This is a genomic window from Streptomyces sp. NPDC048473 (genome assembly GCF_043200155.1).
Classification (GTDB): domain Bacteria; phylum Actinomycetota; class Actinomycetes; order Streptomycetales; family Streptomycetaceae; genus Streptomyces.
This window is the reverse complement of record NZ_JBICXE010000032.1, coordinates 1-55,888: the sequence shown is the minus strand read 5'-3', so window position 1 is coordinate 55,888 and position 55,888 is coordinate 1. Positions and strand designations below refer to the sequence as shown.

At 70.7% G+C, this 55,888-nt stretch carries 55 protein-coding genes (1 of these 55 cut by a window edge); 34 read left to right on the top strand and 21 right to left on the bottom strand.

Annotated elements, in window-relative coordinates:
- Window positions 1–722, bottom strand: the 5' portion of a protein-coding gene (locus tag ACGFU7_RS35445) for an ABC transporter ATP-binding protein (RefSeq protein ID WP_393701494.1). 466 nt of this gene lie to the left of the window's left edge; the window shows 722 of its 1,188 coding nt (coding positions 1–722); the start codon lies at window positions 720–722; its stop codon lies off the left edge, out of view.
- A gap of 129 nt (window positions 723–851) precedes the next feature.
- Between ACGFU7_RS35445 and ACGFU7_RS35440 the strand changes: the two genes are divergently transcribed.
- From ACGFU7_RS35440 to ACGFU7_RS35425, 4 genes are all read left to right on the top strand, one after another.
- Window positions 852–1,574 carry an ABC transporter permease gene (locus ACGFU7_RS35440; RefSeq protein ID WP_393701492.1) on the top strand — a complete coding sequence of 241 codons (723 nt, stop codon included), beginning with the start codon at window positions 852–854 and terminating at the stop codon, window positions 1,572–1,574.
- Between the two features lie 4 nt (window positions 1,575–1,578).
- Complete coding sequence (locus ACGFU7_RS35435) at window positions 1,579–2,253, top strand: ABC transporter permease (protein ID WP_393701490.1); 675 nt, start codon at window positions 1,579–1,581, stop codon at window positions 2,251–2,253.
- A gap of 106 nt (window positions 2,254–2,359) precedes the next feature.
- The gene (locus tag ACGFU7_RS35430) at window positions 2,360–3,337 is read left to right on the top strand and encodes an ABC transporter substrate-binding protein (RefSeq protein ID WP_393701488.1); all 978 of its coding nucleotides are present in this window, start codon (window positions 2,360–2,362) and stop codon (window positions 3,335–3,337) included.
- A gap of 106 nt (window positions 3,338–3,443) precedes the next feature.
- A complete protein-coding gene (locus ACGFU7_RS35425; protein ID WP_393701486.1) occupies window positions 3,444–4,454 on the top strand; it encodes a hypothetical protein in 1,011 nt (336 codons plus the stop codon).
- A gap of 24 nt (window positions 4,455–4,478) precedes the next feature.
- On the opposite strand, the gene ACGFU7_RS35420 is transcribed toward ACGFU7_RS35425, so the two are convergent.
- Together ACGFU7_RS35420 and ACGFU7_RS35415 are read right to left on the bottom strand one after the other, a co-directional pair.
- Window positions 4,479–5,621 carry an NADH-quinone oxidoreductase subunit D gene (locus ACGFU7_RS35420; RefSeq protein WP_393701485.1) on the bottom strand — a complete coding sequence of 381 codons (1,143 nt, stop codon included), beginning with the start codon at window positions 5,619–5,621 and terminating at the stop codon, window positions 4,479–4,481.
- Between the two features lie 73 nt (window positions 5,622–5,694).
- Window positions 5,695–6,678, bottom strand: a complete 984-nt coding sequence (locus tag ACGFU7_RS35415; protein ID WP_393701483.1) for an SAM-dependent methyltransferase — start codon at window positions 6,676–6,678, stop codon at window positions 5,695–5,697.
- A gap of 96 nt (window positions 6,679–6,774) precedes the next feature.
- Here ACGFU7_RS35415 and ACGFU7_RS35410 point away from each other — a divergent pair, with 96 nt between their 5' ends.
- The 3 genes from ACGFU7_RS35410 to ACGFU7_RS35400 all read left to right on the top strand — a co-directional run bounded on the left by ACGFU7_RS35410 (window position 6,775) and on the right by ACGFU7_RS35400 (window position 9,354).
- Window positions 6,775–7,983, top strand: coding sequence for a sensor histidine kinase (locus tag ACGFU7_RS35410; protein WP_393701481.1), 1,209 nt, complete (start codon window positions 6,775–6,777; stop codon window positions 7,981–7,983).
- 81 nt (window positions 7,984–8,064) lie between these two features.
- Window positions 8,065–8,742, top strand: a complete 678-nt coding sequence (locus ACGFU7_RS35405) for a response regulator (RefSeq protein ID WP_393701479.1) — start codon at window positions 8,065–8,067, stop codon at window positions 8,740–8,742.
- A gap of 3 nt (window positions 8,743–8,745) precedes the next feature.
- Complete coding sequence (locus ACGFU7_RS35400) at window positions 8,746–9,354, top strand: AAA family ATPase (protein WP_393701478.1); 609 nt, start codon at window positions 8,746–8,748, stop codon at window positions 9,352–9,354.
- 12 nt (window positions 9,355–9,366) lie between these two features.
- On the opposite strand, the gene ACGFU7_RS35395 is transcribed toward ACGFU7_RS35400, so the two are convergent.
- Entirely contained in the window at window positions 9,367–10,479 is a 1,113-nt protein-coding gene (locus tag ACGFU7_RS35395; RefSeq protein WP_393701546.1) for a DUF5937 family protein, read from the bottom strand.
- Between the two features lie 105 nt (window positions 10,480–10,584).
- On the opposite strand from ACGFU7_RS35395, the gene ACGFU7_RS35390 reads away from it, so the two are divergent.
- On the top strand, window positions 10,585–10,863 hold the full coding sequence (locus ACGFU7_RS35390) for a hypothetical protein (RefSeq protein WP_393701477.1): 279 nt from the start codon (window positions 10,585–10,587) through the stop codon (window positions 10,861–10,863).
- 69 nt (window positions 10,864–10,932) lie between these two features.
- On the opposite strand, the gene ACGFU7_RS35385 is transcribed toward ACGFU7_RS35390, so the two are convergent.
- Window positions 10,933–12,183 (bottom strand): threonine aldolase family protein, encoded by a 1,251-nt coding sequence (locus ACGFU7_RS35385; RefSeq protein WP_393701476.1) that lies wholly within the window; start codon window positions 12,181–12,183, stop codon window positions 10,933–10,935.
- Between the two features lie 188 nt (window positions 12,184–12,371).
- Here ACGFU7_RS35385 and ACGFU7_RS35380 point away from each other — a divergent pair, with 188 nt between their 5' ends.
- The 10 genes from ACGFU7_RS35380 (at window position 12,372) to ACGFU7_RS35335 (ending at window position 20,587) form a co-directional block, all read left to right on the top strand.
- Window positions 12,372–13,322, top strand: coding sequence for a Rossmann-like and DUF2520 domain-containing protein (locus ACGFU7_RS35380; protein ID WP_393701474.1), 951 nt, complete (start codon window positions 12,372–12,374; stop codon window positions 13,320–13,322).
- Window positions 13,319–14,407: a pantoate--beta-alanine ligase gene (panC, locus tag ACGFU7_RS35375; RefSeq protein WP_393701473.1), complete on the top strand. Its 1,089-nt coding sequence runs from the start codon at window positions 13,319–13,321 to the stop codon at window positions 14,405–14,407. Before ACGFU7_RS35380 ends, panC begins: the two co-directional genes overlap by 4 nt.
- Window positions 14,404–16,149 (top strand): L-aspartate oxidase, encoded by a 1,746-nt coding sequence (locus ACGFU7_RS35370; RefSeq protein ID WP_393701471.1) that lies wholly within the window; start codon window positions 14,404–14,406, stop codon window positions 16,147–16,149. Before panC ends, ACGFU7_RS35370 begins: the two co-directional genes overlap by 4 nt.
- A gap of 2 nt (window positions 16,150–16,151) precedes the next feature.
- Entirely contained in the window at window positions 16,152–17,195 is a 1,044-nt protein-coding gene (nadC, locus tag ACGFU7_RS35365; RefSeq protein ID WP_393701469.1) for a carboxylating nicotinate-nucleotide diphosphorylase, read from the top strand.
- Window positions 17,195–17,992, top strand: coding sequence for a type III pantothenate kinase (locus ACGFU7_RS35360; protein WP_393701468.1), 798 nt, complete (start codon window positions 17,195–17,197; stop codon window positions 17,990–17,992). Before nadC ends, ACGFU7_RS35360 begins: the two co-directional genes overlap by 1 nt.
- Before the next feature lie 138 nt (window positions 17,993–18,130).
- A complete protein-coding gene (locus ACGFU7_RS35355) occupies window positions 18,131–18,709 on the top strand; it encodes a hypothetical protein (protein ID WP_393701544.1) in 579 nt (192 codons plus the stop codon).
- A 61-nt stretch (window positions 18,710–18,770) separates the two neighbouring features.
- The gene (locus ACGFU7_RS35350) at window positions 18,771–18,950 is read left to right on the top strand and encodes a hypothetical protein (protein WP_327274509.1); all 180 of its coding nucleotides are present in this window, start codon (window positions 18,771–18,773) and stop codon (window positions 18,948–18,950) included.
- 110 nt (window positions 18,951–19,060) lie between these two features.
- Entirely contained in the window at window positions 19,061–19,540 is a 480-nt protein-coding gene (locus ACGFU7_RS35345) for a BlaI/MecI/CopY family transcriptional regulator (RefSeq protein WP_393701466.1), read from the top strand.
- A gap of 9 nt (window positions 19,541–19,549) precedes the next feature.
- On the top strand, window positions 19,550–20,107 hold the full coding sequence (locus ACGFU7_RS35340; RefSeq protein ID WP_393701465.1) for an amino-acid N-acetyltransferase: 558 nt from the start codon (window positions 19,550–19,552) through the stop codon (window positions 20,105–20,107).
- Between the two features lie 144 nt (window positions 20,108–20,251).
- Window positions 20,252–20,587, top strand: coding sequence for an Lsr2 family protein (locus ACGFU7_RS35335; protein WP_327368168.1), 336 nt, complete (start codon window positions 20,252–20,254; stop codon window positions 20,585–20,587).
- Here ACGFU7_RS35335 and ACGFU7_RS35330 read toward each other — a convergent pair.
- Window positions 20,566–21,177 (bottom strand): SCO3374 family protein, encoded by a 612-nt coding sequence (locus tag ACGFU7_RS35330; protein WP_393701463.1) that lies wholly within the window; start codon window positions 21,175–21,177, stop codon window positions 20,566–20,568. The two genes, ACGFU7_RS35335 and ACGFU7_RS35330, sit on opposite strands and share 22 nt — an antisense overlap.
- Window positions 21,178–21,605: 428 nt before the next feature.
- On the opposite strand from ACGFU7_RS35330, the gene ACGFU7_RS35325 reads away from it, so the two are divergent.
- Complete coding sequence (locus tag ACGFU7_RS35325) at window positions 21,606–24,134, top strand: ATP-dependent Clp protease ATP-binding subunit (protein ID WP_327368166.1); 2,529 nt, start codon at window positions 21,606–21,608, stop codon at window positions 24,132–24,134.
- Window positions 24,135–24,671: 537 nt separating this feature from the next.
- Here the strand turns inward: ACGFU7_RS35325 and ACGFU7_RS35320 are convergent.
- Both ACGFU7_RS35320 and ACGFU7_RS35315 read right to left on the bottom strand, forming a co-directional pair.
- Complete coding sequence (locus tag ACGFU7_RS35320; protein WP_393701462.1) at window positions 24,672–24,827, bottom strand: hypothetical protein; 156 nt, start codon at window positions 24,825–24,827, stop codon at window positions 24,672–24,674.
- On the bottom strand, window positions 24,828–25,028 hold the full coding sequence (locus ACGFU7_RS35315) for a trypco2 family protein (RefSeq protein WP_393701460.1): 201 nt from the start codon (window positions 25,026–25,028) through the stop codon (window positions 24,828–24,830).
- Between the two features lie 459 nt (window positions 25,029–25,487).
- Between ACGFU7_RS35315 and ACGFU7_RS35310 the strand changes: the two genes are divergently transcribed.
- Window positions 25,488–26,189 carry a M23 family metallopeptidase gene (locus ACGFU7_RS35310; RefSeq protein ID WP_393701459.1) on the top strand — a complete coding sequence of 234 codons (702 nt, stop codon included), beginning with the start codon at window positions 25,488–25,490 and terminating at the stop codon, window positions 26,187–26,189.
- A 20-nt stretch (window positions 26,190–26,209) separates the two neighbouring features.
- On the opposite strand, the gene ACGFU7_RS35305 is transcribed toward ACGFU7_RS35310, so the two are convergent.
- Entirely contained in the window at window positions 26,210–26,794 is a 585-nt protein-coding gene (locus tag ACGFU7_RS35305; RefSeq protein ID WP_393701457.1) for a TetR/AcrR family transcriptional regulator, read from the bottom strand.
- A gap of 122 nt (window positions 26,795–26,916) precedes the next feature.
- On the opposite strand from ACGFU7_RS35305, the gene ACGFU7_RS35300 reads away from it, so the two are divergent.
- Window positions 26,917–28,527 (top strand): MDR family MFS transporter, encoded by a 1,611-nt coding sequence (locus ACGFU7_RS35300; protein WP_393701455.1) that lies wholly within the window; start codon window positions 26,917–26,919, stop codon window positions 28,525–28,527.
- A gap of 76 nt (window positions 28,528–28,603) precedes the next feature.
- Here ACGFU7_RS35300 and cseC read toward each other — a convergent pair whose 3' ends face one another.
- The 6 genes from cseC to ACGFU7_RS35270 all read right to left on the bottom strand — a co-directional run bounded on the left by cseC (window position 28,604) and on the right by ACGFU7_RS35270 (window position 33,966).
- Window positions 28,604–29,986 carry a two-component system sensor histidine kinase CseC gene (gene cseC, locus ACGFU7_RS35295; protein WP_393701454.1) on the bottom strand — a complete coding sequence of 461 codons (1,383 nt, stop codon included), beginning with the start codon at window positions 29,984–29,986 and terminating at the stop codon, window positions 28,604–28,606.
- Entirely contained in the window at window positions 29,983–30,687 is a 705-nt protein-coding gene (cseB, locus tag ACGFU7_RS35290) for a two-component system response regulator CseB (protein ID WP_393701452.1), read from the bottom strand. Before cseB ends, cseC begins: the two co-directional genes overlap by 4 nt.
- 10 nt (window positions 30,688–30,697) lie before the next feature.
- Window positions 30,698–31,444 carry a hypothetical protein gene (locus ACGFU7_RS35285; protein ID WP_393701451.1) on the bottom strand — a complete coding sequence of 249 codons (747 nt, stop codon included), beginning with the start codon at window positions 31,442–31,444 and terminating at the stop codon, window positions 30,698–30,700.
- Window positions 31,432–32,082 (bottom strand): SigE family RNA polymerase sigma factor, encoded by a 651-nt coding sequence (locus tag ACGFU7_RS35280; protein WP_393701449.1) that lies wholly within the window; start codon window positions 32,080–32,082, stop codon window positions 31,432–31,434. Before ACGFU7_RS35280 ends, ACGFU7_RS35285 begins: the two co-directional genes overlap by 13 nt.
- Before the next feature lie 176 nt (window positions 32,083–32,258).
- A complete protein-coding gene (locus tag ACGFU7_RS35275; RefSeq protein ID WP_393701448.1) occupies window positions 32,259–33,161 on the bottom strand; it encodes an A/G-specific adenine glycosylase in 903 nt (300 codons plus the stop codon).
- A gap of 145 nt (window positions 33,162–33,306) precedes the next feature.
- A complete protein-coding gene (locus ACGFU7_RS35270; RefSeq protein WP_393701446.1) occupies window positions 33,307–33,966 on the bottom strand; it encodes a phosphatase PAP2 family protein in 660 nt (219 codons plus the stop codon).
- Between the two features lie 185 nt (window positions 33,967–34,151).
- Here ACGFU7_RS35270 and ACGFU7_RS35265 point away from each other — a divergent pair, with 185 nt between their 5' ends.
- A complete protein-coding gene (locus tag ACGFU7_RS35265; protein WP_393701445.1) occupies window positions 34,152–34,949 on the top strand; it encodes a hypothetical protein in 798 nt (265 codons plus the stop codon).
- A 110-nt stretch (window positions 34,950–35,059) separates the two neighbouring features.
- On the opposite strand, the gene disA is transcribed toward ACGFU7_RS35265, so the two are convergent.
- Together disA and radA are read right to left on the bottom strand one after the other, a co-directional pair.
- Complete coding sequence (gene disA / locus ACGFU7_RS35260) at window positions 35,060–36,184, bottom strand: DNA integrity scanning diadenylate cyclase DisA (protein WP_114245192.1); 1,125 nt, start codon at window positions 36,182–36,184, stop codon at window positions 35,060–35,062.
- Between the two features lie 80 nt (window positions 36,185–36,264).
- Window positions 36,265–37,677, bottom strand: coding sequence for a DNA repair protein RadA (radA, locus tag ACGFU7_RS35255; RefSeq protein WP_393701443.1), 1,413 nt, complete (start codon window positions 37,675–37,677; stop codon window positions 36,265–36,267).
- A gap of 210 nt (window positions 37,678–37,887) precedes the next feature.
- Here radA and ACGFU7_RS35250 point away from each other — a divergent pair, with 210 nt between their 5' ends.
- Window positions 37,888–39,843 (top strand): hypothetical protein, encoded by a 1,956-nt coding sequence (locus tag ACGFU7_RS35250; protein WP_393701441.1) that lies wholly within the window; start codon window positions 37,888–37,890, stop codon window positions 39,841–39,843.
- 84 nt (window positions 39,844–39,927) lie between these two features.
- On the opposite strand, the gene ACGFU7_RS35245 is transcribed toward ACGFU7_RS35250, so the two are convergent.
- Window positions 39,928–40,770 carry a hypothetical protein gene (locus tag ACGFU7_RS35245; RefSeq protein WP_393701439.1) on the bottom strand — a complete coding sequence of 281 codons (843 nt, stop codon included), beginning with the start codon at window positions 40,768–40,770 and terminating at the stop codon, window positions 39,928–39,930.
- A 40-nt stretch (window positions 40,771–40,810) separates the two neighbouring features.
- Here ACGFU7_RS35245 and ACGFU7_RS35240 point away from each other — a divergent pair, with 40 nt between their 5' ends.
- From ACGFU7_RS35240 to ilvD, 4 genes are all read left to right on the top strand, one after another.
- Window positions 40,811–41,767: a Ppx/GppA family phosphatase gene (locus ACGFU7_RS35240; RefSeq protein WP_393701437.1), complete on the top strand. Its 957-nt coding sequence runs from the start codon at window positions 40,811–40,813 to the stop codon at window positions 41,765–41,767.
- A gap of 92 nt (window positions 41,768–41,859) precedes the next feature.
- Window positions 41,860–42,687 carry a sugar phosphate isomerase/epimerase family protein gene (locus tag ACGFU7_RS35235; protein ID WP_393701435.1) on the top strand — a complete coding sequence of 276 codons (828 nt, stop codon included), beginning with the start codon at window positions 41,860–41,862 and terminating at the stop codon, window positions 42,685–42,687.
- The gene (locus tag ACGFU7_RS35230; protein WP_393701434.1) at window positions 42,684–43,337 is read left to right on the top strand and encodes a TetR family transcriptional regulator; all 654 of its coding nucleotides are present in this window, start codon (window positions 42,684–42,686) and stop codon (window positions 43,335–43,337) included. Before ACGFU7_RS35235 ends, ACGFU7_RS35230 begins: the two co-directional genes overlap by 4 nt.
- Before the next feature lie 267 nt (window positions 43,338–43,604).
- A complete protein-coding gene (gene ilvD / locus ACGFU7_RS35225) occupies window positions 43,605–45,455 on the top strand; it encodes a dihydroxy-acid dehydratase (protein WP_393701432.1) in 1,851 nt (616 codons plus the stop codon).
- Between the two features lie 39 nt (window positions 45,456–45,494).
- Here ilvD and ACGFU7_RS35220 read toward each other — a convergent pair whose 3' ends face one another.
- Window positions 45,495–47,732, bottom strand: a complete 2,238-nt coding sequence (locus tag ACGFU7_RS35220) for a serine/threonine-protein kinase (protein ID WP_393701430.1) — start codon at window positions 47,730–47,732, stop codon at window positions 45,495–45,497.
- A 129-nt stretch (window positions 47,733–47,861) separates the two neighbouring features.
- Between ACGFU7_RS35220 and ACGFU7_RS35215 the strand changes: the two genes are divergently transcribed.
- The 3 genes from ACGFU7_RS35215 (at window position 47,862) to ACGFU7_RS35205 (ending at window position 49,763) form a co-directional block, all read left to right on the top strand.
- Window positions 47,862–48,179, top strand: coding sequence for an SH3 domain-containing protein (locus tag ACGFU7_RS35215; protein ID WP_393701429.1), 318 nt, complete (start codon window positions 47,862–47,864; stop codon window positions 48,177–48,179).
- A gap of 46 nt (window positions 48,180–48,225) precedes the next feature.
- Window positions 48,226–48,750 carry a hypothetical protein gene (locus ACGFU7_RS35210; protein ID WP_393701427.1) on the top strand — a complete coding sequence of 175 codons (525 nt, stop codon included), beginning with the start codon at window positions 48,226–48,228 and terminating at the stop codon, window positions 48,748–48,750.
- Window positions 48,751–48,914: 164 nt separating this feature from the next.
- Window positions 48,915–49,763 carry a class I SAM-dependent methyltransferase gene (locus ACGFU7_RS35205; protein ID WP_393701425.1) on the top strand — a complete coding sequence of 283 codons (849 nt, stop codon included), beginning with the start codon at window positions 48,915–48,917 and terminating at the stop codon, window positions 49,761–49,763.
- On the opposite strand, the gene ACGFU7_RS35200 is transcribed toward ACGFU7_RS35205, so the two are convergent.
- Entirely contained in the window at window positions 49,688–51,241 is a 1,554-nt protein-coding gene (locus tag ACGFU7_RS35200; RefSeq protein ID WP_393701424.1) for a SulP family inorganic anion transporter, read from the bottom strand. The genes ACGFU7_RS35205 and ACGFU7_RS35200 overlap by 76 nt on opposite strands.
- A gap of 196 nt (window positions 51,242–51,437) precedes the next feature.
- Here ACGFU7_RS35200 and ACGFU7_RS35195 point away from each other — a divergent pair, with 196 nt between their 5' ends.
- From ACGFU7_RS35195 to proC, 3 genes are all read left to right on the top strand, one after another.
- Window positions 51,438–52,205: an ABC transporter ATP-binding protein gene (locus ACGFU7_RS35195; RefSeq protein ID WP_393701422.1), complete on the top strand. Its 768-nt coding sequence runs from the start codon at window positions 51,438–51,440 to the stop codon at window positions 52,203–52,205.
- Window positions 52,202–53,017: an ABC transporter permease gene (locus ACGFU7_RS35190; protein WP_393701421.1), complete on the top strand. Its 816-nt coding sequence runs from the start codon at window positions 52,202–52,204 to the stop codon at window positions 53,015–53,017. The genes ACGFU7_RS35195 and ACGFU7_RS35190 overlap by 4 nt, the downstream gene beginning before the upstream one ends.
- Before the next feature lie 92 nt (window positions 53,018–53,109).
- Entirely contained in the window at window positions 53,110–53,919 is an 810-nt protein-coding gene (gene proC / locus ACGFU7_RS35185; RefSeq protein ID WP_351206190.1) for a pyrroline-5-carboxylate reductase, read from the top strand.
- A gap of 3 nt (window positions 53,920–53,922) precedes the next feature.
- Here proC and ACGFU7_RS35180 read toward each other — a convergent pair whose 3' ends face one another.
- On the bottom strand, window positions 53,923–54,507 hold the full coding sequence (locus ACGFU7_RS35180) for a cysteine hydrolase family protein (RefSeq protein ID WP_393701419.1): 585 nt from the start codon (window positions 54,505–54,507) through the stop codon (window positions 53,923–53,925).
- Between the two features lie 74 nt (window positions 54,508–54,581).
- Here ACGFU7_RS35180 and ACGFU7_RS35175 point away from each other — a divergent pair, with 74 nt between their 5' ends.
- Window positions 54,582–55,604 (top strand): GlxA family transcriptional regulator, encoded by a 1,023-nt coding sequence (locus ACGFU7_RS35175; RefSeq protein ID WP_393701417.1) that lies wholly within the window; start codon window positions 54,582–54,584, stop codon window positions 55,602–55,604.
- Window positions 55,605–55,888: the final 284 nt, after the last annotated feature.

Sequence of the window (55,888 nt, the reverse complement as noted above, 5' to 3'; positions counted from 1 at the left end):
CGGTCGGCGCCGACGAAGTCCGCGACATAGGGGGTGGCGGGGGTGCCGAGCACGGTCGCCGGGGAGTCGAACTGCTCGATGGAGCCCTGTCCGTAGACGGCGATACGATCACCGAGCCGGACCGCTTCCTCGATGTCGTGCGTGACGAACAGTACGGTTTTGCGAACCTGTGCCTGGAGTTTCAGGAATTCGTTCTGCAGCCGTTCCCGTACGACCGGGTCGACCGCGCCGAAAGGCTCGTCCATCAGCAGCACCGGCGGATCCGCGGCCAGCGCCCTTGCCACGCCCACGCGTTGACGCTGACCGCCGGAGAGCTGTTCCGGATAGCGGTCGCCATAAACGGAAGGATCAAGTCCGACAAGGTCGAGGAGTTCCGCCGCGCGCGCACGGCCCTTTCCCCGTTTCCAGCCGAGGAGATGGGGAACGGTCGCGGTGTTCTCCAGGACCGTACGGTGCGGGAAGAGCCCCACCTGCTGGATCACATAGCCGATACGGCGGCGCAGCTGGACGGGGTCAATGGCGGATATGTCGTCCCCGTCGAGGAATATCCGGCCCTCGGTCGGTTCGATCAACCGGTTCACCATCTTCATGGTGGTCGTCTTGCCACAGCCCGACGGTCCGACGAGCGTGACCAGTTCACCCTCGGCGACCTCGAAGGAAAGGTCGTCGACGGCGGTGGTGCCGTCCGCGTACCGCTTGGTGACATGCTCGAAACGGATCATGGTTCCCCATTGTCGCGCGTGTTCTGTGAAGGACATGTTGCTGGAATACAACGGCCTCGGCGATTGTCAGTGGTCGAGGATAGGGTCACCAGAACATCGGTACGAGACGGTAATCGGAGGGGGGGACGGATGGCTGCCGCACAGAACTGCATGGTGACGAACGACTGGATCTGCGGGGAGTATCTCCGTTCCCGCAGCCAGGAGTTGACCGATGCGACGGTCCAGCACATCTGGATCACCGCGGTCTCGGTGGTGATCGGACTCCTGGTGGCCTTTCCGCTGGCGCTGTTCGCCCGCCGCAGCCGCCGCTTCGCCGGACCGGTGCTCGGGCTGACGACGGTGCTCTACACCGTGCCTTCGCTCGCCATGTTCTCGCTGCTGCTGCCGCTGTTCGGCCTTTCCGCGGCGCTGGTCGTCACCGGCCTGGTGCTGTATTCGCTGACCATTCTCGTACGGAACATCCTGGCGGGCCTCGAAGCGGTCCCGCAGGAGGCGAAGGAAGCCGCGAAGGGAATGGGGTACGGGCCCCTCCGGCTGCTGTGGGAGGTCGAACTCCCCCTTGCCATGCCCGCGTTGATGGCCGGGGTGCGGATCGCCACGGTCTCGACGATCGCGCTGACGACGGTCGGATCGATCATCGGCAGAGGCGGCCTCGGCAACCTCATAGGGGACGCTCTGCCCAGCTTCTTCAAGGCCCAGGTGCTCACCGCCTCGGTCCTGTGCGTACTGCTCGCGGTCATCGCGGATCTGCTGCTGCTGGGCCTCCAGCGGCTGCTGACCCCCTGGACCCGCATACGCACGACTCGCGCGGGCGTAGGCGCGGTCGCGGGCGTCACGGCAAAGGCGGTCTGAAACCATGGGAGTTCTCGGCGAGGCCTGGACCTGGCTCACCACCGGCGCCAACTGGTCGGGGGAGAGCGGGGCGGCCCACCGGCTCGGTGAGCATCTGTACGTCAGCGGCGTCGCGCTCGCCCTGGCCTGCGCCATAGCCCTGCCGATCGCGCTGTACCTCGGGCACATCGGGAAGGGGGGCGCGCTGGCCGTCAACATCTCGAATGTGGGGCGGGCGATCCCGGTCTTCGCGGTGCTGGCCCTCTTCATGGTCTCGCCGCTGCGCAACGCCGGATATGTGCCGACGATCATCGCGCTGGTGCTGTTCGCCGTGCCGCCGCTGCTCACCAACGCCTATGTCGGGATGACGGAGGTCGACCGGTCGGTGGCCGAAGCGGCGCGGGGCATGGGAATGTCCGGGGGCCAGCTCTTCGTACGGGTCGAGCTCCCGCTGGCCTACCCGATGATCATGACCGGGCTGCGCTCGGCCGCGGTCCAGGTGGTCGCCACGGCGACGATCGCCGCGATGGTCGGCCAGGGCGGTCTCGGCCGGATCATCACCGCCGGGTTCAACACGTACAACACGCCGCAGGTGGTCGCGGGGGCGCTGCTGGTCGCCGTGCTCGCCCTGCTGGTGGAGGCGGTGCTGGTGGGCCTGGACCGGATGCTGTCACCGCTGCGCCGCCGCCGGACGGCATGACCGCCCGGCATGACCGCCCGTCGGGCCACGTCATCGCACCCCCTCGATCCCCGATCCCCGGATCCCATCTCAAACAGACCCTGTTGCTGTGGACGGAGAACAACTCATGAGCAAGACCTCGCGAATAGCGGGCGCGGTCATCGGCATGGTCGCGCTGGCCGGCTCGCTCGCCGCCTGCGGTGGCGACAGCCTGGAGAAGGACAAGGGGGGCTCGGCATCCTCCGGCGACTCCGGCAAGAAGGGGTCGCTCGTCGTCGGCGCGGCCTCCTTCACCGAGTCCAAGGTGCTCGCGGAGCTGTACGCACAGATCCTGGGCGACGCCGGATACAGCACCTCGGTCACCACGGTGGCCAACCGGGAACTGTACGAACCGTCCCTGGAGAAGGGCGAGATCGATGTCGTCCCCGAATATGCCGCGACGATCGCCGAATTCCTCAATGCCAAGGTGAACGGGGCGAAGGAAGCCGAGAAGAAGCCGGTCGCCTCCGGTGACGCGGCCGCCACGGTCGCGGCGCTGGAGAAGCTCGCCACCCCGCGCGGGCTGAAGGTGCTCCCGGTCGGTGGGGCCGTCGACCAGAACGCCTTCGCGGTGACCAAGGAATTCGCCGACAAGAACAAGCTCAAGACCCTTTCCGATCTCGGCAGGTCGAAGGCCGAAGTGAAGATCGCGGCGGGCGACGAGTGCGAGGTGCGGCCGTTCTGCGCACCGGGCCTGAAGAAGACGTACGGCATCAATGTCACCGGTATCGACCCCAAGGGAGTCGGTACGCCGCAGTCCAAGCAGGCCGTCAAGGACGGCAAGGACCAGCTGGTCCTCACCACCACCACGGACGCGGTGCTGGACAGCTACGGCCTGGTGTTCCTGGAGGACGACAAGAAGCTCCAGAACGCGGACAACGTACTGCCGGTCGTCAATGCCAAGGACGCGGGTTCCCAGGACATTGCCGACGCACTCGGCAAGCTCACCAAGGCCCTCACGACCGAGGACCTTGCGGAGCTGAACCGCAAGGTCGACGCCGAGCGCGCAAAGCCCGCCGATGTGGCCAAGGACTATCTGCAGTCGAAGGGCCTCATCAAGAAGTAGGGATTGGGGGGATCGGGGGCCGTCGGGTAACCGGTCAGGTAACCGGCCGGGAACAGATTGGCGGGCGGCCCCCCAAGCGCCCCGTACACACGGTAAATTTCAGGCCATGCCACGTGGACGTCATCGCCATTCGCCACCTCTGCACAGAATCCTTCCGTCTTCGGCCGTCGTCGGAGCCTCGATCCTCTGTGCCGCGGGCGCCTGGCTGCTCGCCGAGCCCCTGGTCCTGCGCGGTCTGGTGGCCGCCGCGGCGGCCGCTGCCGTGACCGGTGCGTATCTGATGCGCAGCTGGGACCGGGAAGCGGGCCGTCGTGTCGCGGAGCTGACGCGTGCCCGCGCCGGCGACGAATGGCGGGCCGAAGAGCGCATGGCCGAGCTGGAGGCCGACCTGGAGGAGTCGCGGGAGCTGCGCGTACGGCTGGAGACGAAGCTGCGCCGCAAGCGCGTGGAGCTCGCCGGTCTGCGCGGGGAACACGCCGCGCTGCTGCGGCGGTACGCCAACGCCGAGACCGAGCGGGCCAGCGCGCTGGAGGGCCGCAGGCAGCTCGCGCTCGAAGCCGCCGCGCCCCGGGAACTGCCCGCCGCACGCAGCACACCGACACCGTCCGCCTATCTGCGTGCCGCCCAGGCGCTGGAGGACCTCTCGCGCAACGGGGCACTCCAGGAGGCGCGCCGCACCGCCGAGCAGGCCAGGAAGCGGGATCTCGCGGAGCGGGCCCGGGAGGCGGAGGAGCGGCAGGGGAAGCACGCGGCGGCAGCGGACACGTCCGGGGTGCAGCACCTGCGCCCGACGGCCGCCCTTCCCGCGACCCGGCCGTCCGCCGCGCTGCCCGCGGCGCGCACCGTGCCGGCCGCCAGTGCCGTCGCTCCGTACGCGGCGTCCCGCCGTCATCTGGTGCCGCAGGGCAGCTTCGACTTCTTCGGTACGCAGAAGGCGCGCGCCGCGATCGAGTCCGTGCAGAACGAGGACCTCGCGGACGTGGTGGGCGAGGAGGTGCTGGCCGCGCACCGCACGGGCACGGCCGAGAACCGGGCCGTCGGCAAGGTCATCGACCTGACCGCGCACGACGAGACCGAGCAACTGGACGTGGCGGAGCTGCGCAGCGCGATCTCGTAGGCACGCACCTGCTGCGCAGCGCGCCTACTTGTCGATGTCGCCGACGACGAAGAAGAGCGAGCCCAGGATCGCCACCATGTCGGCGACCAGCGTGCCCGGCAGCAGCTCGGTGAGCGCCTGGATGTTGTTGTACGAGGCGGAGCGGAGCTTCAGCCGGTACGGGGTCTTCTCGCCCTTGGACACCAGGTAGTAGCCGTTGATGCCGAGCGGGTTCTCGGTCCAGGCGTACGTGTGGCCCTCGGGGGCCTTCAGCACCTTGGGCAGCCGCTGGTTGATCGGACCGGGCGCCAGACCGGCCATCCGGTCCAGGCAGGCGTCCGCCAGATCCAGGGCGTTGTGCGTCTGCTCCAGCAGGCACTCGAAGCGGGCCAGGCAGTCGCCATCGGTCCGGGTGACGACCTTGAGGGTGTCCTGGAGCTCCCCGTACGCGAGATACGGCTCGTCGCGCCGCAGATCGAAGTCGACCCCCGAGGCGCGGGCGATCGGCCCGGACACCCCGTAGGCGTGCACGGTCTCGGCGGACAGCACGCCCACACCGCGGGTACGGCCCCGGAAGATCTCGTTGCCGAGCACCAGGTCGTCGTACACGTCCATCCGGGAGCGGACCGAGGCGATGGCGTCCCTGGCGCGGCCGAGCCAGCCCGCGGGGAGGTCCTCCTTGAGGCCTCCGACCCGGTTGAACATGTAGTGCATCCGGCCGCCGGATGCCTCCTCCATCACGGCCTGGAGCTCCTCGCGCTCGCGGAAGGCGTAGAACACCGGGGTGATCCCACCGAGTTCGAGCGGGTACGAACCGAGGAACATCAGATGGTTCAGGACCCGGTTCAGCTCGGCGAGCAGGGTGCGCGTCCAGACCGCGCGCTCCGGGACCTCCATGCCGAGCATGCGCTCGACGGCCATCACGACGCCCAGCTCGTTGGAGAACGCCGACAGCCAGTCGTGGCGGTTGGCGAGCATCACGATCTGCCGGTAGTCGCGGGCCTCGAACAGCTTCTCCGCGCCGCGGTGCATGTAGCCGATGACCGGTTCGGCGTGCTGGATGCGTTCGCCGTCGAGGACGATGCGCAGACGGAGCACGCCGTGGGTGGAGGGGTGCTGGGGGCCGATGTTGAGCACCATGTCGGTGCTCTCCGCTGCGCCGCCGATGCCGACTGTCGTCTCCGTCATACGGCCAGTATTCCCTGAACGTCCGGGGCACTGCCCCGGGCCCTGCGCCTCGATCGCCGGCGGGGCCGGTTCTTCAGCCCCGCCGTTGCATCAGCCAGCCGAAGTCGCCCAGGCCGCCCCGGGCCGTCAGTTCCGCTGCCTCGCCTGCCGAGGCGAGGGCCCGTACGTATCCGGCCGGGTCGGTCGACGCCAGGGCCAGCGGTGGGCGCTCGCCGTTGATGCCGAGGTGGCGCAGCGCCTCGCGCTGCGTCAGCACCTCGGGCGGTGCGCCGGCCCCGGCGTCCACCGCCGCCGCGCACGCGTCCAGCGCCACATGCGAGGTGAGGTCGCAGCTGCCGTCCGGCACCGGCCGCACCTCGCGGCCGGACCGGAAACCGGTCAGCGTGCCGAAGGGCGGCCGCGCCTCCCGTACGTGGGCGTAGTCCACCGCCACCGCGAGCCCCCCGGCCAGTGTGGACACCGCCCGTGCCCAGGCCTCGTCGCGCGGGCGGCCGATCTCCGCGCGGCTGCCCGGTCCGGCCGACGGCCACCAGCGGCGCAGCCACTCGGCGTCGGCCCCGGTCACCGGCTCGCCCAGCCGTTCCGTACCGTCCGCCGTCCGGACGAGGACATACCGGTCGACGCCGTCCGCGTCCGTCTCGGCGACGTCGGTCGGGACGTTGTCCAGCCACTCGTTGGCGAACAGCAGACCATGCGTCCCCGGCGGCGGTTCGGCGCACCATTCGATCCGGGGGTCCAGACCGGCCGGCCGGGCGGCGATCTCCACGGCGTACGCCCTTACGGCGAGACCGTCGGCGCCCACGGCCGGCAGCTCCGCCAGCACCCCCGTCAGCAGTTCTCCCCGCCCCGCCCCCAGGTCCACCAGGTCGACCGAGCCGGTGCCGAGCTCCCGTGCCGTCGTGACCAGCAGCCGGGCGACGGCGGAGGCGAACAGCGGGGATACGTGGACAGAGGTACGGAAGTGGCCCGCGGGTCCTTCGAGGCTCCGGTAGAACCCCCCGTCTCCGTACAAAGCGGTCTCTGCCGCCTCCTGCCACCCACGCCACTCATCCGTCACGTTTCCAAGTCTCCACCTTGGGGAGTACGGTCCCTGCAGCTGGATCGACCCTTCGGCTGACCCATGCACCTACCGCCTGTCCCTACGCTGGGTTACGTGCAGCGCCTCTACGACTTCATCCGCAGACACCCGACGGGCGTCGACAGCTTCTGGGCTGTCTTCCTCCTCGGGCTCTCCGGCGTGCAGATGGCGGCTGACCACGCCGGCCGGACCAGCATGGAGCGCATCGCGGCCGTGCCGATCGTCATCGGCCTCTGTCTTGTCGTCGCACTGCGCCGACGAGCGCCCGAGAAGATGCTGCTGCTCGCCGTGGCGCTGGGCGTCGCGCAACTCGTGTCCGGCGTCGGACCGAACATCGCGAACTTCGCCATGCTGGTGATCACCTTCACCGTGGCCACCGTCGGGGAGCGCTGGGCGTCCAGGCTCGCGCTGGTCTGCAGCCTGAGCGCGGCGGGTCTCTCCCAGCTGCGCTGGCAGCAGGACGCACCACGGAGCAGCTGGCCCGAACAGGTCTTCGTCGTCATCGTCATGACCGTGCCGTTCGTGCTCGCCTGGGTGCTCGGCGACTCGATGCGGACCCGGCGCGCCTACTTCAGCCAGCTGGAGGAGCGCGCGGCCCGGCTGGAGCGGGAGCGCGAGGCGCAGTCGAAGGTCGCGGTGGCCGCCGAGCGGGCCCGTATCGCCCGCGAACTCCACGATGTCGTCGCGCACAACGTCTCGGTGATGGTGGTGCAGGCCGACGGTGCGGCGTACGTCATGGACGCGGCCCCCGACCAGGCCCGGCAGGCCCTGGAGACCATCTCCAGCACCGGCAGGCAGGCCCTCGCCGAGATGCGGCGGCTGCTCGGGGTGCTGCGGACCGGTGACGTGAAGGAGAGCGGGGAGTACGTCCCGCAGCCCGACGTCGAGCAGATCGAGGACCTCATCGAGCAGGTCAGGCAGACCGGACTGGCCGTCGACTTCAAGATCGAGGGCACACCTCGCCCGCTGCCCAGCGGGGTCGAGCTGACCGCGTACCGCATCGTGCAGGAGGCCCTGACCAACACCCGTAAGCACGGCGGTCCGGACGCCGGGGCGAGTGTGCGGCTGGTCTACTTCGACGACGGGCTCGGGCTGCTGGTCGAGGACGACGGGCGGGGCGCGGCGCACGAGCTGTACGAGGACGGCGGCGCCGACGGCGCGGGCCACGGAATGATCGGTATGCGCGAGCGGGTCGGCATGGTCGGCGGCACGCTGGACGCCGGGCCGCGGCCCGGCGGCGGGTTCCGGATCAGCGCACTGCTGCCGCTCAAGCCGGCCCACTAGATCTTCGGACAGACTTCGGACTTTCTGCAGGACAGACAGACAGATAGAACAGAGCAGGACAGACAGGAGACAGGACCCCTCATGGCGATCCGCGTGATGCTCGTCGACGACCAGGTGCTGCTGCGCACCGGCTTCCGGATGGTGCTCGCCGCCCAGCCGGACATGGAGGTCGTGGCCGAGGCCGGTGACGGCGCGGAGGCGATCGAGAACCTGCGCTCCACCGCCGTCGATGTGGTGCTGATGGACGTGCGTATGCCGAGGCTGGACGGCGTCGAGGCCACCCATCGCATCTGCGCGCAGCCGGATGCGCCCAAGGTGCTCATCCTGACCACGTTCGACCTCGACGAGTACGCCTTCTCCGGGCTGAAGGCCGGGGCCAGCGGCTTCATGCTCAAGGACGTGCCGCCCGCCGAACTGCTCGCCGCCATCCGCTCCGTGCACAGCGGCGACGCCGTCGTCGCCCCGTCCACCACCCGCCGGCTGCTCGACCGTTTCTCACCGATGCTGCCGAGCGGCAACAGCGAACCGCAGCACAAGGGCATCGGCAAGCTCACCGAACGCGAACGCGAAGTGATGCTGCTGGTCGCGCAGGGCCTGTCGAACGGCGAGATCGCGGCCCGTCTGGTGCTCTCCGAGGCGACCGTGAAGACGCACGTGGGCCGCATCCTGACCAAGCTGAGCCTGCGGGACCGGGTGCAGGTCGTCGTCCTCGCATACGAGACGGGGCTGGTCAGGGCCGGCGGGGGCGGGGCGGGCTGACCCGTGGGAGCGCTGCTCTGGATCAACGGGCCGTTCGGCGGCGGCAAGACACACACGGCGTACGAGCTGAACCGGCGGCTGCCCGGCAGTGTGGTCTGCGACCCCGAGCACGTCGGGTTTGGGCTGCACCGGATGCTGCCGCCCGGACTGCGCGGTGACTTCCAGGATCTGACGGCCTGGCGCGACGGCGTACGCGAGGTGCTGGAACTGGCGTTGCGGGGTCATCCGGGGCCGGTGATCGTCCCGATGACGCTCGTCGACCCCGGCTACTTCGCCGAGATCATCGGGCGGCTGCGCGACGACGGGCACACGGTGCACCACTTCGCGCTGCTCGCCGAGCGGGCCACGGTGCTGCGCCGGCTGACCGAACGCGGGCTCGGGCGCGGGCTGAAGCGGGAGAGTTTCGCCGTGGCGAAGCTGGATCACTGCCTTGAGCGGCTCGCGGCGCCGGAGTTCGCCGAACACATCGCCACCGACCGGCTGACGATCCCGCAGGTCGCCGACCGGATCGCCGGATCGGCGGGGCTGACCGTGCTGCCGGACAGGGACAGCGCGCTGCGGCACCGGGTGCGGCGTATCTGGACGGGGATCAAGCACATCCGCTTCGACTGAACCGGCCGCGGCTCAGCGCAGGATGCCCTCCAGGAAGTCGCTGCCGAGCCGCGCCACCACGGTCAGGTCCAGCTGGTGCAGCACGTACCGGCCGCGCCGCCGGGTGGTGACCAGGCCCGCCTTCTTCAGCACCGTGAGATGTCGGGAGACCTCGGGCGGCGTGATGCTGTGCGAATCGGCGAGTTCACCGGTCGTGTACGGGGAACGGGCGAGGTTGCGGCACAGGCGCATCCGCATCGGGTGGGCCAGCGCCTCCATGCGTAGCTGGAGCAGCTCCACGGAGGCGGGGGAGGGGAGCTCGGGGCGGTGCACCGGGTAGTGGATCACCGGGCGCCAGCCCGGCGCGTGCAGCACCATCAGGTGCGGCCAGCCGAAGGTGGACGGGATGAGGGTGAGCCCGGGGCCGGCGGCGGGGTCGGCCGCGTTGGTCCGGCCCTCGGTCAGCTTGTCGGCGCTGATCCGGGTCCCGGCCTCGTCGAGCGACAGCGCCGGGGACACCGCGCCCATCGCCTCGTCGAGACCCTTGCGCCGCAGCAGATCCGTCTTGTGCCGGGCGTCGGCGACCAGCTGGACCTGCACCCGCCGCCAGGTGTCGGCGAAGAACGCCTGGTCGCAGTCCTCGAACAGGCGCCGGACCCAGCGGCGTACGGAGACGGGGTCGGCCAGCAGCTGCTTGGTGAACTCCAGCTGCTGCGGGCCGCGCGTCGCCGCCATGTCCAGGGCGCGGGCGCGCATCGTCGCGTCGCTGAGCGGGGAGGGCGCGCCGATCCCGTACAGGCTGTTGCAGGTGAACTCCAGGGCGGCGGAGACGAACCGGTCGTCGTCCAGCCGGTCGAGGATGTCCAGGTCCTCGGCGAGGTTCGCCCCCGTCCTGCCGTTGCCGCCACGGACACCGGCGAACGGCATGAAGATGTCCGAGAACGTGTTGCGCCAGAGGAACTCGGCTTCATGCAGCCGGTCGGCGAGATCGGGCTCCAGCGCGCTGGTGGTGGCCGTCGCCCAGCCGTGGAGGCCCGGGTGGTGCCCCGGCTCGGAGAGGGCGTGCAGGGCCAGCCCCAGCTCGGCGAGGGGAGAGGTCTCGAAAACGATGCGCTCGGGCGCCAGCCCTGCGATGTCGATGTGCACGCTCACCCCTCCATAGTGCGGGGTGCGCGCAGAAGGCCACGCGCCATTTGACGGTGGTCGTCAATCGACGGGCCGGACGAGCCGGGACCGGCCCACGCTGAGGTCATGGACGCCATTCAGCAGCACATGATCGACAGCTATCGCGCAGCTCAGCGGGGCGAATTGCCGCCGCCGCTGCCGGGCCGGCACGACTGGGGGGTGGTGCGCGAGGCACGCGACCGACGCCGCTTCGACGCGGTGATCGCGGGCCGCCCGGCGCGCCGCCGTTGGCGGACGGCGCTGCGGGCCCTGTTCACCCGACGCCACCGCACCAGCCGGTCCGGCACTCCCGATCGGTCCGGCATTCCTGGCCGGTGTGGCAACTCCAGCCCGTCCGGCGTTTGAGGACGGAACGGTCCGCGTGGGGGCCCGGGGCGAACGTGGCCGGCCCCGGGCCGGCCCGGCGAACCCCCGTCACGCCAACCGCTGCACGAACTCCCGCACAGCCCCGCGCACATCCCCCGCCGTCCACTCCAGCCCTTCCCGCCCCACCGTGACCTCGGTGAACGACACCCCGGGCGGCCCGGCAGCCGCCGGGTGCCATTTACGGAAGAGCACCACGCCCGTCTCCTCCGCCTGCCGCACCGACGCCTCCGTCAGGACGTCCGCCTCGTACGGCAGCCACACCTGGAACTGGTGCGTGTGCGGCGGTTCCGGATGCACCCGGAACCAACCGACGTCCGCCGCCGAGAAGCCCTCGGCCAGCGCCCCGGCCACCACCTTCGCCTGTGCCACGTACGAAGACAGCTGCGGCAGCTCCTGCTCCAGGCCGATCAGGGCGGCGAGCGCCGCAGGGAACTGCTGGAAGAGCTGCCCGCCGTACCGGTGGCGCCAGGTGCGGGCCTCCTCGATCAGCGACTCGGGACCGGCCAGCGCGGCCCCGGAGATTCCGCCGAGCGTCTTGTAGAACGACACGTACACACTGTCCGCGAGCGCCGTGATCTCCGGCAGCTTCCGCCCGAAGTGGGGGGCGCACTCCCACAGCCGCGCGCCGTCGACGTGCACCACTGCATCCCGTTCCCGCGCGGCCGCCACCACGGCCTCCAGCTCCTCCCACGTCGGCAGGACGAAACCGGCATCGCGCAACGGCAGCTCCAGCATCATCGTGCCGAACGGCTCGGCGAAGTCACGGATCTCCTGCGCCGTGGGCAGCCGGGGCTCGGACGTCGGATGGACGGTACGCAGCCCGCTCACCGCCTCGAGCGCGCCGCGCTCGTGCACCTCGGGGTGGGCCAGGGGATGCAGCGCCACCGTGGAATTGCCGGTCCGCCCGGCCCAGCACCGCAGCGCGACCTGCTGCGCCATCGTTCCCGTCGGGAAGAACGCGGCGGCCTCCATGCCCAGCAGGTCCGCGATCCGTTTCTCCAGCTCGGCGACGACGCCGTCGCCGTAGATGTCCGCGGGGCGGTCGAGATCGGTGACCGACCCGGCCCCGGCCGCCAGCGCGGCCAGCCGTTCGCCGAGCGGGAGGTTCATGGGCGGCCTGATCAGGGCCCGCTCAGCCGCGTGCCAGGCGTTCAGCCTGCGCAGACGCTGCGCATCCTCCTGCGACTGCTCCGACTGCTCCGACTGCTCCAACCGCTCCGGCCCCTTCGCGCCGCTCCGCGCCCCGTCCTGCCGCTGCCGCTGTCGTGCCTGCTCATCCGTGTCTGCCCTGTCTGCCATGGGACGATCATCACGCAGAGCGCAGCTCGGGCCCACACAATTCCCGGGCCCACCCGGGCCCGGGCCGAGCCCCCGCCGGACTTTTCCCACAGGCTGTGGACAGCCAGGAGTCTGGACGAAACGCTGGCGTAGCATGCAGAGAAATCGTCCGGTACCCCCCGCGGACTGGAACGGAAGGCCACCGCCGCGTGAATGCAACAGCCCCCAAAGAGCCCCTCGACGCGAGGGACCGCCCCGCCCGCCTCACGGTCGGCGTCGTGGGCGCGGGCCGCGTCGGCCCCGCTCTCGCCGCGTCCCTGCAGCTCGCCGGGCACCGACCGGTAGCCGTGTCGGGCGTCTCCGACGCGTCCGTGCGCAGGGCCGCCGCCCTGCTCCCCGACGTACCGCTGGTGCCGCCCGCCGAGGTCCTCGCACGCGCCGAGCTGGTGCTGCTGACCGTCCCCGACGACGCCCTGCCCGGCCTGGTCGAGGGCCTTGCCGAGACCGGCGCGGTGCGGCCGGGACAGCTGATCGTCCACACGTCGGGGCGGTACGGGACGAAGGTGCTGGACCCGGCTCGGCGGGCCGGCGCCCTGCCGCTCGCCCTGCACCCGGCGATGACGTTCACCGGCACCTCCGTCGACGTCCAGCGGCTGGCCGGCTGCTCCTTCGGCGTGACCGCCCCCGAGGAGCTGCGGCTCGCCGCCGAGGCGCTGGTCATCGAGATGGGCGGCGAGCCCGAATGGATCGCGGAGGAGTCCCGCCCGCTCTACCACGCGGCGCTCGCCCTCGGCGCGAACCACCTGGTCACCCTGGTCGCCCAGTCGATGGAGCTGCTGCGTACCGCCGGGGTCGCCGCCCCCGACCGGATGCTCGGCCCCCTCCTCGGTGCCGCGCTCGACAACGCCCTGCGCTCCGGCGACGCCGCCCTGACCGGCCCCGTGGCCCGCGGTGACGCCGGCACGGTTGCCGCGCACATCGGCGAGCTGCGCAGGCACGCTCCGCAGGCCGTGGCCGGCTATGTCGCGATGGCCCGCGCCACCGCCGACCGCGCACTCGCCCACGGCATGCTCAAGCCGGAGCTGGCCGAGGACCTGCTCGGAGTCCTGGCCGATGGTGCCGGCACCACGGGCGGCACCGGATCACAGGAGCCCCGATGACAAACAGGACCGGCAGGCCCGGCACGCCCGGCACCACCCGCACGCCCGGCACGCCCCACCCCGCCGCCCCGCCCGGCACCGCCCCTGCGGCCACCCTTCTCCGTACGGCCGCCGAACTCGCCGCGTTCGCCCCCCTCAAGGGGCAGCGGGCCGTCGTCATGACCATGGGTGCGCTGCACGAGGGCCACGCCACCCTGATCCGCACCGCACGCGCGGCCGCGGGCCCGGACGGCCAGGTCGTCGTCACCGTCTTCGTCAACCCGCTCCAGTTCGGCGAGGCAGCCGACCTGGAGCGCTACCCCCGTACCCTCGACGCCGATCTCGCCGTGGCCGGCGCCGCAGGGGCGGACGCGGTCTTCGCGCCGTCCGTCGACGAGGTCTACCCCGGTGGCGAACCGCAGGTCCGGATCTCGGCGGGCCCCATGGGCGAGCGGCTCGAAGGGGCCTCGCGTCCCGGGCACTTCGACGGGATGCTCACCGTCGTTGCCAAGCTCCTCCACCTCACCCGCCCCGACGTCGCGTTCTACGGGCAGAAGGACGCCCAGCAGCTGGCGCTGATCCGCCGCATGGTGCGCGATCTGAACTTCCCCGTGGAGATCGTCGGCGTGGAGACGGCCCGCGAACCGGACGGCCTCGCGCTCTCCAGCCGCAACCGCTTCCTGGACGCCGAGGAACGGCACACCGCCCTCGCCCTGTCCCGGGCCCTGTTCGCGGCGTGGGACAGGCTCGCCGCCCAGCAGGCGCTGCACGCCCGCGCGCAGACCACCGCGGCGACCACCGGCAGGGCAGCCGCGCTCACCGCGCTCGGCGAGACCCGCGCGGCCGCCGACACCCAGGCGGTGGCGCTGGCCCGCCCCGTGGACGGACCCGTGGCGGTACGCGCCGCGGCGCAGTTGATCCTCGACGACGCGGCCGCCGAACAGCCGCCGCTCGCCCTGGACTACCTCGCGCTCGTGGACCCGGCCGACTTCACCGAGATCCCCGACGACCGCACCACCGGTGACGCGATCCTCGCCATCGCCGCGAAGGTCGGCAAGACCCGCCTCATCGACAACATCCCGCTGACCTTCGGAGCCACCACGTGACCGGAATACGGCTGACCGCCCCCGCCCCCGGCTGGTCCATCGACGCCGACGTCGTGGTGGTCGGCTCCGGCGTGGCCGGTCTCACCACTGCGCTGCGCTGCGCGGCCGCGGGCCTTGCCACCGTCGTCGTCACCAAGGCCCGCCTCGACGACGGCTCCACCCGCTGGGCGCAGGGCGGCATCGCGGCAGCCCTCGGCGAGGGCGACACCCCCGAGCAGCATCTGGACGACACCCTGGTCGCGGGCGCGGGCCTGTGCGACGAGGCCGCGGTGCGGACCCTGGTCACCGAGGGCCCCGACGCCGTACGCCGGCTGATCGAGACCGGCGCCCACTTCGACACCACGGACAGCGGCGACATCGCGCTGACCCGCGAGGGCGGCCACCACCGCCGCCGTATCGCCCACGCGGGCGGCGACGCGACGGGTGCCGAGATCTCCCGCGCCCTGGTCGAAGCGGTCCGCGAAGCCGCCCTGCACACCGTCGAGAACGCCCTCGTCCTGGATCTCCTGACCGACGACGAAGGCCGTACCGCGGGCGTCACCCTGCACGTCATGGGCGAGGGCCAGCACGACGGCGTCGGCGCGGTCCGTGCTCCCGCGGTGGTCCTCGCCACCGGCGGCATGGGCCAGGTCTTCTCCGCCACCACCAACCCGCCGGTCTCCACCGGCGACGGCGTGGCCCTGGCACTGCGGGCCGGTGCGGAGGTCTCCGACCTCGAATTCGTCCAGTTCCACCCGACCGTCCTCTTCCTCGGCGCCGACTCCGAAGGCCAGCAGCCCCTCGTGTCGGAAGCGGTACGGGGCGAAGGTGCCCATCTCGTCGACGCGTCCGGTACGCGCTTCATGGCCGGGCAGCACGAACTGGCGGAACTGGCCCCGCGCGACATCGTCGCCAAGGCCATCACGCGCCAGATGAAGCTGCACGGCACCGAGCACATGTATCTCGACGCCCGCCACTTCGGTGCCGAGATGTGGGAACAGCGCTTCCCCACGATCCTGGCGGCCTGCCGCGCCCACGGCATCGACCCGATCACCGAACCCATACCGGTCGCCCCCGCCGCGCACTACGCCTCCGGCGGCATCCGCACCGACCTGCGGGGACGTACGACCGTGCCCGGCCTGTACGCCTGCGGCGAGGTCGCCTGCACCGGCGTGCACGGCGCGAACCGGCTGGCGTCCAACTCCCTCCTGGAGGGCCTCGTCTTCGCCGAGAGCATCGCGGCGGACATCGTCGAGGACCGGCCCAGCGCGGGCGCCGCGACAACCGGCACCCTTCCCGCCCCTTCGCCGCTGCTCGCCCCAGAGACACGCGGCACGATCCAGCGGATCATGACCCGGGGCGCCGGAGTCCTCCGCTCCGCCGAGAGTCTGGCCGTCGCCGCCGAGGAGCTGGAGGCCCTGCACAACAGTGCTGCCGAGGCCGCCGGGGCCGCCGAGCCCAAGGTCGCGGTGCCCGGCGTCGAGGCGTGGGAGGCCACCAACCTGCTCCTCGTCTCGCGCGTCCTGGTCGCCGCCGCCCGCCTGCGCGAGGAGACCCGCGGCTGCCACTGGCGCGAGGACCGGCCCGAGCGCGACGACGAGAACTGGCGCCGCCACCTCGTCGTCCGGCTCACCCCGGAGCGTCAACCGGTCCTCCGTCGGACGGAGACCGAGGCATTCGGGCCCGTACGCCCGGCGCAGGCACCAGACTGCGCAGCAGCAGCACCCCCGATTCAGCCCGCCGACGTCACCGAGGAGCCGTAACCGTGAGCACGCCCGAAGAGAATCCGCGCCCCACACCCGTGGACGTACCGCTGATCCAGATCGGCGCGCCCGCCCCGTCCGCGGGCGGCTGCGGTGACGGCTGCGGCTGCGGCGGGGACGAGTTCTACGAGCTCGACCCCCTGGAGTGCGGCCTCGACCCCGCCCTCGCCCAGCTCCTCGCCGACGCGGGCCTGGACCCGGTGCAGGTCGAGGACGTCGCGCACGTCGCCATCGAGGAGGACCTCGACGGCGGTGTCGACGTCACCACCGTCGCGACCGTCTCCGAGGACGCCGTGGCCACCGGTGACTTCACCGCCCGTGAGGCGGGCGTCGTGGCCGGTCTGCGTGTCGCCGAGGCCGTCCTGTCCATCGTCTGCACGGACGAGTTCGCGGTCGAGCGCCATGTCGAGGACGGCGACCGCGTCGCCCCCGGGCAGAAGCTGCTGACCGTCACCACCCGCACCCGCGACCTGCTCACCGGCGAGCGCAGCGCACTCAACCTGTTGTGCAGGCTCTCCGGCATCGCGACCGCCACCCGCGCCTGGGCCGATGTGCTCGAAGGCACGAAGGCCAAGGTCCGCGACACCCGCAAGACCACCCCGGGCCTGCGCGCCATGGAGAAGTACGCGGTGCGCTGCGGCGGCGGCGTCAACCACCGCATGTCGCTGTCGGACGCGGCGCTGGTCAAGGACAACCACGTCGTCGCGGCGGGCGGCGTGGCCGAGGCCTTCAAGCGGGTACGGGATGAGTTCCCGGACGTACCGATCGAGGTCGAGGTCGACACCCTGCAGCAGGTCCGCGAGGTCCTCGACGCGGGCGCCGACCTGATCCTGCTGGACAACTTCACCCCGCTGCAGACGGCCGAGGCGGTCGCCCTGGTCGGCGGCCGCGCGGTCCTGGAGTCCTCCGGCCGGCTCTCCCTCGACACCGCACGCGCCTACGCGGAAGCGGGCGTCGACTACCTGGCCGTCGGCGCGCTCACCCACTCCTCGCCGATCCTCGACATCGGCCTGGACTTCCGCGCCACCGACGGGGCCGGGGTCTGATGCTGCTCACCATCGATGTCGGCAACACCCACACCGTCCTCGGCCTGTTCGACGGTGAGGAGATCGTCGAGCACTGGCGGATCTCCACCGACGCCCGCCGCACCGCGGACGAGCTCGCGGTGCTGCTCCAGGGTCTGATGGGCATGCACCCGCTGCTCGGCGAGGAGCTGGGCGACGGCATCGAGGGCATCGCGATCTGCTCCACGGTCCCGGCCGTCCTGCACGAGCTGCGCGAGGTGACCCGCCGCTACTACGGCGACGTTCCCGCCGTCCTCGTCGAGCCGGGCATCAAGACCGGGGTGCCGATCCTGATGGACAACCCGAAGGAGGTCGGCGCGGACCGCATCATCAACGCGGTCGCCGCAGTCGACCTGTACGGCGGTCCGGCGATCGTCGTCGACTTCGGCACGGCCACCACCTTCGACGCGGTCTCCACCCGCGGTGAGTACACCGGCGGTGTCATCGCCCCCGGCATCGAGATCTCGGTCGAGGCGCTGGGCGTCAAGGGCGCCCAGCTCCGCAAGATCGAGCTGGCCCGGCCGCGCAGCGTGATCGGCAAGAACACCGTCGAGGCGATGCAGTCCGGCATCATCTACGGCTTCGCGGGACAGGTCGACGGTGTCGTCGCACGGATGAAGAAGGAACTGGCGGCCGACCCCGACGACGTCACCGTCATCGCGACGGGCGGCCTTGCGCCGATGGTGTTGGGCGAGTCCTCCGTCATCGACGAGCACGAGCCCTGGCTCACCCTCATCGGTCTGCGTCTGGTGTACGAGCGGAATGTGTCCCGGATGTAGCGGATACGGGGCGTACCTGCGGGAACGGTTCGGCGGAACAGGGGCAGCCGCCGCGCCGCCGACTGCCAGTTAAGCCGATTTTGTCCATTTAGCACGTATTGTCGCGTCATGCCCACGCCTTACGGATCACGCGGCGGTATGGCGTTCAGCGCGGACGAGCTGCGTGTGCTCCGACGCGTCCTCGCCAACGCCCTTCACCCCACGCCCCTGCCCGACGAGGACGTCCAGGACTGCCTGCGGCTGGCGGGCGCCGTGGACGAGGCGGTCGGCGAGGCGGGACGGCTGCGCACGTTCCTCCTCGCCGACCTCGTCCGCTACCGCAACGCCCTCCCCGGCTCCGTCAGCGGCTATCTGGAGCTTCTCCAGGACGCCCTGGCGGGCGGATACGACCCCCGTCCCGATGACCTCGCCGCGCTGCGCGCCCTGCGCCACAGACCGGTGGCCGCGGCGCTCCTGGAGCGCTGCCAGATGCTCGCGGAGCGGTCGGTGCGAGCCCGCCTCGCCGGACGTGCCGCGCCGGCAACGGCCCCCGCGCCCCGCAGCAGGCTTCTTGCCCTGCCCGGCGGCCGGGCGGCCGACGCCGAACCCGAACGGCCGAAGACCCCGGAGGCTCCGCCCCGGCCGGCCCCGCCGTCCGAGCGCCCGGCGCCGAAGCCCTCAGAGGTCTTCCCGCCGCGCCGCCCGGTCCCGCCACCGCAGCAGTGGGCCGCGGGATAGCCGCGCCGCAACGCGGAGGGGGTGCGCGGAAGTCCGTACCGGCCTCGCTACTCTGGACGCCATGGACTACGTATCCGCGCTTGTGCCCCCCGTGGTGATGGCCGCCTTCTTCATCGGCCTCGTCGTGACGATCGTCAAGAGCCAGGGCGGTCCCAACAAGGCCAAGGAGGACGCGGCCGTGGACATGGCGATCGGCCGCGCCGAGTCGGTCCAGCAGGCGCCGCGTACCGACGGCGTCTGATTCTCCGGTACCTCGCAGCACACGAAGGGCGCATGACTTGTCAAGAGTCGTGCGCCCTTTTGCTGCGTAAATAGCCGAGCATTCCCGGCATCTGGCACTAAAGTGACATTGTGCCCCGCCAATTGGGAGATCTGGAAGACGCCGTGATGACGCGGGTCTGGCAATGGAACCGTCCGGTCACCGTGCGAGAAGTCCTTGAGGACCTTCAGCGGGAACGCTCCATCGCCTACACCACCGTCATGACGGTAATGGACAATCTCCATCAGAAGGGCTGGGTGCGCAGGGAAGTCGACGGCCGCGCATATCGATATACGGCGGTCTCCACCCGCGCCGCCTACTCGGCCGCGCTGATGAACGAAGCCTGGTCGCACAGCGACAACCCCGCCGCCGCTCTTGTCGCCTTCTTCGGCATGATGTCCGCCGAGCAGCGCGAGGCCCTCCAGGACGCCATGCGGATCGTTCTGCCCAACCTGCACGATGAAGCGGTCGATGAACCGGCTGATGAACCGGCCGGAGAAGCAACCGAAGATCCGGCCGAAGATCTGGCCGAAGATCCGGCCGATGACGCGGGCCAGGAGACCGGGCGATAGCGTCTGGCTATGTCCTCAGAGCTTCCGCATACCGATTTCCGTACCGAACCGTCGGTTATAAACGTGGCCATCACCGTCCGCCGTGCCAGGACCAGCGATGTGGCATCGGTCCGCGGTCTCCTCGACGGGTACGTGCGTGAAGGCATCCTGCTCGACAAAGCAACGGTGACGCTTTACGAGGACATCCAGGAGTTCTGGATCGCAGAACGCGACGAGGACGCCCGGGTCATCGGCTGCGGCGCACTGCATGTGATGTGGGAAGACCTCGCCGAAGTGCGTACTCTCGCGGTCGATCACAGCATCAAGGGTGCCGGAGTCGGACATCAAGTCCTGGACAAGTTGTTGCAGACCGCCCGTTGGCTGGGCGTACGGCGGGTTTTCTGTCTCACCTTCGAAGTCGACTTCTTCGCGAAGCACGGCTTCGTCGAGATCGGAGAGACACCGGTCGACGGAGATGTCTACAGCGAGCTGCTGCGTTCCTATGACGAGGGTGTAGCAGAGTTCCTGGGTCTCGAACGAGTGAAGCCGAACACCTTGGGCAACAGTCGGATGCTTCTGCACCTGTGACCGCCACAAGAAGCCGTAGCCCTATGTCCGAATCGCGCATGTTTCCCGTCTTCTCGGGATCCTGAACCTCTCCCGGGGGTTTGTGTTTTCCGGGGAAAAGCGGTTTCCTTTCCGCGTACTGCATTTTCGATGAAAGGAAATCCGGTGGCACAGAAGGTTCAGGTCCTTCTTGTCGATGACCTCGACGGCGGCGAGGCGGACGAGACAGTCACGTTCGCGCTGGATGGCAAGACGTACGAGATTGACCTCACCACGACCAACGCGGACAAGCTCCGTGGTCTTCTTGAGCCGTACACCAAGGGTGGCCGGCGTACGGGCGGCCGTGCAGCGGCCGGCCGCGGCAAGGGCCGCGCCGTTACGGGTGGCAACAAGGACACCGCGGAGATCCGTAAGTGGGCGCGCGAGAACGGCCACAATGTGAATGACCGCGGCCGTGTTCCCGCGGAGATCCGTGAGGCTTACGAGAAGGCCAACGGCTGAGCTGTCGACTCATCGGTCGACCGCCCCGTTCGGGCGCGCATCAACCGGGCCCGGTGGCATTCCGTCGCCACCGCGTCCACGAGCCGTACGAGATCGGGAGCATCCCCACCCCTGCTCCCGAGGCCGACCAGGGCCGGGAGCTCCGGCTCTCCCTCGTGCCGCAGCCCGGGGGGCCGCAGCCATACGGCGGCCCCCGACCGGCCCGCCACCCGACCGGGCGGCGTCGGTGCAGTGATCCGACCGCCCGTACCGATGGCGGTCAGTGAGAGGGCGACCCCGCCCCACTCCAGCCAGTCGAGCAGCCCGGGCAGCTCGTCGGTGCTTCCCGCTGCCACCAGCAGGCTCATCCGCGTGCCCGTCAGCGCCACCGGTCCGGTGCGGCCCACCCGCCGCAGCGCCGCATGGCCGGCGGCCGCAGGTACCTCCAGGACGTCGAACCGCAGACCGGTCAGCAACCGCGGCACCGGCGTGGTGCCCTCCGTTGCCCAGCCGAGCTCGCGCTCGTACCACTGCGCCCACCGCGTGCACTCGGCGTGACCTTCCCGCTCGTCGGCGAGCGACGGCAGGAGAGGAGGGACGGTGATGGCCATGTCAGAAGAACGGCCGAGCCGCCCCAAGAGTTACGCAGAGTCCGCATGCGGGTGCCCGCTGTGTCCGGGATGGGGGCGTAGAGACGTATTCGGGAGCGCGAAGATGTTCGCCCGTAGCGGAGGGAACCGGCGTGCGCCGCATGGACTGTCTGTAATTGCGGGTAAGACATCCCTAGTGGGGAGGGGCGACACGCAGGCTCGGGCATCTCGCGTTCGCCATCGGCGTACTGGCGAAAGGGGTATCTGCCTGGCCTGCGGGAACATCGTCTCGCACCATCGGGTTGGAGCAGATGTCGGCGTTCGGGGCAGGAGGCCAAGGACGGTGTCGGCAGTTGGAATGAGCGGTCCCCGCTTGCGGGACTAAGCTGCGGAAGGACAGGGAGGGGACCGACCCCTTACTGCCTGACCGCTCTGAGGAGCGATTAACGATGTTCGAGAGGTTCACCGACCGCGCGCGGCGGGTTGTCGTCCTGGCTCAGGAAGAAGCCCGGATGCTCAACCACAACTACATCGGCACCGAGCACATCCTCCTGGGCCTTATCCACGAGGGTGAGGGTGTCGCCGCTAAGGCCCTGGAGAGCCTCGGGATTTCGCTCGAGGCGGTCCGCCAGCAGGTGGAGGAGATCATCGGCCAGGGCCAGCAGGCCCCGTCCGGGCACATCCCCTTCACGCCCCGGGCCAAGAAGGTCCTGGAGCTGTCGCTCCGCGAGGCCCTCCAGCTCGGCCACAACTACATCGGCACCGAGCACATCCTGCTCGGCCTGATCCGCGAGGGCGAGGGCGTCGCAGCCCAGGTCCTCGTGAAGCTGGGCGCCGACCTGAACCGGGTGCGGCAGCAGGTCATCCAGCTGCTCTCCGGCTACTCGGGCGGCAAGGAGGCGGCAACCGCGGGCGGCCCCGCGGAAGGCACGCCCTCCACATCCCTGGTGCTCGACCAGTTCGGCCGGAATCTCACCCAGGCCGCTCGCGAATCCAAGCTCGACCCGGTCATCGGGCGCGAGAAGGAGATCGAGCGGGTCATGCAGGTGCTGTCCCGCCGTACCAAGAACAACCCGGTTCTCATCGGCGAGCCCGGCGTCGGCAAGACGGCGGTCGTCGAAGGACTGGCGCAGGCCATCGTCAAGGGCGAGGTGCCCGAGACCCTCAAGGACAAGCACCTCTACACCCTCGACCTCGGTGCGCTGGTCGCCGGCTCCCGCTACCGCGGTGACTTCGAGGAGCGCCTGAAGAAGGTCCTCAAGGAGATCCGCACCCGCGGCGACATCATCCTGTTCATCGACGAGCTCCACACCCTGGTGGGTGCGGGCGCCGCCGAGGGCGCGATCGACGCCGCCAGCATTCTCAAGCCCATGCTGGCCCGCGGCGAGCTGCAGACCATCGGTGCCACGACGCTCGACGAGTACCGCAAGCACCTGGAGAAGGACGCCGCTCTCGAGCGCCGCTTCCAGCCCATCCAGGTCGCGGAGCCGTCGCTGCCGCACACCATCGAGATCCTCAAGGGTCTGCGCGACCGCTACGAGGCCCATCACCGCGTCTCCATCACGGACGAGGCGCTGGTCCAGGCCGCGACGCTGGCGGACCGGTACATCTCGGACCGCTTCCTGCCGGACAAGGCGATCGACCTGATCGACGAGGCCGGTTCCCGGATGCGAATCCGCCGGATGACCGCGCCGCCGGACCTCCGCGAGTTCGACGAGAAGATCGCAGGCGTCCGCCGCGACAAGGAGTCCGCGATCGACTCGCAGGACTTCGAGAAGGCCGCGTCCCTGCGCGACAAGGAGAAGCAGCTTCTCGCCGCGAAGACCAAGCGCGAGAAGGAGTGGAAGGCCGGCGACATGGACGTCGTGGCCGAGGTCGACGGCGAGCTGATCGCCGAAGTCCTGGCCACCGCGACCGGCATCCCGGTCTTCAAGCTGACGGAGGAGGAGTCCTCCCGTCTGCTGCGCATGGAGGACGAGCTCCACAAGCGCGTCATCGGCCAGAAGGACGCCATCAAGGCCCTCTCGCAGGCGATCCGCCGGACGCGAGCCGGTCTGAAGGACCCGAAGCGCCCCGGTGGCTCGTTCATCTTCGCCGGTCCGTCCGGTGTCGGTAAGACGGAGCTCTCCAAGACGCTCGCCGAGTTCCTCTTCGGCGACGAGGACGCGCTGATCGCCCTCGACATGTCGGAGTTCAGCGAGAAGCACACGGTTTCCCGCCTCTTCGGTTCTCCCCCCGGCTACGTGGGTTACGAAGAGGGCGGCCAGCTCACCGAGAAGGTGCGCCGCAAGCCGTTCTCCGTCGTCCTCTTCGACGAGGTCGAGAAGGCCCACCCCGATATCTTCAATTCCCTGCTCCAGATTCTGGAAGACGGTCGTCTGACCGACTCCCAGGGCCGGGTCGTGGACTTCAAGAACACGGTCATCATCATGACGACCAACCTCGGGACCCGGGACATCTCGAAGGGCTTCAACCTGGGCTTCGCCGCCCAGGGTGACGTCAAGACGAACTACGAGCGGATGAAGGTCAAGGTCAACGAAGAGCTCAAGCAGCACTTCCGGCCCGAGTTCCTCAACCGTGTCGACGACACGGTCGTCTTCCACCAGCTCACCGAGGAAGACATCATCCAGATCGTCGACCTCATGCTGGCCAAGGTGGACGAGCGCCTGAAGGACCGCGACATGGGCATCGAGCTCAGCTCGGAAGCCAAGTCGCTCCTGGCGAAGAAGGGCTACGACCCCGTGATGGGCGCCCGGCCGCTGCGCCGGACGATCCAGCGCGAGATCGAGGACATCCTCTCCGAGAAGATCCTCTTCGGTGAGCTGCGCCCCGGTCATATCGTGGTCGTCGGCACCGAGGGCGAGGGTGAGGAGAAGAAGTTCACCTTCCGCGGCGAGGAGAAGTCGGCGCTGCCCGACGTCCCCCCGATCGAGCAGGCGGCAGGCGGCGCAGGCCCGAACATGTCGAAGGACGTGTAAGGACGCGCCCGAGCGGCTGAGCATCTGAAGGGGCTGCCCCGGAACCGTGAGAAACGGTCCGGGGCAGCCCCTTTTGTCGTGCCGTCGTGCCGCCGTGCCGCTGTGCCGCTGTGCCGCCGTGCCCGCGGGTGCCGCCGTGCCGCCGTGCCCGCGGTGCTGTCGTCTGTGGCGCACATCGAGGCCTTCGCCGCCGATGAGTGGCCGTTGAGCGCGGCCGGCTGCGGGGCGCGCCGGTCGGCTCGGGCGACCGGAGAACCAGCGAAGCCGGTCCGCCGGGGTTCCGCTGCGCCTCCAGGCTCAGATACGCGGTGTCCAGATCTCACTCGGAATCGCGCCGGCCCAGCTCGTCCAGCCCGAAGTTCTTCGTACGCCGGTACGCGGCACCGAGCGCGGCCGCGTACTCCTCCACATGGGCGCAGGTCAGCACGAGCCGGTCGGTGAGCAGGGCGCCGCTGCCCTGGACGGCCCCGGGGCCGAGGACGACGACCGTACGCGCCGTGGGCGACTCGGGAGCCGTGGGCGGCGCACTGCTCGCGGCTACGCCGCCCCGCGGCCGGAGTGCGCCGTGCGGCCCTCGTCCTCGTGGTCGATCCGCCAGGGCTCGCCGGTCGTGGCATCGCGTGGTTTCAGGGTGAACGCGACCTTGTGGGTGCGGCCGGTCGTACGGGACGCGTCGGCGCCCGCGTCGGCCACTCAGGCCTTCACCTCGGTGCCGCCCTCGATCTCCTTGCGGAGTTCGAGGGTGAACTCCATCTGGATGTCGCCGCCCTCGAAGGCCACGGGGCGGCCGGTGGCGCGGCCCGCGGCGTCGATGAGCTGGTTGCGGATCGACTCGACGGCATCGGCGAGCTCGATGCCGTCCATGTCGCTGGTACCTGCGGCGTCACTGGCCATGGCCTGTTCCCCCGGGAGCTGAGCCGGTCGCCGTGTCGGCGGAGTCAGGTTGCAGGCCGAAGGTCCCGAATCGGACGGTCTTTGGTCCCACCGGCGGTGACAAGGCGCACAGCCCGTTCGGGGCCTACTACGGGCGATAGGGGAAAGCGCCGTGGTCGCGGCAGGGACCTTTGCCCCTGCGTGGGGAGGGGCTTTCCAGGCCGGAAGGAGAGAAGCCTGGATCGCCATGTTTAGTCCGGTTTGATCGGTATTGAACTGGGGTTAAACCTGCCCGAAAAAAGAGTTTCGACGAGTCCGGAAGCGGGGCGTGCGAAACCGGCGCAGGCGAATTCCCGAGGCCTCGGCTACGGCTTTTATTCGTAGATGGGGTGTTTGTGCACCGGTGGCGGCTCGGGTTACCAAGGAACGGCCAGCCCGGCGGAAGCGTCGGGTCCAGTCATCTCCGGAGGTTCTCCGCTTATGTCGAAGCGCGTTTCGTTCCAGCACTCCCGTCGCCCGTCCCTGTCCCGTGTCCGTGGCGCCGTGGTGGCAGCCGGCCTGGGGACGTCGATGGTTCTCGGCGTGGGCGCTGCGATCGCGGCCGGCACGACGGGTGCCCCCGACACCGCGAACCTGATCAGCACCGGCGCGGCCGACTCGGTCGCCGAGCAGGCGGCTGTGCAGGCCAAGATGGCCAAGGTGGCCAAGGCCGAACATGCGGCGGCCAAGAAGGTGGCCAAGAAGGCGGCCGTGAAGAAGATTGCCGCCTGGGAGACCCCGGTGCGCCACTACGTGCTGAGCGCGTGCTTCGGCAACGACGGCGCCCGCTGGGCCCACAAGCACTCCGGCCAGGACTTCGCCGTGCCGATCGGCACCAAGGTCGAGGCCGCGCACAGCGGCACCGTCGTGAAGGCCGGCCCGAACGGTGGCGGCGACGGTCCCGCGTACGGCAACGCCATCGTGATCAGCCACGGCAACGGCACGTACTCGCAGTACGCCCACCTGTCGCGGATCGATGTGCACATCGGCCAGACCGTGAAGACGGGCGAGAAGATCGCCCTCTCCGGCAACACCGGTAACTCCAGCGGCCCGCACGTGCACTTCGAGATACGGACCACGCCGAACTACGGTTCCGCGATCAACCCGGTCTCGTTCCTGCACAAGGAAGGCGTCATGGTCTGACCCGACCGTGACGGACCCCGCTACTGTGCGGACTCCGGGCCGTGTGCCCGGGTGACCAGTTCGAAGGCGACTTCGAGGACGGCCTTGCGCTTGTCCTCGGGGTCGCCTTCGAAGTCATTGAGGGCGAACATGCCCGCGTGCATCGTGAAGAGCGCGCTGAAACAGCGCACCTGGTCGGTCAGCGGAGCGCCGGGTTCCTTGATCAGGTCGACCAGGGCGATGACGCGGTCCTTGATGGTCTTCCCGATGCTGAGTTCCCGTACGGTCGCCTGGTTCTCCTGCATGAACCGGAAGAGCGGGGCGGCGGCGGTCAGCGCCTCGCCGTAGCGGCGCAGGATCTCCTTCTTCGTCTCCAGGGTGTGGGGCTGACCCCTGCCCCACACGATCAGCTCCTCGACCGGCCGGTTGAGGTCGTCGAAGATGCTGACCAGGATGTCTTCCTTGGTCTTGAAGTGGTAGTACAGCGCGGCCTTGGTGACATCCAGCCGCTCGGAGATCTCGCGCAGCGAGGTCTTCTCGTAGCCCTGTTCGGCGAAGAGCTCCAGGGCGACGTCCTGAATGCGCTGGCGCGTGTTGCCCCGGCGCGGCTGCGGTGTGCTGCCCATGGCGCTCTCCCTCGAACTTACTTGACGCCCGGCTAGTTACGGGGCTACTTTCCCCAGTGTAGTCAACTAGCCGGGCGACAAGTAAGTGCCCGGCACGCGCAGGGGATCAGGGGAGTGGCACCATGTCGGATCTGAAGAAGACGGCGGGCGGAAAGGCGGACGACCGGCCTGCCGGGAAACCCGAGAATCGGCAGCACAGCGTCCAGGTGGTGATGCTCGCCCTGATGATCACGATGCTGCTCGCCATGCTGGACAACCTGATCGTCGGCACTGCCATGCCGACCATCGTCGGTGACCTCGGCGGCCTGGAGCATCTGTCCTGGGTCGTCACCGCGTACACCCTGGCCACCGCGGCCTCCACTCCCATCTGGGGCAAGCTCGGCGACATGTACGGGCGCAAGGGCATCTTCCTCACGTCCATCGTGCTCTTCCTGATCGGCTCGGTGCTGAGCGGAATGGCCCAGGACATGGGCCAGCTGATCGGCTTCCGGGCGGTCCAGGGACTCGGCGCGGGCGGCCTGATGGTCGGTGTTATGGCGATCATCGGCGACCTGGTGCCGCCCCGCGAGCGCGGCAAGTACCAGGGGATGATGGCCGGTGTGATGGCGATCGCCATGATCGGCGGACCGCTGGTCGGCGGCACCATAACCGACCACCTCGGCTGGCGCTGGAGCTTCTACATCAACCTGCCGCTGGGTGCGGTCGCCCTCGCCATGGTCACCGCCGTACTGCACCTGCCCAAGCGGGAGCGCACCGAGGCGAAGGTCGACTACCTCGGCGCGGGTCTGCTGACCCTCGGCATCACCGCGATCGTGCTGGTCACCACCTGGGGCGGTTCGGAGTACGACTGGAACTCCGCCGTGATCATGGAACTCATCGCGATCGGTGTCGCCTCGCTCCTCGGCTTCCTCTTCGTCGAGACGAAGGCTGCAGAACCGATCATTCCGCTGCACATCTTCCGCAACCGCAACTTCACCCTGATGTCCGTCGTCGGCTTCATGTCGGGCTTCGTGATGTTCGGTGCGGTGCTCTTCCTGCCGCTGTACCAGCAGTCCGTCCAGGGCGCGTCGGCGACCAACTCGGGTCTGCTGCTCCTGCCGATGCTGCTGTCGATGATGGTCGTCTCGCTGATCGCGGGCCGGGTCACCACCAGCACCGGCAAGTACAAGATCTTCCCCGTGGTGGGCTCGGTCCTGATGGTGACCGGTCTGTTCCTGCTCTCGCAGATGGACACCGGCACCACGCGGTTCACCTCGGGCATCTACATGGCGGTGCTCGGCGCGGGCATGGGCTTCCTGATGCAGATCACCATGCTCGTCGCGCAGAACAGCGTGGAGATGAAGGACATGGGAGTCGCTTCCTCCGCGACCACCCTCTTCCGTACGCTCGGCAGCTCCTTCGGTGTCGCGATCATGGGTGCGCTGTTCACCGGGCGGGTGCAGGACGAGATGGCGGCCCGCGGCGGCGGGGGAGCCACGGCGAAGTCCGCGCAGCTGGACGCGGCGAGCCTGGCGAAGCTGCCGGAGGCGGCGCGTGACGCGTACCAGTTCGCGGTGTCGTCCGGTACCCACATCGCGTTCCTGGTGGGTGCCTCGGTCGGAGTGATCGCCCTGCTCGCGTCGGTGTTCGTCAAGGAGGTCCCGCTGCGGGGAGCGGGCCCGGAAACCGTGTCGTCGGACGGTGCGCAGGAGCCGGCCGCGGTCGCCGGTCCCAAGCAGCCCGAGACCGTCTGATCCCTTCGCGCCGTACGGTCGCGGTGGACGAGGAGGCTCCCGGGGCGCGCCCCGGGAGCCTCCTTCCGTTTCCGGCTCAGCCGCCGGACTGCCTGCGGCCGGACTCCGCGCTCTCCGCGTCGCCGCTGCCCGGCGTGCGCTGTTCGGACAGGCGCAGGATCGGGAAGCTGCCGGTGTTCGTCGGTGCGTGCTCGGGCAGCCACAGCACGGCGATCGCCCCGCCCGCGCCCTTCGCCGCCCCTTCCGGCGCCGCGTTGCGGAAGGTCAGCCGGGCCCCGAGGACCCGCGCCTGACCGGCCGCGATCGTCAGTCCCAGACCGTGTCCGTGGCCGGCCCGGTCGCTGCTTCCGGTACGGAACCGGCTCGGTCCCTCACGCAGCAGCGCCGCCGGGAACCCGGAACCGTGATCGCGGATCCGGACCACCCGGCCCTCGACCGTGACCTCCACCGGAGTGGCGCCGTGCTTGGCGGCGTTGCCCAGCAGATTGCCGAGGATGCGCTCCAGTCGGCGCGGATCGGTGCTGACCCAGGACTCGTGGACGACCTGCACCCGCACATCCGGGTCCAGCAGCGCGATCCGCCGGCTGACGAACTCACCCAGCGCGATCTCCTGCAGCTCGGCCCGCTCCGACGCACTGTCCAGCCGGGCCACCTCCAGCACATCCTCGACCAGGGTGCGCATCGCCTGCGCCCGGTCCCGTACGAGCTCGGTGGGGCGGCCCGGCGGCAGCAGCTCGGCCGCCGTCAGCAGACCGGTCACCGGGGTACGCAGTTCGTGCGCGATGTCCGCGGTGACCCGGCGCTCCGCCTCGATCCGTTCGTTCAGCGCGTCCGTCAGCGCGTCCACCGCGCGGGCCAGCTCATCGGTCTCGTCCTGGACGACACCGCCGACGGCCTCCCTGACCCGTACATCCGTATTGCCCTGCGCGACCCTGCCCGCCGCGGCCGCCGCCTTGCGCAGCCGGCGCGACAGCTGCCCGCCGATCAGCACGCCCAGCGCACAGCCGCCGAACACCACCGAGACCGAACCGATGATCAGCGCCCGGTCGAGATCGCCCATGATCGTGGCGCTGCGGTCGGCGAAACGGGTGTGCAGCGAGAGCACATCGCCGTTGCCGACCGGCACGGCCGCCCACACATCGGGCACCCCGTTCCTGGACTCGTCGACATGCGTGGCGCGCCGGTTCCTGTTGGTCTCCGCGCGCAGGCTGCGCGGCATCGTCGGGTCGTTGAGCTTGGCACCGAACCGGGGGTCGGCCTTCTGCGTCTTCTTCGCCTCGTACAGCAGCTGCGCGTACGTCAGCCGCTCCAGCTGGACCTCGCGCGCGTTCTCCAGCATCGAGACCCGGGCGGCGTTGTGGACGACAAAGCTGAGCGCGACCGCGGTCAGCGCGCCGACCGCCGCGATGGCGATGCTGATCTTCCAGCGGACACCCGTCCGCAGGGCCAGCCGCTTCATGGCCTGAGTTTGTAGCCGAAGCCGCGGACCGTCTCGATCCGGTCCTGGCCGATCTTTGTGCGCAGCCGCTGCACATGGACATCCACGACCCGGGTGTCACCGCCCCACCCGTAGTCCCAGACCCGCTCCAGGAGTTTGTCGCGGGAGAGCACCGTGCCGGGCGCGGCGGAGAACTCCAGCAGCAGCCGCATCTCGGTCGGGGTCAGCGCCACCTGCTCGCCGCCGCGGCGGACCTCCATGCCGTCGGTGTCGACCTCCAGATCGCCGAAGACCAGCATCCCGCCGACGGGCTGCGACTCCGGCTCCCCGTTGCCCGGCTGTCCGCCCGACGCATGACCGAAGCGGCGCAGCACGGCACGGATCCGGGCGACCAGGACCGCCCCGTCGAAGGGCTTGGTGACGTAGTCGTCGGCGCCGGCCTCCAGGCCGAGCACCACATCGATCGAGTCGGCCCGGGCGGACAGCATGATCACCGGGACCGTCGACTCGTCGCGGATACGACGGCAGAGGCTGACCCCGTCGAGCCCCGGCACCATCACATCGAGCAGGGCGATGTCGGGACGGTCGGCCCGGAATGCCTCGAGGCCCGACAGTCCGTCGGGCATCGCGGTGACCGTGAAGCCGTCGCGCTCCAGCGCCAGCTGGGTGGCCTCGCGGATGACGTCGTCGTCCTCGACGAACAGGACGTGGGTCTCGGCCATCGGACTGCTCTCAGTTCCCCGCCGGTTCAGCGGATTCCGGAAGACCGGCTTCTCCGTTACCGACGGCTCGGTTGAAGTCGTTGTGCACCCGGTCGTGCTCGGTGAACCGGTTGTCCGCCCAGTGGTAGGTGATCACTTCCTCGCCGGAGGGGTACGCGACCGAGTCCTTCTTCCCGTACACCTGGGCCGTCACCACCAGATCACCGCGGTCGATGGTGCCGTACACCGCGGGCTGCTCGATGGCGAACACGTTCTCGTACGTGCCGTTGCTCCGCGGGCGGTACACATAGGTGCCGACGCCCACCGAATCGCCACAGGTCATCACGTTCACCACGACGTCGGCCGAGGGGCCGCCGGTCATGGTGCCGTACGAGGTGTCCACCGGGTACTCGGAGCCGCTGCAGGGCTTCAGATCCGTCCTGACCCGCTCGCTGACCTCGGGGTCCCGCTTGAGCAGCGTCACGGGATCGATCCGGGGCGTGGGCTTCGCCGTGGACGGCGGATCGGCGCTCGGCGTGACCTGGGCGACCGGCTGGGTGCCTGCCGGGCCCTCGTCCCGGGTGCCGGTACCGCCGGTGGAGCAGCCGACGGTGAGCAGCCCGAAAGCGGCGAGCCCGACCAGGGTCGTGGTGCTCGCCGCCCAGCCGGTCACGACCCGGCCACGCCTGGCGGTGGCCCCGGGGCCACCGCCGTCTCTTCCGCCGCCACGGTCGTCGTCGCCGTGGCCGCTGTCATCGCTGGCTGTCAGGCCGCGCACCGCTCCCGCCCCCGTTCGTCCATACGCCTGCCCGCCTGTGCCCGTATCTGCGCCGTTGTCCGCGCATTCACCGGAGCGCCGACGGCCGGAGCACGGTCGGCCGCCGTCAGGCCCCGCTCCTCCCGGAGCCGGGCCTCCCTGCTCGCTGCCTCACGGCTCTCCAGCTCCTGGCGCAGTCGCGCCAGCGCACGGTGCAGCGTGCTCTTCACCGTACCGGCCGACATGCCGAGCGCCGCAGCCGTCTCCTCCGTGCTCATCTGCTCCCAGTGTCGCAGCACGACGACGCTGCGCTGCTTGGGAGCCAGTACGCCCAGCACATCCATCAGCAGGGCGCGGTCGGCGCGCTGCTCGGTGCCGTCCTCGACGCTCGCGTCGGGCAGCTGCTCGGTGGGGATCTCGTCCAGCTTGCGGGCCCGCCACCACTCGGTACGGGTGTTGATCATGACGCGGCGCAGATAGGCGTCGGCGAGGGACTTGTCGGCGATGCCGTCCCAGCGGCCGTACGTGCGGACCAGGGCGGTCTGCAGCAGGTCCTGCGCATCCACAGGGTCGGGGACAAGCCGGCGTGCACTGCGCAGCAGTGCCTCCTGCCGAGTGCGTACGTACTCCTCGAATTCGAGCACCTCGCCCTGCGCCATTACAACCGCCTCCGTCCCCGTAGATCCCCGTAGAACCGCTGCCAGCCATCGATCGGTCGGGCTGGACGTCGCTGACGCTACGGAGCTGTTGTCACGGGGCTGTGCGGAGCAGCCATACGCAGACGCACGGCTGTCCATCGGTTGTGTAACAGCGGGGGAGAGGGGCGGTACGGACCTCAGCTCAGCGGCAGCCGGTACTGGCCGTCGGCCAGCGGTTCGACCAGGCCGTCCGCGACCAGGCCGTCCAGCGCACGGGCTCGTTGCACCGGTTCGTCCCACACCGCGTCCAGTGCCGACTGCGGCACCGGTGTCACGGCCTCGCGCAGGACGGCGAGAAGGCGTCCGCGTACCTGCCGGTCCGTGCCGGCGTAGGTCTGACCGCGTCGCGGGGGCCCCTGGTGGGCGGGCTTCCCGGCCAGACGCCAGGCGCACTGCCCGGCGATCGGGCACCGTGTGCAGTCCTCGTTCTTGGCGGTGCAGACGAGGGCTCCGAGCTCCATCGTCGCGGCGGCCCAGCGGGCGGCCCGTTCGTCCTCCTCGGGGAGCAGGGCGCGGGCGAGCTTGCGCTCGGCGGCGGTGGTCGCGTTCGGGGGGTACTGGATGCCGGTCGCGGCCCGGGCGAACACCCGGCGGACGTTCGTGTCGAGTACGGCATGCCGCTGTCCGTACGCGAACGAGGCCACGGCCGCCGCGGTGTACTCACCGATCCCGGGCAGTGCGAGCAGCTGACCGTGCTCGCTCGGTACGTCGCCACCGTGCCGTTCAGTTATTGCCTGCGCGGCCCCGTGCAGCCGGAGCGCCCGGCGCGGGTAGCCGAGCCGGCCCCAGGCACGTACCGCCTCACCGGGCGGCTCGGCGGCCAGGTCGGCCGGACGCGGCCAGCGGGCCAGCCACTGTTCGTACACCGGGAGGACCCGGCTGACGGGGGTCTGCTGCAGCATGAACTCGCTCACCATCACACCCCAGGCGCCCGCTTCGGGGCGGCGCCAGGGCAGATCGCGGGCGTGCTGTTCGAACCACCCGATGACGGGAGCATGGAGGGAGGTGGGGGGCGTCTGTGTCGCAGTCATGGCAGTCATCGCACCGCCGATCCTGACACGGAAGGGCAGACGATGGCTCCGGGCACGGTGGTGTCGCTCCTCCTCAGGGCCCTTGGGGTGATATTGCCACCCGTCTGTCCCCGCAATATCCGGCAACCGGCCCAAGGAGACTCCCCCCGGGCCGTCAGTGCCGCTTCCCCCGCCGCTTCCCCCGCCGCCGGGACCGGCCGGCTGTCGCCGCCCCCGGGCCCGACGCCCAGACGGCCAGGGGCGCCCCGCTGCTCCGTACCGTCCTGACGAGCGACCGTGCCGGGCGCTGCAGCACGGCGACCGCCACGGCCGCCACCGCCGCGCCCAGCAGCAGACCGACCGCCACGTCATGCGGATAGTGCACCCCGACGAAGACTCGCGAGAAGGCCATCAGCAGGGCCAGCGGCACGGTGAGCCGGGCCAGCCGGGGCCGGGCGATCGCCAGGGCGACGGCTGCCGCGCCGGCGATCGCGGAGTGGTTGCTGGGGAACGACCAGTCGCCCGCCGGCGGGCACGGCACCAGCGAGGCCGCCGCCCCGACGACCGCCCTGCACGGGCGCTCCTCGTCCACCATCGACTTGAGCACCTCGCTGCCCACATAGCCGAAGGCCGTCGCAATGGGCGCGAGCACCGCCAGCGCAAGAGCGCCGTCGTCCGCCCGCCGGGCACGCCACCATCCGGTGATGAACAGGACGCCGAAGACCAGGAGGCCGAGCTCCGTCCATATCTCGGCCAGGTGTTGCACCCATGACGGCATGTCATGCGCGAAGTCGGTGATGTCCCGGTAGAGCGGGGCAGTAGATGAACTATCCATGTGACAGAGGGTAGTCAACAAAACCGGGTGGTCACCTTGGGCGATCCCCGGGGCCCGACTCGACGGAAATCCCGACGGAAGTACGGGGCCGGAACAGGCCGTCCCAGGATGATGATCCGCAAAACTTCAGGGCCGGGCGGCGGGTGGGGCGGGAGTTGGCGCCGATCTCTCGTACAGTTTGCGCCGTGGGATCTTTGCGTAATCCGATCGGTCCGCTTCCCTCCACCATCTACTGGCGACGGAGGGCCGTAGCGGCGACGCTGGTTGCGCTGCTCGCGTTGCTGATCGTGTGGGGCGTCACCTCCGGTGGCAGCAAGGGGAACACGGACGACTCCCGGCCCGGCGGTTCGGGTCCCGTACGCTCGATCACTCCCGGCCCCTCCCAGTCGGGTCCGGCCATCAGTCAACAGCCGGGCGGGCGCGACGAGTCGGACGACTCCGGCGGAGGCGGCAGCGGTACGGGCGCGGGCTCCGACGGCGGCAGCGGCACGGGCACCGGCAGCGGATCGGACACCGGAGCCGGTGGCGCGAGCGGCAGCGGCGCGACGACCGGACAGCAGGTCCCGGCAGACTCCTCGCTCCCCGACTGCACCGCCGGCGTACTGCAGTTGAGCCTGAGCACCGGACTCAACTACAGCCCCGACGAGAAGCCGAAGTTCCGGTTGACCGCCAAAAACACCTCGTCCACCGCCTGCAAGGCCGACTTCGGGCCGAAGAGCGCGGTGCTCACCATCACCGAGGCCGGTGGCGACGACAACCAGGTGTGGTCCTCCAAGGACTGCCCGCGCAACGCGGGCAGCCTGCTGCTGGAGGTCCCGGCGGGGTCGACCGTCGTCCACACCGTGGAGTGGGACCGCAAGAAGAGCGCCCCGCAGTGCGCGACGCCACCCGCGGGGACCGCGGGGCCCGGTACGTATCTGGTCGAGGCGAAGGCGCCTGGCGAGCCGGTGCAGCGCGCCTCGTTCGTCCTCGCGAAGGACTGAGAAAAGGCTGAGCACCCGCGAGACCGGTCGGCCCCCGAAAACACTTCGGGGCCCGGTCTCCCGGGCCCCGACACCGTCTGCGTCCCCTGCGCGTACCGCTACGTGTACGGCTAGACGTATCGTTCGAGGATCGACGACTCGGCCAGTCGCGACAGCCCCTCGCGCACGCTCCTCGCCCGCGCCTCGCCGACCCCGTCCACCGTCTGGAGGTCGTCCACGCTGGCGGCAAGGAGCTTCTGCAGACCGCCGAAGTGCTCCACCAGCCGGTCGATGATCGCCCCGGGCAGCCGCGGCACCTTCGCCAGCAGCCGGAAGCCGCGCGGCGAGACTGCCGAATCCAGCGTCTCCGGCGAGCCGCTGTACCCCAGCGCCCGTGCCACGACCGGGAGTTCGAGCAGTTCGGTGTGGGAGAGCGCGTCCAGTTCGGTCAGCGCTTCGGCGACCGTACGGGACCGCTTCGCGGTCGGCTCCGGCACATAGTCGCGCACGACCAGCTCACGCTCCGGCTCGACGCCCGCGATCAACTCGTCGAGCTGGAGCGAGAGAAGCCGGCCGTCGGTGCCCAGCTCCACCACGTACTCCGCGATCTCGGTCGCGATCCGGCGGACCATCTCCAGCCGCTGTGCGACGGCCGTCACATCGCGGACCGTCACCAGGTCCTCGATCTCCAGCGCCGAGAGCGTGCCCGCGACCTCGTCGAGCCGGAGCTTGTACCGCTCCAGGGTGGCGAGTGCCTGATTGGCGCGGGAGAGGATCGCGGCGGACTCCTCCAGGACCCGGCGCTCCCCGTCCACGTACAGCGCGATGAGATGCATCGACTGCGAGACCGAGACGACCGGGAAGTTGCACTGCTTGGAGACCCGGTCCGCCGTGCGGTGGCGGGTGCCGGTCTCCTCGGTGGGGATGGAGGCGTCCGGGACCAGCTGCACACCGGCCCGCAGGATCTTGGTCATGTCCTTGTCGAGGATCAGTGCGCCGTCGAGCTTGGCCAGCTCGCGCAGGCGCGTCGCGGTGAACTCCACGTCCAGTACGAATCCGCCCGTGCACATCGACTCGACGGTTCTGTCCATGCCCAGGACGATCAGCCCGCCGGTGTTGCCACGGAGGATGCGCTCCAGGCCGTCCCGCAGGGCCATTCCGGGCGCGACGGCGGTCAACGAGGCGCGCATCAGCGCCTCGTTACCGGTGCCTTGGCCGGACTTTCCGGGCGATGCTGCCCGGTCGCTGGCTGCCACTGCACTCCTCCGGTCACAGGTTTGCGGTGCCCTTACGTCCCTCATACCGTTCGTACGGACGGGCGAGACCAGGGCAAAGTCTACCGGCGCGCGTTCTCCTCCTGTGGGGCCTGTGCGTGAGACCGGCGCGGGAGCACTCTCAGTGCGTCGCCCATGTTGGCGACTTCTGTGACCTTCATACCGGCCGGGACCTTCCCGGGGTCGGTCGGAACCAGCGCGTGCGTGAAGCCCAGACGGTACGCCTCGGCCAGCCTGCGCTGGACTCCCGTAACCCTTCTGACCTCGCCCGCGAGGCCCACCTCGCCGATCGCCACCAGGTTCTTGGGGAGTGGTGTGTCGCTTGCCGCGCTGGCCAGCGCCAGCGCGACCGCGAGGTCCGCGGCGGGCTCGGAGAGCTTCACACCGCCGACCGTCGCGCTGTAGATGTCCCGCTTGCCGAGCGAACTGATCCGGCCGCGCTGTTCCAGAACGGCCAGCATCATCGACACCCGGGACGTCTCCAGACCCGAGGTGGTGCGCCGGGGCGAAGGGATCTGGGAATCGACCGTCAGTGCCTGCACCTCGGCGACGAGCGGCCGCTTGCCCTCCAGGGTGACGGTCAGGCAGGTGCCGGGCACGGGTTCGTCGCGGCGGGTGAGGAAAAGCCCGGACGGGTCGGCGAGGCCGGTGATGCCCTCGTCGTGCAGCTCGAAGCAGCCGACCTCGTCGGTCGCGCCGTACCTGTTCTTGACGCCTCGTACGAGCCGCAGGCGGGCATGGCGGTCGCCCTCGAAGGACAGCACCACATCGACGAGATGCTCCAGCAGCCGCGGCCCGGCGATCGCCCCGTCCTTGGTGACATGGCCGACCAGGAGCGTCGACATGCCGCGCTCCTTGGAGGCCCGGATGAGGGCCCCGGCGACCTCCCGGACCTGCGCCATGCCGCCGGGCGCCCCGTCGATCTCGGGCGAGGCGACGGTCTGTACGGAGTCGAGGATGAGGAGCGACGGCTTGACGGCGTCCAGATGACCGAGGACCGCGGACAGGTCGGTCTCGGCGGCGAGATACAGATGGTCGTTGATCGCCCGGATCCGGTCGGCGCGCAGGCGCACCTGGCTCGCGGACTCCTCGGCGGTGACATAGAGCGTGCGGTGTTCCTCGCTCGCGGCCTTGGCGGCCACATCGAGCAGCAGCGTCGACTTCCCGACGCCCGGCTCGCCCGCGAGCAGCACGACGGCACCCGGCACGAGACCGCCGCCGAGCACCCGGTCCAGCTCGCCGACGCCGGTCGACCGGGCGGTGGCCTGCCGGCTGTCGACCTGGCCGATGGGGAGCGCGGCGGTGCTGACCCGGCCGGCCGCGGTGGTCCGCACGGCAGGGGCGCCGCCGAACTCCTCGACCGTCCCCCATGCCTGGCATTCGGGGCAGCGGCCGAGCCACTTGGCGGTCGTCCAGCCGCATTCGGTGCAGCGGTAGGACGGCCGGTCCTTCGCGGATTTCGTACGGGCAGCCATGGCGCAACCGTATAGGTGCGGTCCGACAATGCCGCCGGGCGCGGTCCGCCGACGCCGCCGGACGCGGTCCGCAGACGCCGCCCGGCGCGGGTGCGCGCCCGCCAGCGGCCCGGATCCGCCCGGCTCTTCCGACGGAATCAGAGATTCCGACCCTCCTGAACCAGGGATCCCTGTCCCCTTTTGAGCGGTACGTTCACCCGTAAGGATTAAATGTGCCGAAGGGGCGCTATAGGCATGCTCTGTGCTGCCTACGGTCGCCAGGTGACGAGCAGCAGGCTGGAGCCCCCCACGCACACCACCGGCGCACACCGGGCGCGGCGCCGTGCGCCCCACTCCTCGGCGCAGCCTTCGCCGCAGCGGCCGCCCGCACGTTACGAACCGCATCTCGACGGTCTGTTCACCTACTGCCTCTCCGTGCTCTGCGACCACGATGCCGCCACCGAGGCGCTCGGCGGTGTGCTCGCGATCGCGGAACGGCAGGACGGCCGGTGCCCGGCGGGTGAGGAGGAACGTAAATCCTGGCTGTACGCGCTGGCCAGATGGATGTGTCTGCGCAAGCTCGCCGAACAGAAACAGGGCCGCCAGGCGCACCGCCACAAGGCCGGGAAGCTGTCGGGAAGACAGCCGGCCAAGCAGGAGGCGAAGCGGGCGGGCGGGGGGCCTCCGGGCAAGCAGGCGGGCGGGACGGCCGCCCAGGGGGCGCGCGCGGGCCGCCGTACGCCCCCGGCCGTCGTCGCGAAGGCCACTGCCGCCGCCCCCTTCACGCCGGGCGGCGCCCCGGCGGGCAACGACCCCGTCCCCGAATCCGAAGCCGCCGCCGAGGCGCACCGCCGTGAACTCGCCCAGCTGGCCTGGCCGGAGGCCGCAGGCACCACCCCCGAACAGCGCGAAGCGCTCGAACTCGCGGTGCGCCACCGCCTCGCCCCGCGCGCCGTCGCCTCCGTCCTGGGCCTCGAACCGGCGACCGCCCGCGACCTCCTGGCCGCCGCGGCCTGCGAGGTGGAACGCACCCGCGCAGCCCTCGCCGTCGTCGAGAGCGGCAACTGCCCCACCGTCGCCCGGCTCACCGGCGACCACCGCGTCCTGCTCTCCGCCACCCTGCGCCGCGAACTCGTCCGCCATGTCGACGACTGCCCCCGCTGCCGCCGGGCCGCCGAGCGGGCCGGCGCCGAGGGCCCCTGGCCGGGCGCGGCCGTCACCCCGGGCGCCGCGCTGCCGGTCGTCGAGGCGCCACGGCCGTCCGCGTACGTCGCGATGGTCCACGCCCAGCGGAATCGGTCCGGCGGCCCGCGCTTCGACCGGGCGGGCTTCCCCATGGACCCGAAGGACCACGCCGCGCGCCGGGACCGGCTGCGGGCCAGGGTCGTGACGACGACGGTGGTGGCGACGGTCGTCGCCGCCCCGGTGATCGCGCTGTGGACCGCCTACCGGGGCGCGCCGCAGACCGGCGAGGGCCACGACGGCTCCTCCGTCACCGCGACCGAGACGGACATCCGCCACGACCTCGGCGGCAACCCGGACGGCCACTACGAGAACGCGGGCAATGCCCGTCCCCAGCCCGGCGCCCGCTTCACGGACGGCAGTACCCCGGACGTCTCGGCCGAGGTGATCAGCTCGGGTCCGGTGCGGGGCGGCATCGGCGGGCTCACCGTCGAGGCCCGCTCGTCCGGCGGCACGACACTGATCCGCCTGACCGCCTCGGGCGGCGCACCCGTCGCCTGGTCGGCCCGCGCGGATGCGTCCTGGCTGCGCCTCAGCAGTTCCTCGGGCACGCTCGCCGCAGGCGAGAGCATCACGGTCCGCGTCCTCGTGGACCACCTGCGGGAACCCGCAGGTACCTGGAGCGCGCGCATCGCCCTCGCCCCTTCGGGTTCGGTCGTGGTGATCCGGGGACACGGGGCGACGGCACCGTCACCCGGCGGCCCGGGCCACCCGGGTACGGCCGACCCCTCCTCCCCCTCGGGCCCGTCCGTACCGTCGGATCCGCCCTCGTCCTCACCGGATCCCACACAGCCGACCGACCCGAGCCCCGACCCGACGGACTCCACGGGCCCCACGCCGTCACCGACGGACCCGTCCCCGACCGGTCCGACGCCGTCCCCGGACCCGTCCGACCCGTCGACGCCCACCGGCCCGGGTACGGGCACCACTGCCCCGACGAGCTGAAACGCTCCACCCGGGGCGACGACAGCCCGCGCGATGTGACGGGCCGAGCCACCGGAAGGCACCTCAGCCGTCACGCTCCGGTTGTCACGACGGATCCGCCGGGTGCGGCGCCATCGGCAGCAGCGAGGACAGGCGCTCCTCGCACAGCTCGACCAGCCGGTCGTACCCCTTCTTGCCCATCAGCTCGATGAGCTCCGGGCGGTACGACACATACACCGGCTCCCCGGCCCCGTGCGCCGACGTCGCCGATGTGCACCACCAGTGCAGATCGTGACCGCCCGGACCCCAGCCCCTGCGGTCGTACTCGCCGATCGACACCTGGAGCACGCGCGTGTCGTCGGGCCGGTCGATCCAGTCGTACGTACGCCGGATCGGCAGCTGCCAGCAGACGTCCGGCTTGGTCTCCAGGGGCTCCTTGCCCTCCCGCAGCGCCAGGATGTGCAGCGAGCAGCCCGCGCCCGCCGCGAACCCGGGACGGTTCTGGAAGATGCACGAACCCTTCCAGCGCCGCGTCTGGCGTTCCCCGTCGTCGTCGACCTCGACCCAGCCCGACTCCGTACCGACGTCGTGGAACTGCCACAGATCGGGGGTCAGCCGTTCGACATGGCTCGCCACCCGCTTCTCGTCGTCCTCGTCCGAGAAGTGCGCGCCCAGCGTGCAGCACCCGTCGTCCGCACGGCCCGCCTGGATGCCCTGGCAGCCACTGCCGAAGATGCAGGTCCACCTGGACGTCAGCCAGGTCAGGTCGCAGCGGAAGATCTGTTCGTCGTCCGCGGGGTCCGGGAACTCGACCCAGGCGCGTGCGAAGTCGATCCCCGTCTCGTCTTCGGACCGGTTCGGCCCGTTCACTTCCTGTTGCTGCATCTCCTGCTTCGTTTTCTGCTTCTTCGTGATTTTGCCCGGCTTCGCCTTTTTCGTCTTTGGCACGCGCCAAGAGTAAGTCCGCAGTCCCGGTAGCGTTCCGGGTATGAGACTCGGAGTCCTCGACGTGGGTTCGAACACAGTGCATCTGCTGGTGGTGGACGCGCACCCCGGCGCCCGCCCGCTGCCCGCGCACTCGCACAAGTCGGAGCTGCGCCTGGCCGAACTTCTCGACGAGGACGGGGCGATCGGCCCGGACGGTGTGGACCGGCTCGTGGCGACGATCGCCGACGCGCTCCAGGCCGCCGAGGACAAGGGGTGCGAGGACGTTCTGCCGTTCGCCACGTCCGCGGTACGGGAGGCGAGCAACGCCGACCAGGTGCTGGCCCGGGTGCGGGACGAGACGGGCATCGACCTCGCCGTCCTCAGCGGTGCGGAGGAGGCCCGGCTCACCTTCCTCGCCGCGCGCCGCTGGTTCGGCTGGTCGGCGGGGCGGCTGCTGGTCCTGGACATCGGGGGCGGCTCGCTGGAGATCTCGTACGGCATGGACGAGGAGCCGGACGCCGCGGTGTCGCTGCCGCTCGGGGCCGGCCGGCTCACCGCCGGGTGGCTGCCGGGCGACCCGCCGGACCCGGCGGAGGTGAAGGCGCTGCGCCGTCATGTACGGGCCAGGATCGCCCGGAGCGTCGGGGAATTCACCCGCCTCGGGCGCCCGGATCATGTCGTCGGCACCTCCAAGACCTTCAAGCAGCTCGCCAGGATCGCGGGCGCCGCACGCTCCACCGAAGGCCTGTACGTGCAGCGCGCCCTCACCCGCAAGTCGCTGGAGGAGTGGGTGCCGAAGCTGGCCGCGATGACGGCCGAGCAGCGCGGCACCCTCCCCGGGGTCTCCGAGGGCCGGGCCGCCCAGCTGCTGGCCGGGGCGCTGGTCGCGGAGGGAGCCATGGATCTGTTCGGGGTCGAGGAGCTGGAGATCTGCCCCTGGGCGCTGCGCGAGGGCGTCATCCTGCGCCGTCTGGACCACCTGCCGACGGAGCCGACGGAGCAGGCCGCGCTGCGCTGAGCTCCGCCGGGCGGCCGGAAGCCCGCCATGGCCCTCCTCACTTTCCGCCCGGGTCTCTCGGCGCGGCGTCACACTGCCCGTAGGCTGTCCCAGTGGCAGAACCAGTGGTGCGCATCCCGGATGCGAAGGTCGCCCTGTCGACGGCTTCGGTCTACCCGGAGTCGACGTCGACGGCCTTCGAGATCGCCGCGCGTCTTGGTTACGACGGTGTCGAGATCATGGTGTGGACCGACCCCGTCAGCCAGGACATCGAGGCGTTGCGACGGCTCTCGGACTACCACCAGGTGCCGATCCTGGCCGTCCACGCGCCCTGTCTGCTGATCACGCAGCGCGTCTGGTCCACCGATCCGTGGGTGAAGCTCCAGCGGGCCCGTGCCGCCGCGGAGAAGCTCGGGGCGACGACCGTCGTCGTCCACCCGCCGTTCCGTTGGCAGCGCAACTACGCGCGCGACTTCGTCACCGGGATCTGGCGCATGGCGGACGAGACCGATGTGCGGTTCGCCGTCGAGAACATGTACCCCTGGCGCTACCGGGACCGCGAGATGCTCGCGTACGCCCCCGACTGGGACGTCACCAACGACGACTACCGCCACTTCACCGTGGACCTCTCGCACACCGCGACGGCCCGCACGGACGGCATGGCGATGGCCGACCGGATGGGCGACCGGCTCGCCCACATCCATCTCGCCGACGGCAAGGGCTCCAACAAGGACGAGCACCTGGTGCCCGGCCGCGGCGACCAGCCCTGCGCCGAACTCCTGGAGCACCTGGCCCGTACCGGCTTCGACGGCCATGTCGTCATCGAGGTCAACACCCGCCGCGCCATGTCCACCGCCGAACGCGAGGCCGACCTGGCGGAGGCGCTGGCCTTCACCCGTCTCCACCTGGCGTCGTCCTCGGCCGAGGCGCCGCGCCCATGACCGGTGGCCAGACCGGTTCCACCGGTCCCACCAGTCCCGCAGGTCCCGCCCCCAAGCGCCGCGGCCGCCCCTCCCGCACGGCCGAGACCACCGGCCCCGACGCCCGCACCCGCATCCTGGAGGCGGCCCGCACCGAATTCGCGGAGCGCGGCTACGACAAGACGTCGATCCGGGGCATCGCCAAGGCGGCAGGCGTCGACTCCGCCCTCGTCCACCACTACTTCGGTACGAAGGACGAGGTCTTCGCGGCCGCCATCGAGCTCTCCTTCGAACCGGCCCTGGTGATCCCGGCCATCCTCGGCAACGGCACGGACGGCCTGGGGGAGCGGCTGGCCCGCTACTTCATCGCCGTATGGGAGAACCCGGCGTCCAGGGCCCCGCTGCTGGCGATCATGCGGTCCGCACTGACGCACGAGGCAGCGGCGAAGGTCCTCCGCGGTTTCGTCCTGCGCCGCCTCCTGGAACGCATCGCGGAGGCACTGGACGTACCGGACGCGACGTTCCGCGCGGAACTGGCCGCCTCGCACATGCTGGGGATCGCGATGCTGCGCTACGTCATCCGGGCGGAACCACTGGCTTCGGCGCCCCCGGAGAAGATCATCGCAATGGTGGCGCCGACGCTGCAGCGCTACTTGACGGAAGCGGAGTAACCATTCCGGCCTCGCCGGCTACCCCGGCCCCGCGGACCACCTCCACCCCCTCCGGGGCTTGAGGAGCGGGGTCCGGGGCAGAGCCCCGGTTTCGGGAAGGGGCGGGTAGGGGACAGCCCCGCGCAGCGGCCCCACTCTCACTCGCACCACCCCCCACCCCGCCCACCCACCGAGCACCCCATCCCGCATACCGGACACCTTGTCCAGATCTTGGAGCTGGAGGCGTAGGCTCGGAAGCAGTCTTTTCTGTCGAAGGAGCGAGAGACGATGCCCCAGCTGAGGTCCCGCACTGTCACCCACGGCCGCAACATGGCGGGCGCCCGCGCCCTAATGCGGGCCTCGGGCGTAGCGAGCGAGGACATCGGCAAGCCGATCATCGCGGTCGCCAACTCCTTCACCGAGTTCGTCCCCGGCCACACCCACCTGGCCCCGGTCGGCCGGATCGTCTCCGACGCCATCAAGGCCGCAGGCGCCGTCCCCCGCGAGTTCAACACCATCGCCGTCGACGACGGCATCGCGATGGGCCACGCCGGGATGCTCTACAGCCTTCCGTCCCGCGACATGATCGCCGACTCCGTCGAGTACATGGTCGAGGCGCACTGCGCGGACGCGCTGATCTGCATCTCGAACTGCGACAAGATCACGCCCGGCATGCTGATGGCCGCGATGCGCCTCAACATCCCGACGGTCTTCGTCTCCGGCGGCCCGATGGAGGCCGGCCAGGCCACCCTCGTCGACGGCACGGTCCGCAAGCTCGACCTGATCAACGCGATCACCGACGCCGTCAACGAGAACGTCTCCGACGAGGACATCCTCCGTATCGAGGAGAACGCCTGCCCCACCTGTGGCAGCTGTTCCGGCATGTTCACCGCCAACTCGATGAACTGTCTGACCGAGGTTCTCGGCCTCTCTCTCCCCGGCAACGGCTCCGTCCTCGCCACGCACACCGCCCGCAAGGCGCTGTACGAGGACGCCGGCCGCACGGTCGTCGACATCACCAAGCGCTACTACGAGCAGGACGATGCGACGGTCCTGCCGCGCGCCATCGGCACCCGCGCCGCGTTCGACAACGCGATGGCACTGGACATCGCCATGGGCGGCTCGACCAACACGATCCTGCACCTGCTCGCCGCCGCGCAGGAGGCCGAGCTGGCCTACGACCTCGACGACATCAACGAGGTCTCGCGCCGCGTCCCCTGCCTGTCGAAGGTCGCCCCCAACGTGGCCCCCGGCGGCACGTACTACATGGAGGACGTCCACCGGGCCGGCGGCGTCCCCGCCATCCTCGGCGAGCTGCACCGCGGCGGCCTGCTCGACGAGGACGTGTACTCGGTCCACTCCGACTCCCTCGCCGAGTGGCTGAAGAACTGGGACATCCGCGGCGGCTCCCCGTCCCCCGAGGCCGTCGAGCTGTGGCACGCGGCCCCTGGATGCGTCCGTTCCGCGACGGCCTTCTCGCAGTCCGAGCGCTGGGAGACCCTCGACCTGGACGCGGCCGGCGGCTGCATCCGCGACGTGGCGCACGCCTACTCCAAGGACGGCGGCCTCGCGGTCCTCAAGGGGAACCTCGCCGTGGACGGCTGCGTCGTGAAGACGGCGGGCGTCGACGAGTCGATCTGGACCTTCGAGGGCCCGGCGGTCGTCTGCGAGTCGCAGGAGGAGGCCGTCGACAAGATCCTCCGCAAGGAGATCAAGGAGGGCGACGTCGTCGTCATCCGTTACGAGGGCCCGCGCGGCGGCCCCGGCATGCAGGAGATGCTCTACCCCACGTCCTTCCTCAAGGGCCGCGGCCTCGGCAAGAGCTGCGCCCTGGTGACCGACGGCCGCTTCTCCGGCGGTACGTCGGGCCTGTCCATCGGCCACGCATCGCCGGAGGCCGCATCGGGCGGCACGATCGCGCTGGTCGAGGACGGCGACCGGATCAGGATCGACATCCCGAACCGCTCGATCGAGCTCCTCGTCCCCGAGGCCGAGCTGACCACCCGCCGCGAGGCGCTGAACGGCGTGTACGCCCCGAAGGACCGCGAACGCAAGGTCAGCGCGGCGCTGCGCGCGTACGCGGCGATGGCGACGAGCGCGGACCGTGGCGCGGTGCGGGACGTGTCCAAGCTCGGCTGAACAAGGGCTGAGACCGAAGCAGGCCGCCGGACCCCGCTCTCACCAGTGAGCGGGGTCCTGTCCGTCGACGGCGAACACGGACCCGTCGGGCGCGGTCCCGAAGACGGTCCGGCCGGCGGCGACAGGGGCGGGCAGCGCCGATGCGTACGTGAGCTTCCCGTCCCGGAGCCGAGGACTCGTCTGACCCAGGAGCGTTCCGCGCTCGGTGTCCACGGCGAGCAGCCGCCCGTCCGCCGCCGAGAAGTACAGCCGGTTCCCCGTGGCGAGAACGGGCGCCGACGTCCGCCCGGCAGCGGTCTCCAGCTGCCAGCGAACAGTTCTGCCGCCGGCCGGGCGCGTGTCGACGGCGACCAGGGTCCCGCCGTGCGCCAGCAGATAGGCGGTGTCCCCGCCCATCACGACCTCCGGTTCGTTCATCCGGAACGGCAGCGCGACCCGTGCGACGCGCCCCCGCTCCGGGTCGTAGCGGACGAGCCCGACGGTCTGGGCGTCCCCGTTCATGGATGTCAGGACGAGCGCACCGTCCGAGGTCCCCACCGGGGTGAGCATTCCGTCCAGCCGCCGTTGCCATGCCGCGTGCCCCGTTGCCGCATCGACGGCCGTGACCAGCGTGGTGGACCCGTAGGCCGAGTGCTCGAACGCGTAGACCAGCCCTGATCCTTCGTCGTACAGCGCGTAGTCCGGCCGCTGGTGCCCGGTGAGCGGATGCCGCCAGAGGGATACGCCGGTCGCGGAGTCGAGCGCTTCGGTCGTGCCGTCCTTACTGACCAGCAACAGCGTGTCACCTGCGGCGAAGGGGGTGCCGAGGTACGGGGAGAGATCCGCGTCCCAGACCTGTTCGCCCTTGGCGGGGTCGTACGCCCGGAGCTTCCCGCCCGGCACCGCCGTATGTACCAGACCGCCGGAGACCGACACCACGCCGACCGACGGGGTGTCCCCCGCGGTACTGCGACGGGACCACAGCACCCGTCCGTCCGCGGGGTCCAGCCGGGCCGCGCCGATACCGTCGGCCGCGCAGTACAGCGCCGCGGACGGGCCGGACGCCTCCTCGCCGGCACCGCCCGCCGAGGAACAGACCGGCGTAGAGGTGCCCGAGGTCAGAAGCGGCGTCCGCCACGGCGCGAACGCCGCCGCCGGGCCCTTCGTACCGCCTGACTCACCCGACTCACCGGAGCCGCTCGACTCACCCGAGCCGCCCGAGTCACCCGCCACACCGCTGGCCCACACCCCACCGGCACCCATGACGAGCAGCGCCGCGGTGGCTGCCAGCCATCGCCGCTTGCCGCCACCGCTCGCAGTCGTCTTCCTGCCCCGCGCAGCTGCGCCCGCACCTACGTGCGTGTCCGCATCCGCGTCCGCCCCCGTCGCGATCTGCAGCCCCGGTCCCGGCACCGCCGGGGCTCCGACGGCACCCGGCCGCCGCTGCGACGGTATGAACGCGGCGGCGTCGTACGAAGGAGGGTGCAGCGCCGCCATGATGTCGTCCGGAGTGGGCCGCTCCGCAGGGTCCTTCGCCAGGCACTGCCCGATCAGCGGAGCCAGATCCGTCGGAACCCCTGCCAGATCGGCCTCGTCGTGCACCACCTGGTAGGCCACGATGTACGGGCTGTCGGAGTCGAAGGGCCCCCGGCCGGTCGCCGCATGGACGAGCACGGCCCCCAGGGCGAACACATCCGCGGCGGGCCCGACTTCACGCGGCCGCTGGAACTGCTCGGGCGCCATGTACGGCGGCGAGCCGATCAGCTTGCCCGTCTCGGTGCGCAGATCGCTGTCGTACGGCCGGGAGATCCCGAAGTCGATGACCTTGGGTCCGGAGTCGGAGAGCAGCACATTGCTCGGCTTGAGGTCGCGGTGGATCACTCCGGCCCGATGGATGTCGCGCAGCGCCTCGGCAAGTCCCGCCGTCAGCCTGCGCAGTTCCGCGGGAGCCATCGGCCCGTTCCGCTTCACCTGGTCGGAGAGCGTGGGACCGGGCACGTACAGGGTGGCCATCCACGGCCGTGCGGCGTCCGGATCGGCATCGACGACCGGTGCCGTGAAGGCCCCGCTGACCCGCCTCGCCGCCCCGACCTCCTGCCGGAAGCGTGCCCTGAACTCAGGGTCTGCCGAGTAGTGCCGGTGCACCACCTTGACGGCGAGCTGCAGTCCCGAGGTGGAGCGTGCCAGGTGCACGACACCCATGCCGCCCGCTCCGAGACATGCCTCAAGGCGGTACTGACCGGCGTACTCCGGATGCTCCGCTTCCGGATTGGCTCCGGTACCTCGCAGCGGCGGCATCGCCCACCCCCGTGTGTTCGTCCGCAAGCGCGACGCACGGAGCCTAGTCGATGGTGCGTGCGATACGGGCGGGGCTTGTAGCCTGCGCGTCGTACACACCGTCTCTCAACGGGGGAGGGCCTCACGGCCATGGAAGAGCACACCGACACCACCACCGACGCGGCCGAGGGCGTGGCCACGCCGGCCGGCACCGACGACGTCGCCCGGTATCCCATCGCGCCCGGCTACCGCGTCAACGTCCGCACGGGACCGGGCACTCAGTACGGCATCGTCAGGACACTCCCGTACGGAATGAAGGTTCCGGTCTACTGCCAGAAGCCGGGGGAGCGGGTCACCGGCCCGTACGGCACCTCGAACCTCTGGGACAACATCGCCAACGGCCAGTTCGTGGCGGACGTCTACGTCCACACAGGCAGCGACGGCTACATCGCCCCGCGCTGCGACTGACGGGGACGGCGACCGGGACCGCAGGCGCCCGGGGATAATCGACCTCGTGAGCGAGAACAGCGAAGCCCCCGCCGCCGGCACCACGCCCGGCCCGCAGCCCGAGCCCCTGCTCTTCTTCGGTACGACCTGGGTCGACCACGACGGGGGCTACGGGCTGCGACGCGTCGGGGCGGCGGTCGGCTCCCTCGCGGCCGCGGTCGCCGCCTGCTTCCTACTCCGCTTCGCCTTCCAGGGACTGGAGATCGCCGACGTCGGCAACGTCGTCGGCATCCTGGTCGTCCTGATGTTCGCCATCTGCAGCGCCATCGCCTTCCGCAAGACGTGGGAAGGGTTCAGCCGCCGCCCGGCCGATCCGGCGCGCGAGGCCAATCTGCGCGGTCTCAAGACGATCGGCTTCGTCGGCTCTCTGGTCGCGTACTTTCTCCGTACGTTCAAGGAGGCACCGGGCGAGCAACTGCGCCGCGCGGAGTACGAGACGGCCCTGGCCCGCTATACGAAGCGCCGCTCGGCCCGCACCGGAAACCCGGCCGCCCGCAAGACCACCAAGGGCAAGCGCCCCAAGCGCAAGTAGGGCCCAGCGAGCGCGGGCCCCCACGGCGCGGCCCCCACGGCGCGGGCTCCCACAGCGCGAGCCCCCCACCGCGCGGGCACCCCCACAGCGAGGGCCCCCCGCAAGCTCAGGCGAACCTCCGCAACCGTCGGCACAGCCCCCCTCACGCGGGCCACGATGACCCCATGCCTCCTTCCGACTCCACCCCCAACCCCGACCCCGACCCCGACCTCGACTCCCGCTCCCGCCTGCCCACACCCCGCGCCCTCTCCTTCGACCGTGCAGCCGCCCAGTACGCCGCGGCCCGCCCCGGCTACCCGCCCGCCCTCTTCGACACCGTCGAGGAACTGGCCGGCCGCCCCCTGCGCGGCGCCCGCACCATCGACGTCGGCGCGGGAACGGGCATCTCCACCCGGCTCCTCCACGACCGGGGCGCCCGCGTCACCGCCGTCGAACCGGGCCGCGGAATGGCGGAAGAACTGCACCGGGCACTCCCGTACGTGCCGATCGTGCGCGGCGACGGCAACCGCCTCCCCCTCGCCACCGCATCGGCCGACCTGATCACGTATGCCCAGTCCTGGCACTGGACCGACCGGAGCCGCGCCACCCCGGAGGCCCTGCGGGTCCTGTGCCCCGGCGGCGCGCTCGCCCTCTGGTGGAACGTCTCCGACCACGCCGTCCCCTGGATCGCCGAGCAGGACGCCCGCCTCCGCCGCTTCTTCGGCGCCGACGAGAGCGCCCACGGCTCGCCCGTCCGCTTCCGCGACCTGCCGCCCGAGCTCGGCTTCGTACACCGCACGGTGCCCTGGACCCGACGGGTGTCCCTCGACACCCACCTCGCCAACCTCGGCAGCCACTCCGCCTTCCTCGTCCTCGGTGAGGAACCCACGCACCGATTCCTCACCGAGGAGCGCGACCGGCTCGCGGAGCTCTTCCCGGACGGCACGGTCGAGGAGAGTTACGTGGTCGACCTCAGCGTGGCGATCCGCCCGGGCTCGACCCCGTCCCCACCCCCAGACTCACCGAGCTCCTGATCCGCACGCCGAAGCGCCTCGCGGGCCTCCCGCTCCGCGGTCCAGCCCTCCAGGGCCGCGGCGCACGCGTGGTCGGTGTGGTGCAGCCCGCTGAGGTCCAGCACCACTACCCGGTCGTGCGGCAGGCCGTCCAGCGCGTCCAGCAGCTTCGGCAGGCGCAGGAACGTGGCGTGGCCCGCGACCCGTACCCGTAACGTCCCGTCGTCGCCGCCCTCGTGCGTCTCGATGTGCACATGGCTGATGTCCCAGGCGGTCTTGGCGACGGCCAGCAGCAGCCCCACCAGCACACCCTCGAAGAGACTCGTCGCCACGATCGTCCCCGCCGTCACCGCAAGCACCACCGCCTCACCACGATGCTCACGCCACAGCTGCACCAACGCCCGTACGGGAACGAGCTTGAAGCCCGCGTGCAGCAGCACCGCCGCCAACGCCGCCACCGGGATCACGCCGAGCGCGCTCGGCAGCACAGCCGCGAAGAGCAACAGCCACACCCCGTGCAGCACCCGCGACGCCTTCGTCCTCGCCCCGGCTTGGACATTGGCCGCGCTGCGCACGATCACCGCGGTCATCGGCAGCGCGCCGAGCAGCCCGCACACCGCGTTGCCCACCCCCTGCGCGATCAGCTCCTTGTCGTAGTGCGTCCGCTTCCCGTCGTGCAGCCGGTCCACGGCCGCCGCGCTGAACAGCGATTCGGCCGACGCGATCAGCGCGAACGCGAGGACGGTGCCGATGACGCCCACTTCCGTGAGCCGCGCCCAGTCCCCGGGCCCCGGCGGCCGTACGGCATCCAGCAGCCCGCTCACCGCGACCCGCCGCACGGGCAGGTCGAACAGCCAGGTCGCCCCGGCCGCCAGTCCCACCGCCACCAGGGGCGCGGGTACCACCCGGGCCGCCCGCCGCCACTTCGGCCACAGCGTGAGTACGAGGAGCGCCCCGGTCCCGACGGCGACCGCGCTGCCCGTCACGCCCGTACCGAGCACCAGCCGCGGCAGCCCGCCGAGCTTCTGCCCCATGGACCCGGGCGCCGCCGCATCGGCGAGCACGTACAGCTGCCCCACGACCAGCACCAGGCCGATTCCGGCGAGCATCCCCTGCACCACGGCTACGGACACGGCCCGGAACCACTGCCCGAGCCGCAGCACCCCCAGCCCCGCCTGCACCAGCCCGGCGGCCAGCACCAGCACCCCCAGGGCGCCGACCCCATAGCTGTGCACCGCCTCGTACACGAGCACGGTCAGCCCGGCGGCGGGCCCGCTGACCTGCACACTGCTGCCCGGGAGCAGGCCCGTGACGAGCCCGCCGACTATCCCGGTGATCAGCCCCAGCTCGGCCGGTACCCCGGAGGCGACGGCCACACCCACGCACAGCGGCAGGGCCACCAGGAAGACGACGAGCGAAGCGGTGAAGTCGGCACGCGAAATCGGAAAGGGCCTAAAGCTCGGGCAGTTCGGAAAACCACGCACGGGAAGCACCTCCATCGACTGACGGACACGTCATGGACAGGGAGATGCATGGGTACCGGGGGACGGTGAAATTCATTGTCCTTTACGGGAGTTGAATACCCGGCCCGGATCCGGAACCGGCTGATGGCCACGGAAGCGCAAAGAGGTGGAATGCCTCCGTCCGTTCACGCCCCCTTGACGGGCAGACACCGCCCGGATCAATATTCATCACATGATGAATTCTTCGGGCGTCGCCATCGAGGCCCGCGGCCTCACCGTCGTACGAGGCAACCGCACCGTCCTCCGCGACCTCGACTTCACCGTCGAACCCGGCAGGATCACCGGCCTCCTGGGCCCCTCCGGCTGCGGCAAATCCACCCTGATGCGTGCCGTCGTGGGCACCCAGGCCAAGGTCACCGGCACCCTCGACGTGCTCGGCAGCCCCGCCGGACACCCCACCCTCCGCCCGCGCATCGGGTACGTCACCCAGGCCCCGTCCGTCTACACCGACCTGACCGTCCGACAGAACCTCGACTACTTCGCGGCGATCCTCCAGCCGGGCCGCCGGGACCGGGACGCCCGCCGCGCCGCTGTCACCCGGGCGGTCGCCGAGGTCGATCTGGTCGGCCACGCCGACGCGCTGGCCGGCACCCTGTCCGGCGGTCAGCTCACCCGTGTCTCCCTCGCCGTGGCCCTGCTCGGCACGCCCGAACTCCTGGTCCTCGACGAACCGACCGTCGGCCTGGACCCGGTACTCCGCCGCGACCTGTGGAACCTCTTCCACACCCTCGCCGCCGACCGCGGCACCACACTCCTCGTCTCCTCCCACGTCATGGACGAGGCCGAGCGCTGCCACCGGCTGCTCCTCATGCGCGAGGGCGAGATCCTCGCCGACGACACCCCCGAGGCACTGCGCACCGCCGCCCACGCCGCCACCGTCGAAGAAGCATTCCTCCACCTGGTCGACAAGGCCGCCACCCCTCAGGAGACCGTCCGATGAGCACCACGCACCAGCACCAGCAGCCCTCGCCCCGGAGCGCCCCCCGGAGCCGTCCCCACCCGGCCGCACCACCCCTGAGCCCCGCCCGCACGCTCGCCACCGCCGTCCGCGTCCTGCGCCAGCTGACCCACGACCCCCGCACCGTCGCGCTGCTCCTCCTGATACCGGTCGTGATGATCACGCTGCTCCGGTACGTGTTCGACGGCAGCCCCCGCACCTTCGACGCCATCGGCGCCTCGCTCCTCGGCATCTTCCCGCTGATCACGATGTTCCTGGTGACCTCGATCGCCACCCTGCGCGAACGCACCTCGGGCACCCTCGAACGCCTCCTCGCCATGCCGCTCGGCAAGGGCGACCTGATCGGCGGCTACGCCCTCGCCTTCGGCGCCGTCGCGATCGTCCAGTCCCTCCTGGCCACCGCACTCTCGGTCTGGGCACTCGGCCTGGACGTCACCGGCTCCCCGTGGCTGCTGCTCCTGGTCGCCCTGCTCGACGCCCTGCTCGGCACAGCACTGGGCCTCTTCGTCTCCGCCTTCGCCGCATCCGAGTTCCAGGCCGTCCAGTTCATGCCGGCCGTGATCTTCCCGCAGCTCCTGCTCTGCGGACTGTTCATCGCACGAGACCGGATGGCACCCGTCCTCGAAGCGATCTCGAACGTCCTGCCCATGTCGTACGCGGTCGACGGCATGAACGAGGTCCTCCACCACACCGACATCACCGGCGACTTCATCCGCGACGTCCTGGTCGTCGCGGGCTGCGCCCTGCTCGTCCTCACCCTCGGCGCGGCCACGCTCCGCCGACGTACCGCCTGACCGGCCCCGGTGCGAGGATGACGGACACGAGCACCGAGAACCGTCAGCACGACGCACCGAGAACCGCGAGCACCGCCCGGAGGGTGAACCGCATGACCCAGACAGTTGCAGTCCTCGGCACCGGCAAGATCGGCGAGGCCCTGCTCAGCGGCATGATCCGGGCAGGCTGGCGCCCGGCGAACCTGCTGGTCACCACCCGCCGCTCCGAGCGTGCCGAGGAACTCCACAGCCGCTACGGCGTCGATTCCGTCACCAACGCCGAGGCCGCCAAGCGCGCCGACATCCTCATCCTCGCGGTCAAGCCCCAGGACATGGGCCGGCTCCTCGACGAGCTCGCCGAGCACGTCACCGCCGACCGCCTGGTCATCAGCGCCGCCGCAGGCATCACGACCGCCTTCATCGAGGACCGCCTCACCGCGAACACCCCGGTCGTACGCGTCATGCCGAACACCCCCGTCCTCGTCGACGAGGGCATGTCCGTCATCTCCGCGGGCAGCCACGCCACCACCGAACACCTCGCCACCGCCGAGGCGATCTTCGGCGGCGTCGGCAAGACCCTGCGCGTCCCCGAGTCCCAGCAGGACGCGGCCACCGCCCTCTCCGGTTCGGGCCCCGCGTACTTCTACTTCCTCGTCGAGGCGATGACCGACGCGGGCATCCTGCTCGGCCTGCCCCGCGCACAGGCCCACGACCTGATCGTCCAGGCCGCCATCGGCGCCGCCGTGATGCTCCGCGACAGCGGCGAACACCCGGTCAAGCTCCGCGAAGCCGTCACCAGCCCGGCCGGCACCACCATCAGCGCCATCCGCGAGCTGGAGAACCACGGCGTACGAGCCGCCCTCATCGCCGCCCTCGAAGCCGCCCGCGACCGCAGCCGCGAACTCGCCTCCGGCAACGGCTGACGGCTACCCGGCAGCCTCGATCAGTTCCGCACTGCGCACCACCTTCGCGAACCCACCGCCGTGCAACGACACGGCGGTGGCCCGCGCCAGCTCGTCCGCGCCCAGCGTCCACCCCCACGGCCCGACCCCGTCGAAGGTGTACGTCGCATCCAGCGCGAAGAACACCTCGTACCCGAGGTTCCCGCCCATCCGCGCCGTCGTCTCCGCGCACATATTGGTCTGGATCCCGGCCACCACGATCTGCCGCACCCCGCCCCGATCCAGCCACGCCCCGAGATCGGGCGTCCCGTAGAAGGCGGAGTTCACGCTCTTCGTCAGCAACAGCTCGGGCCCGCTTCCCTTCCCCCGCCGCTCCTCCACATACCCCTTGAAGTCGTTCCCCGGCTGCCCCACCCGCAACGGCGAATCCGGCTTGGGCGAGTCATGCCGTACGAACACCACGGGCCGGCCGCTCGCCTGCCAGGCATCGATCAGCCCCGCGATGTTCCGATCGGCCCCGGGATTGTTCCGCGGCCCCCAGTACGCCTCCTCCTCGAAGCCTTCCTGTACGTCCACCACGACCAGTGCTGCGTTCTCTGCGATCTCCATACGAACGATGCTGCCGCGTCGCACCCCCACGGCCCAGAGCTCAAAAAGCCATCGACCGATGCTTTACTGCCACCGTGCCCATCACGCCCACGACCGCCCGCCCCGCCACCCGCATCGCGCTCGTCTCCTTCCCCGGCATCCGAGCATTCGACGTCTCGGTCATCACGGAGGTCTGGGGCGTGGACCGCACCGACCGTGGCGTCCCGCCCTTCGACCTGCGCCGCACCGCCGCCGACCCGGCCCCCATCCCCCTGCGCGGCGGTCTCTCCCTCACCCCCGACCGCACCCTCGCCTGGCTCACCCGCGCCGACCTGATCGTCGTCCCCGGCCTCGACGACCACCTGACACCGGCCCCCGAACCGGTCCTCGAAGCACTGCGCCGCGCGCACGCCCGAGCCATCCCCATCGCGGCCCTCTGCGGCGGAGCCTTCACCCTCGCCCAGGCCGGCCTCCTCGACGGCCGCCAGGCAGTCACCCACTGGAACCTCACCGACCTCCTGCGCACCCACCACCCCCACGTGACAGTCGTCCAGGACGCCCTGTTCCTCCACGACGACAACATCTGGACGTCAGCTGGCACCGCAGCCGGCATCGACCTCTGCCTTCACCTCGTACGTACGACCCACGGCGCCGAGACCGCCGCGACGATCGCCCGCTCGATGGTCACGGCCCCCTTCCGCACCGGCACCCAGGCCCAGTTCATCGAGCGCCCCACGTCCCACACCGACCGCGACGCCGACACGCTCGCCTCGGTACGGGCCTTCGCCCTGACCCATCTGGCCGAACCCCACACAGTCGCCGACCTCGCCGCCCACGCCGGAATGTCTTCCCGCTCCTTCGCCCGCCACTTCCAGGCCACCACCGGCACGACCCCACTCCGGTGGCTGATCACCCAACGCATCGCCGCAGCCCAGAAGCTCCTGGAACGCACCGACCTCCCCCTCCCCGAGGTCGCCCGCCGCACCGGCTTCGGCAGCGAGATCACCATGCGCCAGCACTTCGCCACCCACCTCTCCACCAGCCCCCGCGACTACCGCCTGGCCTTCCACCGGAGCCCGGACCGGCCCGAGGTTGACACGACACGCCCACATCCGTAATGTTCTCCGAGTTGTCCGACGTGAGCGCTGACCCCGGTCGGTCCCCGGACAGCCATTCCGCAGTAACCACATCTGGTCAGCGACATCTGTCGCTCGACTTTCTGTGCGCATTTGCGAAATGAGGAATCCGCGTTCGAAGGAGCGCGACCCCGATTAGCGTCGAGGCCCTGGATTCGCTAAAGTCTCACTCGTCGGAACGGCCCAACAGCCGGGAAGACAAACCCCACTGACTGGGAATCAGGCCCGAAAGGATCTGATAGAGTCGGACTCGCCGGAAAGGGAAA

Bases quoted from the DNA above. Each gene is read 5' to 3' on its own strand.
- ACGFU7_RS35440 (WP_393701492.1), top strand. From the start codon at position 852: ATGGCTGCCGCACAGAACTGCATGGTGACGAACGACTGGATCTGCGGG.
- ACGFU7_RS35435 (WP_393701490.1), top strand. From the start codon at position 1,579: ATGGGAGTTCTCGGCGAGGCCTGGACCTGGCTCACCACCGGCGCCAAC.
- ACGFU7_RS35430 (WP_393701488.1), top strand. From the start codon at position 2,360: ATGAGCAAGACCTCGCGAATAGCGGGCGCGGTCATCGGCATGGTCGCG.
- ACGFU7_RS35425 (WP_393701486.1), top strand. From the start codon at position 3,444: ATGCCACGTGGACGTCATCGCCATTCGCCACCTCTGCACAGAATCCTT.
- ACGFU7_RS35420 (WP_393701485.1), bottom strand. From the start codon at position 5,621: ATGACGGAGACGACAGTCGGCATCGGCGGCGCAGCGGAGAGCACCGAC.
- ACGFU7_RS35405 (WP_393701479.1), top strand. From the start codon at position 8,065: ATGGCGATCCGCGTGATGCTCGTCGACGACCAGGTGCTGCTGCGCACC.
- ACGFU7_RS35390 (WP_393701477.1), top strand. From the start codon at position 10,585: ATGGACGCCATTCAGCAGCACATGATCGACAGCTATCGCGCAGCTCAG.
- ACGFU7_RS35385 (WP_393701476.1), bottom strand. From the start codon at position 12,183: ATGGCAGACAGGGCAGACACGGATGAGCAGGCACGACAGCGGCAGCGG.
- panC (WP_393701473.1), top strand. From the start codon at position 13,319: ATGACAAACAGGACCGGCAGGCCCGGCACGCCCGGCACCACCCGCACG.
- ACGFU7_RS35360 (WP_393701468.1), top strand. From the start codon at position 17,195: ATGCTGCTCACCATCGATGTCGGCAACACCCACACCGTCCTCGGCCTG.
- ACGFU7_RS35355 (WP_393701544.1), top strand. From the start codon at position 18,131: ATGGCGTTCAGCGCGGACGAGCTGCGTGTGCTCCGACGCGTCCTCGCC.
- ACGFU7_RS35350 (WP_327274509.1), top strand. From the start codon at position 18,771: ATGGACTACGTATCCGCGCTTGTGCCCCCCGTGGTGATGGCCGCCTTC.
- ACGFU7_RS35340 (WP_393701465.1), top strand. From the start codon at position 19,550: ATGTCCTCAGAGCTTCCGCATACCGATTTCCGTACCGAACCGTCGGTT.
- ACGFU7_RS35330 (WP_393701463.1), bottom strand. From the start codon at position 21,177: ATGGCCATCACCGTCCCTCCTCTCCTGCCGTCGCTCGCCGACGAGCGG.
- ACGFU7_RS35325 (WP_327368166.1), top strand. From the start codon at position 21,606: ATGTTCGAGAGGTTCACCGACCGCGCGCGGCGGGTTGTCGTCCTGGCT.
- ACGFU7_RS35315 (WP_393701460.1), bottom strand. From the start codon at position 25,028: ATGGCCAGTGACGCCGCAGGTACCAGCGACATGGACGGCATCGAGCTC.
- ACGFU7_RS35310 (WP_393701459.1), top strand. From the start codon at position 25,488: ATGTCGAAGCGCGTTTCGTTCCAGCACTCCCGTCGCCCGTCCCTGTCC.
- ACGFU7_RS35305 (WP_393701457.1), bottom strand. From the start codon at position 26,794: ATGGGCAGCACACCGCAGCCGCGCCGGGGCAACACGCGCCAGCGCATT.
- ACGFU7_RS35300 (WP_393701455.1), top strand. From the start codon at position 26,917: ATGTCGGATCTGAAGAAGACGGCGGGCGGAAAGGCGGACGACCGGCCT.
- cseC (WP_393701454.1), bottom strand. From the start codon at position 29,986: ATGAAGCGGCTGGCCCTGCGGACGGGTGTCCGCTGGAAGATCAGCATC.
- cseB (WP_393701452.1), bottom strand. From the start codon at position 30,687: ATGGCCGAGACCCACGTCCTGTTCGTCGAGGACGACGACGTCATCCGC.
- ACGFU7_RS35280 (WP_393701449.1), bottom strand. From the start codon at position 32,082: ATGGCGCAGGGCGAGGTGCTCGAATTCGAGGAGTACGTACGCACTCGG.
- ACGFU7_RS35275 (WP_393701448.1), bottom strand. From the start codon at position 33,161: ATGACTGCCATGACTGCGACACAGACGCCCCCCACCTCCCTCCATGCT.
- ACGFU7_RS35270 (WP_393701446.1), bottom strand. From the start codon at position 33,966: ATGGATAGTTCATCTACTGCCCCGCTCTACCGGGACATCACCGACTTC.
- radA (WP_393701443.1), bottom strand. From the start codon at position 37,677: ATGGCTGCCCGTACGAAATCCGCGAAGGACCGGCCGTCCTACCGCTGC.
- ACGFU7_RS35250 (WP_393701441.1), top strand. From the start codon at position 37,888: ATGTGCCGAAGGGGCGCTATAGGCATGCTCTGTGCTGCCTACGGTCGC.
- ACGFU7_RS35240 (WP_393701437.1), top strand. From the start codon at position 40,811: ATGAGACTCGGAGTCCTCGACGTGGGTTCGAACACAGTGCATCTGCTG.
- ACGFU7_RS35230 (WP_393701434.1), top strand. From the start codon at position 42,684: ATGACCGGTGGCCAGACCGGTTCCACCGGTCCCACCAGTCCCGCAGGT.
- ilvD (WP_393701432.1), top strand. From the start codon at position 43,605: ATGCCCCAGCTGAGGTCCCGCACTGTCACCCACGGCCGCAACATGGCG.
- ACGFU7_RS35220 (WP_393701430.1), bottom strand. From the start codon at position 47,732: ATGCCGCCGCTGCGAGGTACCGGAGCCAATCCGGAAGCGGAGCATCCG.
- ACGFU7_RS35215 (WP_393701429.1), top strand. From the start codon at position 47,862: ATGGAAGAGCACACCGACACCACCACCGACGCGGCCGAGGGCGTGGCC.
- ACGFU7_RS35205 (WP_393701425.1), top strand. From the start codon at position 48,915: ATGCCTCCTTCCGACTCCACCCCCAACCCCGACCCCGACCCCGACCTC.
- ACGFU7_RS35200 (WP_393701424.1), bottom strand. From the start codon at position 51,241: ATGGAGGTGCTTCCCGTGCGTGGTTTTCCGAACTGCCCGAGCTTTAGG.
- ACGFU7_RS35195 (WP_393701422.1), top strand. From the start codon at position 51,438: ATGATGAATTCTTCGGGCGTCGCCATCGAGGCCCGCGGCCTCACCGTC.
- ACGFU7_RS35190 (WP_393701421.1), top strand. From the start codon at position 52,202: ATGAGCACCACGCACCAGCACCAGCAGCCCTCGCCCCGGAGCGCCCCC.
- proC (WP_351206190.1), top strand. From the start codon at position 53,110: ATGACCCAGACAGTTGCAGTCCTCGGCACCGGCAAGATCGGCGAGGCC.
- ACGFU7_RS35180 (WP_393701419.1), bottom strand. From the start codon at position 54,507: ATGGAGATCGCAGAGAACGCAGCACTGGTCGTGGTGGACGTACAGGAA.